At 56.8% G+C, this 54,910-nt stretch carries 58 protein-coding genes and 1 riboswitch (2 of these 59 running past the window's edge); of the genes, 32 read left to right on the forward strand and 26 right to left on the reverse strand.

Annotated elements, in window-relative coordinates; genetic code table 11:
* Both ACYVGU_RS09500 and ACYVGU_RS09505 read left to right on the forward strand, forming a co-directional pair.
* On the forward strand, positions 1–8 hold the 3' portion of the coding sequence (locus ACYVGU_RS09500) for a hypothetical protein (RefSeq protein ID WP_460614591.1). The gene continues 223 nt to the left of window position 1, outside the view; 8 of the gene's 231 nt are visible here — the last part of the coding sequence; its start codon lies beyond the left edge, outside the window; the stop codon is at positions 6–8.
* A 141-nt stretch (positions 9–149) separates the two neighbouring features.
* A complete protein-coding gene (locus tag ACYVGU_RS09505) occupies positions 150–2,081 on the forward strand; it encodes an ABC-F family ATP-binding cassette domain-containing protein (protein WP_460621847.1) in 1,932 nt (643 codons plus the stop codon).
* Between the two features lie 146 nt (positions 2,082–2,227).
* Here ACYVGU_RS09505 and ACYVGU_RS09510 read toward each other — a convergent pair whose 3' ends face one another.
* The 3 genes from ACYVGU_RS09510 to ACYVGU_RS09520 form a co-directional block, all read right to left on the reverse strand.
* Complete coding sequence (locus tag ACYVGU_RS09510) at positions 2,228–2,998, reverse strand: hypothetical protein (RefSeq protein ID WP_460621848.1); 771 nt, start codon at positions 2,996–2,998, stop codon at positions 2,228–2,230.
* 106 nt (positions 2,999–3,104) lie between these two features.
* Positions 3,105–3,455, reverse strand: a complete 351-nt coding sequence (locus tag ACYVGU_RS09515) for a DUF952 domain-containing protein (RefSeq protein ID WP_460621849.1) — start codon at positions 3,453–3,455, stop codon at positions 3,105–3,107.
* Positions 3,456–3,610: 155 nt separating this feature from the next.
* Positions 3,611–3,997 (reverse strand): hypothetical protein, encoded by a 387-nt coding sequence (locus ACYVGU_RS09520; protein ID WP_460614595.1) that lies wholly within the window; start codon positions 3,995–3,997, stop codon positions 3,611–3,613.
* Positions 3,998–4,151: 154 nt separating this feature from the next.
* Here ACYVGU_RS09520 and hppD point away from each other — a divergent pair, with 154 nt between their 5' ends.
* The 6 genes from hppD (at position 4,152) to ACYVGU_RS09550 (ending at position 12,580) form a co-directional block, all read left to right on the forward strand.
* On the forward strand, positions 4,152–5,285 hold the full coding sequence (gene hppD, locus ACYVGU_RS09525) for a 4-hydroxyphenylpyruvate dioxygenase family protein (protein ID WP_460614596.1): 1,134 nt from the start codon (positions 4,152–4,154) through the stop codon (positions 5,283–5,285).
* A 172-nt stretch (positions 5,286–5,457) separates the two neighbouring features.
* Positions 5,458–5,547: riboswitch (SAM riboswitch) on the forward strand.
* A 440-nt stretch (positions 5,548–5,987) separates the two neighbouring features.
* Positions 5,988–7,016 carry an ATP-grasp domain-containing protein gene (locus ACYVGU_RS09530; protein ID WP_460621850.1) on the forward strand — a complete coding sequence of 343 codons (1,029 nt, stop codon included), beginning with the start codon at positions 5,988–5,990 and terminating at the stop codon, positions 7,014–7,016.
* A 6-nt stretch (positions 7,017–7,022) separates the two neighbouring features.
* On the forward strand, positions 7,023–8,048 hold the full coding sequence (locus ACYVGU_RS09535; RefSeq protein WP_460614598.1) for an LLM class flavin-dependent oxidoreductase: 1,026 nt from the start codon (positions 7,023–7,025) through the stop codon (positions 8,046–8,048).
* A 250-nt stretch (positions 8,049–8,298) separates the two neighbouring features.
* Positions 8,299–10,035 (forward strand): phospho-sugar mutase, encoded by a 1,737-nt coding sequence (locus ACYVGU_RS09540; protein WP_460621851.1) that lies wholly within the window; start codon positions 8,299–8,301, stop codon positions 10,033–10,035.
* A 117-nt stretch (positions 10,036–10,152) separates the two neighbouring features.
* Positions 10,153–11,295 (forward strand): porin family protein, encoded by a 1,143-nt coding sequence (locus ACYVGU_RS09545; RefSeq protein ID WP_460621852.1) that lies wholly within the window; start codon positions 10,153–10,155, stop codon positions 11,293–11,295.
* 154 nt (positions 11,296–11,449) lie between these two features.
* Complete coding sequence (locus tag ACYVGU_RS09550) at positions 11,450–12,580, forward strand: porin family protein (RefSeq protein WP_460621853.1); 1,131 nt, start codon at positions 11,450–11,452, stop codon at positions 12,578–12,580.
* A 47-nt stretch (positions 12,581–12,627) separates the two neighbouring features.
* Here ACYVGU_RS09550 and ACYVGU_RS09555 read toward each other — a convergent pair whose 3' ends face one another.
* The 8 genes from ACYVGU_RS09555 to ACYVGU_RS09590 form a co-directional block, all read right to left on the reverse strand.
* Positions 12,628–13,695 carry a hypothetical protein gene (locus ACYVGU_RS09555; RefSeq protein WP_460621854.1) on the reverse strand — a complete coding sequence of 356 codons (1,068 nt, stop codon included), beginning with the start codon at positions 13,693–13,695 and terminating at the stop codon, positions 12,628–12,630.
* Positions 13,696–13,947: 252 nt separating this feature from the next.
* Positions 13,948–15,636 carry an ABC1 kinase family protein gene (locus ACYVGU_RS09560; protein WP_460621855.1) on the reverse strand — a complete coding sequence of 563 codons (1,689 nt, stop codon included), beginning with the start codon at positions 15,634–15,636 and terminating at the stop codon, positions 13,948–13,950.
* 185 nt (positions 15,637–15,821) lie between these two features.
* Positions 15,822–16,346, reverse strand: a complete 525-nt coding sequence (locus tag ACYVGU_RS09565) for a phasin family protein (protein ID WP_460621856.1) — start codon at positions 16,344–16,346, stop codon at positions 15,822–15,824.
* A 193-nt stretch (positions 16,347–16,539) separates the two neighbouring features.
* Positions 16,540–17,475, reverse strand: coding sequence for an alpha/beta hydrolase (locus ACYVGU_RS09570; protein WP_460621857.1), 936 nt, complete (start codon positions 17,473–17,475; stop codon positions 16,540–16,542).
* 95 nt (positions 17,476–17,570) lie between these two features.
* The gene (locus tag ACYVGU_RS09575) at positions 17,571–18,716 is read right to left on the reverse strand and encodes a lysophospholipid acyltransferase family protein (RefSeq protein WP_460621858.1); all 1,146 of its coding nucleotides are present in this window, start codon (positions 18,714–18,716) and stop codon (positions 17,571–17,573) included.
* A gap of 184 nt (positions 18,717–18,900) precedes the next feature.
* Positions 18,901–20,187: an aspartyl protease family protein gene (locus ACYVGU_RS09580; protein WP_460621859.1), complete on the reverse strand. Its 1,287-nt coding sequence runs from the start codon at positions 20,185–20,187 to the stop codon at positions 18,901–18,903.
* Between the two features lie 116 nt (positions 20,188–20,303).
* Complete coding sequence (locus ACYVGU_RS09585) at positions 20,304–21,374, reverse strand: o-succinylbenzoate synthase (RefSeq protein ID WP_460621860.1); 1,071 nt, start codon at positions 21,372–21,374, stop codon at positions 20,304–20,306.
* A 176-nt stretch (positions 21,375–21,550) separates the two neighbouring features.
* Positions 21,551–21,787: a KGG domain-containing protein gene (locus tag ACYVGU_RS09590; RefSeq protein WP_460614608.1), complete on the reverse strand. Its 237-nt coding sequence runs from the start codon at positions 21,785–21,787 to the stop codon at positions 21,551–21,553.
* Between the two features lie 266 nt (positions 21,788–22,053).
* On the opposite strand from ACYVGU_RS09590, the gene egtB reads away from it, so the two are divergent.
* The 6 genes from egtB to ACYVGU_RS09620 all read left to right on the forward strand — a co-directional run bounded on the left by egtB (position 22,054) and on the right by ACYVGU_RS09620 (position 28,327).
* Positions 22,054–23,352, forward strand: a complete 1,299-nt coding sequence (gene egtB / locus ACYVGU_RS09595) for an ergothioneine biosynthesis protein EgtB (RefSeq protein ID WP_460621861.1) — start codon at positions 22,054–22,056, stop codon at positions 23,350–23,352.
* 78 nt (positions 23,353–23,430) lie between these two features.
* Positions 23,431–24,444 carry an L-histidine N(alpha)-methyltransferase gene (egtD, locus tag ACYVGU_RS09600; protein ID WP_460621862.1) on the forward strand — a complete coding sequence of 338 codons (1,014 nt, stop codon included), beginning with the start codon at positions 23,431–23,433 and terminating at the stop codon, positions 24,442–24,444.
* A gap of 128 nt (positions 24,445–24,572) precedes the next feature.
* Positions 24,573–25,691, forward strand: a complete 1,119-nt coding sequence (locus tag ACYVGU_RS09605) for a pyridoxal phosphate-dependent aminotransferase (RefSeq protein ID WP_460621863.1) — start codon at positions 24,573–24,575, stop codon at positions 25,689–25,691.
* Positions 25,692–25,735: 44 nt separating this feature from the next.
* Positions 25,736–27,109: an MATE family efflux transporter gene (locus ACYVGU_RS09610; protein WP_460621864.1), complete on the forward strand. Its 1,374-nt coding sequence runs from the start codon at positions 25,736–25,738 to the stop codon at positions 27,107–27,109.
* Positions 27,110–27,319: 210 nt separating this feature from the next.
* Positions 27,320–27,874, forward strand: coding sequence for a DUF922 domain-containing protein (locus ACYVGU_RS09615; protein ID WP_460614613.1), 555 nt, complete (start codon positions 27,320–27,322; stop codon positions 27,872–27,874).
* 120 nt (positions 27,875–27,994) lie between these two features.
* On the forward strand, positions 27,995–28,327 hold the full coding sequence (locus ACYVGU_RS09620; protein ID WP_460621865.1) for a tRNA-binding protein: 333 nt from the start codon (positions 27,995–27,997) through the stop codon (positions 28,325–28,327).
* On the opposite strand, the gene ACYVGU_RS09625 is transcribed toward ACYVGU_RS09620, so the two are convergent.
* Positions 28,324–28,722: a DUF4296 domain-containing protein gene (locus ACYVGU_RS09625; RefSeq protein ID WP_460614615.1), complete on the reverse strand. Its 399-nt coding sequence runs from the start codon at positions 28,720–28,722 to the stop codon at positions 28,324–28,326. The genes ACYVGU_RS09620 and ACYVGU_RS09625 overlap by 4 nt on opposite strands.
* A gap of 37 nt (positions 28,723–28,759) precedes the next feature.
* On the opposite strand from ACYVGU_RS09625, the gene ACYVGU_RS09630 reads away from it, so the two are divergent.
* From ACYVGU_RS09630 to ACYVGU_RS09655, 6 genes are all read left to right on the forward strand, one after another.
* Complete coding sequence (locus tag ACYVGU_RS09630) at positions 28,760–29,659, forward strand: DUF58 domain-containing protein (RefSeq protein ID WP_460614616.1); 900 nt, start codon at positions 28,760–28,762, stop codon at positions 29,657–29,659.
* 58 nt (positions 29,660–29,717) lie between these two features.
* Positions 29,718–30,611, forward strand: a complete 894-nt coding sequence (locus tag ACYVGU_RS09635) for a hypothetical protein (protein ID WP_460621866.1) — start codon at positions 29,718–29,720, stop codon at positions 30,609–30,611.
* 112 nt (positions 30,612–30,723) lie between these two features.
* Positions 30,724–31,767, forward strand: a complete 1,044-nt coding sequence (locus ACYVGU_RS09640) for a vWA domain-containing protein (RefSeq protein ID WP_460614618.1) — start codon at positions 30,724–30,726, stop codon at positions 31,765–31,767.
* A 22-nt stretch (positions 31,768–31,789) separates the two neighbouring features.
* Positions 31,790–32,155 (forward strand): hypothetical protein, encoded by a 366-nt coding sequence (locus ACYVGU_RS09645; RefSeq protein ID WP_460621867.1) that lies wholly within the window; start codon positions 31,790–31,792, stop codon positions 32,153–32,155.
* Positions 32,155–32,823, forward strand: a complete 669-nt coding sequence (locus tag ACYVGU_RS09650) for a YggS family pyridoxal phosphate enzyme (RefSeq protein ID WP_460621868.1) — start codon at positions 32,155–32,157, stop codon at positions 32,821–32,823. The genes ACYVGU_RS09645 and ACYVGU_RS09650 overlap by 1 nt, the downstream gene beginning before the upstream one ends.
* A gap of 48 nt (positions 32,824–32,871) precedes the next feature.
* Complete coding sequence (locus ACYVGU_RS09655; RefSeq protein WP_460621869.1) at positions 32,872–33,249, forward strand: DUF423 domain-containing protein; 378 nt, start codon at positions 32,872–32,874, stop codon at positions 33,247–33,249.
* A 121-nt stretch (positions 33,250–33,370) separates the two neighbouring features.
* On the opposite strand, the gene ACYVGU_RS09660 is transcribed toward ACYVGU_RS09655, so the two are convergent.
* The 4 genes from ACYVGU_RS09660 to ACYVGU_RS09675 form a co-directional block, all read right to left on the reverse strand.
* Positions 33,371–33,922: a DUF1573 domain-containing protein gene (locus ACYVGU_RS09660; protein ID WP_460621870.1), complete on the reverse strand. Its 552-nt coding sequence runs from the start codon at positions 33,920–33,922 to the stop codon at positions 33,371–33,373.
* 192 nt (positions 33,923–34,114) lie between these two features.
* Positions 34,115–35,539, reverse strand: a complete 1,425-nt coding sequence (locus tag ACYVGU_RS09665) for an ATP-dependent DNA helicase (protein WP_460621871.1) — start codon at positions 35,537–35,539, stop codon at positions 34,115–34,117.
* A gap of 133 nt (positions 35,540–35,672) precedes the next feature.
* Positions 35,673–37,886, reverse strand: a complete 2,214-nt coding sequence (locus tag ACYVGU_RS09670; protein WP_460621872.1) for a tetratricopeptide repeat-containing sensor histidine kinase — start codon at positions 37,884–37,886, stop codon at positions 35,673–35,675.
* Between the two features lie 191 nt (positions 37,887–38,077).
* Positions 38,078–38,503, reverse strand: coding sequence for a PaaI family thioesterase (locus ACYVGU_RS09675; protein WP_460621873.1), 426 nt, complete (start codon positions 38,501–38,503; stop codon positions 38,078–38,080).
* Positions 38,504–38,617: 114 nt separating this feature from the next.
* Here ACYVGU_RS09675 and ACYVGU_RS09680 point away from each other — a divergent pair, with 114 nt between their 5' ends.
* The 4 genes from ACYVGU_RS09680 (at position 38,618) to coaD (ending at position 41,423) form a co-directional block, all read left to right on the forward strand.
* Complete coding sequence (locus tag ACYVGU_RS09680; RefSeq protein WP_460622005.1) at positions 38,618–39,226, forward strand: DUF4126 domain-containing protein; 609 nt, start codon at positions 38,618–38,620, stop codon at positions 39,224–39,226.
* Between the two features lie 111 nt (positions 39,227–39,337).
* Positions 39,338–39,850, forward strand: coding sequence for an NUDIX hydrolase (locus ACYVGU_RS09685; protein WP_460621874.1), 513 nt, complete (start codon positions 39,338–39,340; stop codon positions 39,848–39,850).
* A 161-nt stretch (positions 39,851–40,011) separates the two neighbouring features.
* Positions 40,012–40,887, forward strand: coding sequence for a DUF3822 family protein (locus ACYVGU_RS09690; protein WP_460614628.1), 876 nt, complete (start codon positions 40,012–40,014; stop codon positions 40,885–40,887).
* Between the two features lie 71 nt (positions 40,888–40,958).
* Positions 40,959–41,423: a pantetheine-phosphate adenylyltransferase gene (coaD, locus tag ACYVGU_RS09695; protein ID WP_460621875.1), complete on the forward strand. Its 465-nt coding sequence runs from the start codon at positions 40,959–40,961 to the stop codon at positions 41,421–41,423.
* A gap of 94 nt (positions 41,424–41,517) precedes the next feature.
* Here coaD and ACYVGU_RS09700 read toward each other — a convergent pair whose 3' ends face one another.
* Positions 41,518–41,997, reverse strand: coding sequence for a hypothetical protein (locus ACYVGU_RS09700; RefSeq protein ID WP_460621876.1), 480 nt, complete (start codon positions 41,995–41,997; stop codon positions 41,518–41,520).
* Positions 41,998–42,025: 28 nt separating this feature from the next.
* On the reverse strand, positions 42,026–42,727 hold the full coding sequence (locus ACYVGU_RS09705) for an NUDIX hydrolase (protein ID WP_460614631.1): 702 nt from the start codon (positions 42,725–42,727) through the stop codon (positions 42,026–42,028).
* Positions 42,728–42,982: 255 nt separating this feature from the next.
* Between ACYVGU_RS09705 and ACYVGU_RS09710 the strand changes: the two genes are divergently transcribed.
* Positions 42,983–43,477, forward strand: coding sequence for a metallophosphoesterase family protein (locus tag ACYVGU_RS09710; RefSeq protein ID WP_460621877.1), 495 nt, complete (start codon positions 42,983–42,985; stop codon positions 43,475–43,477).
* 20 nt (positions 43,478–43,497) lie between these two features.
* Here the strand turns inward: ACYVGU_RS09710 and ACYVGU_RS09715 are convergent, their stop codons facing one another.
* Both ACYVGU_RS09715 and ACYVGU_RS09720 read right to left on the reverse strand, forming a co-directional pair.
* Positions 43,498–43,782 (reverse strand): hypothetical protein, encoded by a 285-nt coding sequence (locus tag ACYVGU_RS09715; protein WP_460621878.1) that lies wholly within the window; start codon positions 43,780–43,782, stop codon positions 43,498–43,500.
* 149 nt (positions 43,783–43,931) lie between these two features.
* On the reverse strand, positions 43,932–44,102 hold the full coding sequence (locus ACYVGU_RS09720) for a hypothetical protein (protein WP_460614633.1): 171 nt from the start codon (positions 44,100–44,102) through the stop codon (positions 43,932–43,934).
* A 101-nt stretch (positions 44,103–44,203) separates the two neighbouring features.
* Between ACYVGU_RS09720 and ACYVGU_RS09725 the strand changes: the two genes are divergently transcribed.
* From ACYVGU_RS09725 to ACYVGU_RS09735, 3 genes are all read left to right on the forward strand, one after another.
* A complete protein-coding gene (locus tag ACYVGU_RS09725) occupies positions 44,204–45,232 on the forward strand; it encodes a threonine aldolase family protein (RefSeq protein ID WP_460621879.1) in 1,029 nt (342 codons plus the stop codon).
* 384 nt (positions 45,233–45,616) lie between these two features.
* A complete protein-coding gene (locus tag ACYVGU_RS09730) occupies positions 45,617–46,282 on the forward strand; it encodes a metallophosphoesterase family protein (RefSeq protein ID WP_460621880.1) in 666 nt (221 codons plus the stop codon).
* 24 nt (positions 46,283–46,306) lie between these two features.
* Entirely contained in the window at positions 46,307–46,960 is a 654-nt protein-coding gene (locus ACYVGU_RS09735; protein ID WP_460621881.1) for a DNA-3-methyladenine glycosylase family protein, read from the forward strand.
* Here the strand turns inward: ACYVGU_RS09735 and ACYVGU_RS09740 are convergent.
* The 3 genes from ACYVGU_RS09740 to ACYVGU_RS09750 are packed head-to-tail and all read right to left on the reverse strand — an operon-like array spanning position 46,957 to position 48,377.
* Positions 46,957–47,160: a hypothetical protein gene (locus tag ACYVGU_RS09740; RefSeq protein WP_460621882.1), complete on the reverse strand. Its 204-nt coding sequence runs from the start codon at positions 47,158–47,160 to the stop codon at positions 46,957–46,959. The genes ACYVGU_RS09735 and ACYVGU_RS09740 overlap by 4 nt on opposite strands.
* Positions 47,161–47,181: 21 nt before the next feature.
* Positions 47,182–47,439, reverse strand: a complete 258-nt coding sequence (locus tag ACYVGU_RS09745) for a hypothetical protein (RefSeq protein WP_460621883.1) — start codon at positions 47,437–47,439, stop codon at positions 47,182–47,184.
* A gap of 14 nt (positions 47,440–47,453) precedes the next feature.
* Positions 47,454–48,377 carry a DUF58 domain-containing protein gene (locus ACYVGU_RS09750; protein WP_460621884.1) on the reverse strand — a complete coding sequence of 308 codons (924 nt, stop codon included), beginning with the start codon at positions 48,375–48,377 and terminating at the stop codon, positions 47,454–47,456.
* Positions 48,378–48,780: 403 nt separating this feature from the next.
* Between ACYVGU_RS09750 and ACYVGU_RS09755 the strand changes: the two genes are divergently transcribed.
* From ACYVGU_RS09755 to ACYVGU_RS09770, 4 genes are all read left to right on the forward strand, one after another.
* Positions 48,781–49,128 carry a DUF3276 family protein gene (locus ACYVGU_RS09755; protein ID WP_460614640.1) on the forward strand — a complete coding sequence of 116 codons (348 nt, stop codon included), beginning with the start codon at positions 48,781–48,783 and terminating at the stop codon, positions 49,126–49,128.
* A 198-nt stretch (positions 49,129–49,326) separates the two neighbouring features.
* Positions 49,327–50,424 (forward strand): redox-regulated ATPase YchF, encoded by a 1,098-nt coding sequence (ychF, locus tag ACYVGU_RS09760; protein WP_460621885.1) that lies wholly within the window; start codon positions 49,327–49,329, stop codon positions 50,422–50,424.
* 53 nt (positions 50,425–50,477) lie between these two features.
* Positions 50,478–50,687: an alkylphosphonate utilization protein gene (locus ACYVGU_RS09765; RefSeq protein WP_460614642.1), complete on the forward strand. Its 210-nt coding sequence runs from the start codon at positions 50,478–50,480 to the stop codon at positions 50,685–50,687.
* 83 nt (positions 50,688–50,770) lie between these two features.
* Positions 50,771–51,349: a hypothetical protein gene (locus ACYVGU_RS09770; protein ID WP_460621886.1), complete on the forward strand. Its 579-nt coding sequence runs from the start codon at positions 50,771–50,773 to the stop codon at positions 51,347–51,349.
* A gap of 23 nt (positions 51,350–51,372) precedes the next feature.
* Here the strand turns inward: ACYVGU_RS09770 and ACYVGU_RS09775 are convergent, their stop codons facing one another.
* From ACYVGU_RS09775 to ACYVGU_RS09785, 3 genes are all read right to left on the reverse strand, one after another.
* A complete protein-coding gene (locus ACYVGU_RS09775; protein WP_460621887.1) occupies positions 51,373–52,803 on the reverse strand; it encodes a M48 family metalloprotease in 1,431 nt (476 codons plus the stop codon).
* A 134-nt stretch (positions 52,804–52,937) separates the two neighbouring features.
* A complete protein-coding gene (locus ACYVGU_RS09780; protein ID WP_460621888.1) occupies positions 52,938–54,398 on the reverse strand; it encodes a M48 family metalloprotease in 1,461 nt (486 codons plus the stop codon).
* Between the two features lie 127 nt (positions 54,399–54,525).
* On the reverse strand, positions 54,526–54,910 hold the 3' portion of the coding sequence (locus ACYVGU_RS09785; RefSeq protein WP_460621889.1) for a cation:proton antiporter. The gene runs 902 nt beyond the window's last position; the window shows 385 of its 1,287 coding nt (coding positions 903–1,287); its start codon lies off the right edge, out of view — the gene reads right to left on this strand; its stop codon occupies positions 54,526–54,528.

A 54,910-nucleotide genomic window follows, 5' to 3' on the forward strand; every position in this document is an offset into this window, starting at 1 on the left:
TGATATAAGTGGCAAGTGAAGAGCTGAAAATAAGGACTGGTGAGTTTGCTGTTTGGCTGTACTACTAGGTAGGCCTGAACATTAAACCCACCGTTCACATTTTCACCTCCTTCTCCTTTCACAACCCTCCCTCTCGTACCTTTGCAGGTATGAATCTGCTTTCTGCTGAGAATCTCTCAAAAAATTACGCCGACCGGTGGCTGTTCCGGGACCTGAACTTTGGCTTGCTCCAGGGCCAGCGCGTAGCCTTCGTGGGCATCAACGGCACTGGAAAAACCACGCTCATGCGCATCTTGGCGGGCCTTGAGCAGCCCGATACGGGCTTGGTGAGCACCCGCAAAGGCATCCGGGTTACGTACCTGGGCCAGCAACCGGTGTTTGATGAAAGCCTAACGGTAGAAGAAACCATCTTCGCCAGCCAGAACGATACGCTACGCGCCATTAAGGAATACGAGCACGTCGTCAATGACCCCGACCACAAGTCTGATGACCTGCAGCGCGTGCTGGAGCGTATGGATGCGCTTAATGCCTGGGATTATGAGGCGCAGGTGCAGCAGATCTTAAGCCGACTGGGCATCCTCGGCGAACTGCTGACGCGCAACGTTAGCCAGCTTTCGGGTGGGCAGCGCAAACGAGTGGCACTGGCCCGCGTGCTCATCGAAGAACCCGACGTACTGCTGCTCGACGAACCAACCAACCACCTGGACTTGGCTACCATTGAGTGGCTGGAAAACCGCCTGTCGTCGCCGAGCCTGACGCTGCTGATGGTAACCCACGACCGGTACTTCCTCGACAGCGTGGCCAACGAAATAGTGGAGCTCGACAAGGGACAGATGTACCGCTACCAGGGCAACTACGCCTACTTTGTAGAGAAGAAAGCCGACCGCGAGATGCGGGAAGCCACCGAGGTAGAAAAGGCCCGCCAGCTGTTTAAAAAGGAGCTGGAATGGATGCGCCGCATGCCGCAGGCCCGGGGCACCAAGCAAAAAGCCCGCATCGACGCCTTCTATATTACCAAGGAGAAAGCTAGCACCAACCTCAGCAAACAGCAGGTGGAGCTGAGCGTGAAAACCACGCGCCAGGGCGGTAAAATTATTGAAGCCAGCCACCTCAACAAGAAGTTTGGCGACAACGTGGTGCTGGATGATTTCAGCTACGTGTTCAAGAAGAAGGACCGGATTGGTTTGGTTGGCCCCAATGGCGCGGGCAAATCCACGCTGCTGAACATGCTCACGGGCAAGCTCCAGCCCGATTCGGGTACCATTGAAGTGGGCCAGACCACCGTGTTTGGCTACTACACGCAAACGGAGCTGGAATTTGACCCTTCGCAGCGAGTTATCGACATTGTGAAGGAGGTGGCCGAAATTGTGGAGCTAGCCAACGGCGACGTACTCACGGCCAGCCAGTTTCTGAGCTTGTTTCTATTTCCGCCGGCCCAGCAGTACACCATGGTAAGTAAGCTGAGCGGGGGCGAAAAGCGCCGTTTGCAACTGCTACGGGTACTTATCAAGAACCCCAACTTTCTGATTCTTGACGAGCCAACCAACGACCTGGACCTGGGCACGCTCAACATTCTGGAAGACTTCCTGCTGCACTTTGGCGGCTGCCTGATTATCGTAAGCCACGACCGGTACTTCCTGGATCAGTTGGCCGACCACCTGTTTGTGCTGGAGCCCGGTGGGGCCGTGCTCAACTTCCCCGGCAACTACACCGACTACCGCGGCTACCTGGCCGAGCGCGAAAGTGAAGCCGCCGTGGAGTCCGCTGAGAAAGAAGCCAAGCAGGCGCGCGCCGCTGCCAAAGCAGCCGTTGCGGCCCCAGCGCCAGCGCCGGTTGCAGCTGCTCCTAAACCTAGCGAGACGCCTAAGCGCAAGGCCACCTTTGCCGAAAAAAAGGAGTACGAAACGCTGGAAAAGGAGCTGGAGCAACTCGAAATCCAGAAGCAGGAGCTAATAGGAAAGCTGAACTCCGGCACTGGCTCCCACCAAGAGCTAGCCGATTGGGCCGCTCAACTCAAGCGCACCGACGCTGACCTCGACACGAAAGGAGAGCGTTGGCTAGAGCTTGCCGAGCTCGTATAGCCCAAGCACCTAGTCCATCAAAAAGCCCTTCCTGAACTATATCAGGAAGGGCTTTTTTACGGGCAATTGAATTTGCATTCGGCAGTGATTGGCAAGCTACATCACTCTTACTGAATGATTTTGCCTTTTCAGATACTACCTAAGTACTAGATACCCGGAATCTGGGTGAAATCGAACTGCACGGGGCGCTCATTGAAGAAGGCCACGAGGCGCACGCGTTTCATGTAGTCATTCCGGGGAAAATACACCTGGCCCGTAACTCGTTCCCCCGGCTGCAGCGTGGTTCGGAGCAGCACCGACGACTCCAAATGGGCTAATTTGTTGTGAAGCTCATCGGCTTGCTGGGCATGTTGCTCTCGCTGTTCCTCAAAAAACGCGTTGTCGCTTTGGTGGCGGTCGTCGCGCTCCGCAACTTGCTCGGCTGTTTCTTTCTTTTTGATGCTAGCTACATCTTCGGCCACATGGCTTGCGCTGGTCAGGATTTCAAACCAGCTAACGTTTGTGGCCTTGGCGGCCTGCTTGTCGCGCTTGGCGGCCAACTGCTGCAGTTGCATCTGCGGGTCCAAGGCCGGAACCTTAAGGTGTTGTATTCCCTGAGCCAGCTGGGCTTCGGCCAAGGAATCGTTCGGGAGCATAAGGTAGTAGAAGGTTTCGGGCACAACTACTACAGGCTGATCGGAATAATTAGTGAACTGTGCTTCAAAAACCAGTGCTTTCTGCTCGTAGCGTACAAAACCCAAGCGAACTAGCACGCTGTCGGGGTGGCGCACCACGCTAGTAGGGTGGCCATCTACCCAGGGCCCATCGTAGCGGTTGGGCAGCATCTTGAGGAAAGATGTAGAGCTGCAGGAAGTTAAAAGCACTAGGCACCACAAGGCCGCAAACCCCTGCCCGATGCGTAAGGATGAAATAGTCATTAAAGTAATTTCTGGAAGGATAACTACTGACCAGAGCCGGCGCAAAAAACTAACAACTACGCCGGCGCTATATAGTGTTTCTGCACCGCAACAATAGCTCCAAGTTCTACTGTACTAGCCCTTCAGGCAGCTCAAACCGCCCCGCAGCATCGGCACCAAACACCCACCAGCGCCGCACGACAGCCAGTGGCACCGGCCCGAATACATGCGCGAAATGCTGCTGCCGGCTCTCCACCCACTCTCGCTCCAGACCCACTCCGGCCGCAGCCAGCGCTTCTTCGTCCCATTCTAGTAACACTAGGCCAGTACGATGGGGGTAGTAGCGGTGGGCTGTTTCCAGAATCTGGTGCTGCTCCGAGCAGTGAATGAAGCCCTCGGCTGCTAGGTCGGGGCTGGCAAAGAAGCCGGTTTGCTGGGCCTGCTCCCAATCGGCGGGGTCGGCAATGCGGTAGAGCATGCGCTAATGTTATAGATGAAATGCCTGCTCATGCCAAGGCGCAGCCGACGCAGCTTACGGGTTCTAAGAGGGCTAGTACCCACTTGGCTCCGTGCAAGCTGCGTCGGCTGCGCCTTGGCATACTTTAGGTGATTAGAGCAAATGTACTGCTCAGCTTACGCCTTCCAGAGCTCCTGCTGCACGGCTTTGCCTACCGTTAGCATGATGCGGGTGGGGCTGGGTACGAGCGTAATACGCGCCTCTTTGCCGGGGTACTTCTCGGAGTCAACCCACACGCCTTCTTTGGGCGAGGGTTTGCCGCCGGTGCTGGAGGGCAAGTAGGCCGTAGGCAGCAGCACGTCGGTATCCGAGTTCAGGTCGTTGTGCACTTTCTCTAGGGCCGCCTCCAGGAAAGGGCCGTACTCTTCGTTGAAATCGTCTTCCAGATCGTGCAGTTCCTCCTCTACATCATCGTAGCGGGCGTCGTCGTACGACATCTCGTGCAGCAACTGTTTCTTTTCGATGAGCGCAACGAGGGCGCGGTCGAGGTCCTCCTTATTCATGGCCACGGGCAATAAATGGTGTGTTGCAAAGGTGCGTAGGAATTGGGGAATTTACGAAGTTCCGGAAGCGCATGTTGGCAGAAGCGCCACGAATCCGGCTATTCCTGTATTTTTACCAACGCATTCTATCCACCCGTTACTTCATATCCCGCCCATGGAAACCATGACTTCGCCGGCCGTACAGGCCCATCCCGCCCACGATTTTCTGCCGCTCAATGGCACTGATTTTCTGGAGTTTTACGTCGGTAATGCCAAGCAGTCGGCGTATTTCTATCAGGCGGCTTTCGGCTTTGAGCTGGTAGCCTATGCCGGCCCCGAAACCGGCGTGCGCGACCGGGCCAGCTACGTGCTGCAGCAAAACAAAATTCGGCTGGTGCTCACTACCTCCCTCCTGCCCGACTCCGACATTACCCGCCACGTAGCCCAACACGGCGATGGTGTGAAGGTGATGGCCCTGTGGGTAGATGATGCCCGCAAATCGTTCGAGGAAACCACCAAGCGCGGCGCCAAGCCCGCTTTTGAGCCCTATACCATCGAGGACGAACACGGCTCCGTGACGCTGTCGGGCATTTATACCTACGGCGAAACCATCCATACCTTCGTGGAGCGCACCAACTACTCGGGCCCATTCCTGCCGGGTTTCGTGGCCCGCAAAAGCAACGTTCCGCAAGGCCCGGCCGTGGGCCTGCAGTACGTCGACCACTGCGTAGGCAACGTGGGCTGGGGCGAAATGAACCAATGGGTGAAGTTCTATGAGGACGTGATGGGCTTTAAGCTTCTCATCACCTTCGATGACGACGACATCAGCACCGAGTATTCGGCCCTGATGAGCAAGGTGGTGTCGAATGGTAACGGCTTCGTGAAATTCCCCATCAATGAGCCTGCCGAAGGCAAGAAAAAGTCGCAGATTGAGGAATACCTCGATTTCTACCACTCGCCTGGGGTGCAGCACATGGCCCTTATCACCAACGACATCCGCACGACGGTAACGGAGCTGCGCCGCCGCGGTGTGGAGTTTCTGCAGGTGCCCAACACCTACTACGATGACCTGCTGGACCGCGTGGGCCACATCGATGAGGATCTGGACAGCATCCGCGACCTGAACCTGCTCGTGGACCGCGACGAGGAAGGCTATTTGCTCCAGATTTTCACGAAGCCCGTGGAAGACCGCCCCACCGTATTTTATGAAATCATTCAGCGCAAAGGCGCCAAGAGCTTCGGCAAAGGCAACTTTAAGGCGCTGTTTGAGGCCATTGAGCGTGAGCAGGCCCTGCGCGGCAACCTATAAGTTTACTAGCCCTCTAGCGTAAGAAAAGCCCGGTCAAGCAATTGGCTGGGCTTTTTTGGGCTCTAGTGGTTTAATTCATCAAGGTACCTAGCAACCATATGTGGTTGAATTTGGCAATGTGCTACGGCCTGATTTACCTTTGCAGAGTCAATTCTTTCTGACCAAAGGATTGTTTTTATACAGAGGCGTGGAGAGACAGGCTCGACGAAACGCCGGCAACCCCCAGTTACTGGAACGGTGCCAACTCCTGCACATATAAAAACAAGTTGCCGTGGACACTGCCAACAACGTTTCGGTTCGCTCTGCTTCTCCCGTTGCTCCTTCGCAACGGCTCACCTCTGGCGTGTGCATGCACGTAGCTGGTTGGTACATGGCTGGCGCGTGTTGTTGTTGTTAGTACCCCGCTGTATCCAGCTGAGCTAGCACGTTTGCTGGCATGTTGCCCCTAGTACTTTCAGGTTCTCGCCTCTGCTTGCAGGGCGTGGCAAACACCGCGTATGGTGGTCTTTCGGCACGTGCCCGGCCTGGCATGCCCGCATGTTGTACGGTGCTCAGGGAGCAACTCACGCCCGCCAGCTGTTTAGCCACTGACTACTAGTCATCTAGCTTCTTCTGGGCTGCGCATTGTTGCGTGGCCTTCTCAGGCGATACTGGCTTGCCGTGTCGTCCTCTTCCCCACCTACCTCTTCTTACTTTTTCCTCATGGCGCACGCTGTAAAGCCCATTGGCATCTATTACGAACACCCCGAGTGGTTTAAACCCTTGTTTGCAGAGCTCGACCGTCGAGGCTTACCCTACGAGAAAATCGACGCCGCGCACCACCTCTTCGATCCTTCCGAAACTGAAAGCCGCTACTCGTTGGTCGTGAACCGCATGAGCTCCTCGGCGTACCTGCGCGGCCACGGGCAGGGCATTTTCCACACCGCAGGCTTCGCTACGCACCTTGAGCGCATCGGCACACGCATCATCAACGGCTCGGCGGCTACGGCCATTGAAACCAACAAAGCCCGCCAGCTTTCCCTGTTTGCTTCCCTAGGTCTGAAATACCCCAAATCCTTCGTCGTGAACCATGCTTCGCGCATTCCGGACGCAGCCCAGCAGCTGCAGTTTCCGATTGTGGTGAAGGTGAACATTGGGGGTAGCGGCGCCGGCATCATTCGCTTCGATACCCTGGAAGGCGTACGCGCCGCCGTAGAAGCCGGCCAGATTGACCTCGGCATCGACCAAACCGCCTTGGTGCAGGAATACGTGACGCCCCGCGGCGGCAACATTCACCGCGTGGAGACGCTGAACGGCAAGTTCCTGTACGCTATGAAGGTGTATACTACCGGTGAAAGCTTCAACCTCTGCCCCGCCGAAATCTGCCAGATTCCGGAGGAGCAGTCGGCAGAGTTTTGCCTCACGGAAGCACCCAAGAAAGGCATTCAGGTGGAAGCCTTTACGCCCCCAGCCGAGGTAGTAGAGGCTGTGGAGCGCATTGTGGCCGCCGCCAAAATTGACGTGGGCGGCATTGAGTACCTGATTGATGACCGCACCGGCGACGTGCTGTTTTATGATATCAATGCCCTCTCCAACTTCGTGGCCGACGCCGTGAATGTGGTGGGCTTCGACCCCTACGCCCGCTTCGTGGATTATCTGGAAACGCAATTGGCGCCCGCAACAGCTTCTGGTTCGCTAGGTACTGCCGCGGCTCAAACCTCTCACCAGCCGGTTCCGGCTTCTATTCACTAGGTCATCATGAGATACGGATATTGGATGCCCGTTTTTGGCGGGTGGCTGCGCAACGTCGAGGACGAAAACATGCGCGCCGATTGGGACTACGTGAAAACGCTGGCCCAACGCAGTGAGGACCTTGGCTACGACCTTTCCCTCATTGCCGAGCTAAACCTCAACGACATCAAAGGCGAAGAAGCCCCTTCTCTGGATGCCTGGAGCACGGCCGCCGCCCTGGCTGCCGTTACGAAGAAACTAGAGCTCATGGTGGCCGTGCGGCCAACGTTCCATTCCCCGGCGTTGCTGGCCAAGCAGGCGGCCAACATCGACCACATCAGCGGCGGCCGCTTGAGCCTGAACGTGGTGTCGTCGTGGTGGCAGGATGAGGCCAAAAAGTACGGCGTACACTTTGAGCAGCACGATGACCGCTACGCCCGCACCGCCGAGTGGCTACACGTAGTGGACAACCTTTGGAAGCAGGACCACTTCACCTTCGAGGGCAAGTTTTATAAGGTCACCGACTCCATTCTGCAGCCCAAGCCGGTGTCGCGCCCACGGCCGTTCCTATATGCCGGCGGTGAGTCGGAAGCAGCCAAAAACCTGATTGCGGCCCAGTGCGACGGCTACGTGATGCACGGCGACGAGCCCGCCGCCATCGGGCGCCGCATTCAGGACCTGAGCCAGCGCCGCGAAAAGCTGGGCCTGCCACCCATGAAGTTTGGCGTAGCGGCGTACTCTATCGTGCGCAACACCGAGCAGGAAGTGAAAAAAGAGCTGGAGCGCATTACCAACGTAAACGGCTCGGCGGCTGGCTACAAAAACTACCAGCAGTGGCTGGCCGGCACCCAGCTCGAAAACCAGGTCAGCCTGCAGGATTACTCGGTTTCCAACCGCGGCCTGCGCTCCGGCCTCACCGGCACCCCCGACCAAGTAGCCGAGCGCATTGCCGCCTTCGAAGCCGTGGGCGTTGACCTGTTCTTGCTGCAGTGTAGCCCGCAGCTGGAAGAAATGGAGCGTTTCTCCGAAGCCGTCATTCAGGTGCTGGCCTAGGTTAGCTTGCAGTTTAGAATGCAACTGGCCCTAGTGAAGGCGCACCTCGCGTCTTTTTACTAGAGCCAGTCGCATTCTAAACCCTATGGCGCTGCGCAAGCATCATGGCTTGTTGCTACCGTTGCGCATGGGCTGGGCCCGGGAAGTGCTCAATCTCGGACACTTACCAACTTAAGTAGGCAGAACACAAGAAAACCTCTTTTCTTTACTCCCGTTCTCAGAATCCCAAGTACCCAAACCCTACCTGAGTATGGCCCTAACGCCGAGCATCCAAGAGAAAATTACGACCTGGCTGAGCGACAGCTACGACACGAATACCCACGCCGAAATCCGCGACCTGATAGCCCAGAATCAGGAGGAATTCCTATCAGATGCCTTTTATCGCAACTTGGAGTTTGGCACCGGCGGCTTGCGCGGCATTATGGGTGCGGGCTCTAACCGCATGAACCGCTACACGCTGGGCATGGCTACGCAAGGCTTGTGCAACTACCTGCTGCAGCAGTTTCCGGGGCAAGAAATTAAGGTGGCCGTAGCCCATGATTCGCGCAACAACAGCAAGGAGTTCGCGCGCATTGCCGCCGATATTTTTTCGGCTAACGGCATTACGGTGTTCCTGTTCGATGCCCTGCGTCCCACGCCGGAGCTGTCGTTTGCCATTCGGTATCTGGGCTGCCAGAGCGGCTGTGTGGTTACGGCTTCGCACAACCCCAAAGAGTACAACGGCTTTAAAGTATACTGGAACGATGGCGCGCAGGTAGTAGCCCCCCACGACAAGAACATCATCCGGGAGGTAGAAGCCATTCAGTCGGTGAGTGAAGTGAAATTCCAGGCCGATGAGTCTCGCGTTCGCCTGATTGGCACCGAGCTGGACGAGGCCTACCTGGCCCGCGTAAAGGAGCTCAGCATCAACCCCGCCGCCATCCAGCGCCAGCACGACCTCAAGATTGTGTACACACCGCTGCATGGCACCGGCATTACGCTGGTACCCAAAGCACTGGCCCAGCTAGGCTTCACCAACGTGCACATTGTGGAAGCGCAGGCTACGCCCGATGGCAACTTCCCCACGGTGTTATCACCAAACCCGGAGGAAAAAGTAGCCATGCAAATGGCCCTCGACCAAGCCAAAGCCCTCGATGCCGACCTCGTTATTGCCACCGACCCCGACTCGGACCGCGTAGGCATTGCCGTAAAGGACAACGCCGGTGAGTGGGTGCTAGTAAATGGCAATCAAACCGCCGCGCTGCTCACCCACTACCTCCTTTCGGCCCGCAAACTGGCTGGCAAGATGACGGAGAAGGACTTCATTGTGTACACCATTGTTACCAGCGAAGTACTCGGTGATATTGCCCGCCATCAGGGCGTGAAGGCCTACCAGACACTTACTGGCTTCAAATACATTGCCGGTATCATCCGCGACTTGGAAGGCGAGGAAAACTACATTGGCGGCGGCGAGGAAAGCTACGGCTACATGATCGGCGACTTTGTGCGCGACAAAGACGCTATTTCGGCCTGCGCCGTACTAGCCGAAATGGCCGCCGTTGCCAAAGACCACGGCCGCACCTTATATCAGGAAATGGTGCAGATGTACCTGGACTATGGCTTCTACAAGGAGCACCTGATTTCGCTGACCAAGAAAGGCCAGCGCGGCGCCGAGGAAATTCAGGAAATGATGGCCAGCCTGCGGGCCACCCCGCCTGCTACCATTGCCGGCCAACCCGTAGTGGAACTGCGCGACTACAAGACGGGTAAAATCCGGGACATGCGCACCGGCCTGGAAACTGAAACCGGCCTGGAAAGCTCGAACGTCCTTCAGTTCATTCTGGAAGATGGCAGCAAAATCTCGGCCCGCCCCAGCGGCACCGAGCCTAAAATCAAGTTCTATTTTAGCGTGCGCCAGCCCTTGGCTTCCGCCGTTGACTTCGACCTAGCTGACCGCCTAGCCGGCGAAAAAATCCAGCTCATTATTGATGATATGCAGCTGAAGTAAATTCAGTTTCTTTGTAGCGTAGAGTAAGCCTGGGCTATACCGCTCAGGCTTTTTCTATGCTCAGTTTGTTCTTGTGTTGTTATAGCACCCTGTTTGGAATAAATTTTACTCGTTTTTATGAAATCCCGCTTTCTGACGGTAGCCCTGGGCCTTGCCTCCCTGGCAGCCCATGGCCAACGCATGCTTACCCCCGATTATCTGGTAACTATATCCGGTGATACCCTGCGTGGCCGAGTAGTGATGACCGGCCGCTCCGTTCAGACACTTCACCTTCGTCGTGCTGACAAGCCACTTGCTGATTTTACTGCGGCTGAGGCAATTAGCTATGGTGATGCCAACGGCCAACTAGGCGTAAGCCAACGAGTAGGCAGCCTCCAGGGCGAACTCCGATTCGTTACGCCACTAATTAAGGGGCCGGTAAGCTTGTATTCGGGCGAGAATGCCAAAGGCGAGAAACGCTTCTTTCTACAGCCCAAAGACTCCGCGTATGTAGTAGAGGTAGTCCCTACAAATGCGCGGCTTACCTATCTGCGCGTGCTACCCGGCTGCCCTACTCTCGATTTTGCCTACAGCCAGATAGAAGGCCGCTACCTGTACAACTACAACGGCCTAAGCAGGTTGGTGCGCGACTATAACGCTTGCCGCTACCCTCAGCAAACCAGCCAACTGATTCCAGAGCCGGGCGGATTGCAAACGCATTTCGGGGTGAAAGCAGGCGTGCATGGTACCCGATTTAATTTTCCGGAGGCCCGCTCACGTGACCTGTATACTACCCCCTTAAGCTACCAGACAGGGGTGTTCATGAATGTGAGCAATAAGAGCCGTTTTTCGCTCCAACTCGAAGCTATGTATATGGCCATCCGCGGCGAGTATGGTCCTTTCAATGTGTATAATGGGAATGCCTATTATACCACTACTCGCTCCTTGGTCATCAAGTACTCTCAATTACAGGTACCCTTGCTGGTGCGTTATACGTTAGGCAGCGGCAGCTTCCGTCCCTATCTAAACACGGGTCCCTTGTACACTTACAACTTCAACCGTAAATCGGAAGACGTGTACCAAGACTCAGACAAGCCGGCTGTTACACGCCGTGTTCTGCGAATTCCGAATGCTTACAGTGTAGGCCTGACCGGGGGCGTGGGCATGTTGGTGCAGCGCCCGGGTTTACCGCAGCTTTCTGTGGAGGCCAGAGTCGATCATTACATTGATATAACCCCGACCCATACTGCTTTACGGCTGGATGTTGGGATAGCCTTCTAAGCAGTTTTGGCTCTTGCTCCCCTAACCTAGCCGCCTGAGGGGTACATGAAATATAGCTAACGCACCCATCTCGGGAAGCTAAGAATAGAATAGCAGCAGTCTACTGTACCTCCCGGTGCATGCGCTGCACCCCGTATCAATCCATCACTTTTTCATGAAATTACAATTACTACTTGCTGCCCTGACACTACTATCTGTTGCCGCCAGTGCTCAGGGTATTACTGACGATTACATAGTCACTACCGCCGGCGATACCCTTCGTGGACGTGTAGTTACCAAAAAGGCGGGAAAGCAACTACAACTAAAGCGCAGAAACCAGCCGGCTGCTACGTTCGGGCCCGAACAGGTAGTGGCGTATGGAGATAAGACTGGCGTTATTTTAGTAAGCCACCCAATCGAAGCCCGGGGCACGCGGCAGTTTATGGTGCCGCTGCTCGAAGGGCCGGTGAACTTGTATTCGGGCTCTCATAAGGATGGTGGCACCCGCTTCTATATCCAGCCTCACGACTCTGCGTTCGTAGTTGAGGTAGCCCCGGCTACTCCTCGTCTGGCCTACATTCGAGTTCTTTCTGACTGTCCTAGTCTGGATTTTACTCAAAGCAACATTGAGCTGCGCTACCGCTACTCTCCACTCGGTGTAACTACTCTGGTACAGGAATATAACAAGTGTCGGTATCCGCAGCAAAGCAGCAAACCTATCAGCTACCCCAGAGGCAATTATTTTCAGGTTGGTATTAAAGCAGGGCTGCACACTACCCGCTTTGAGTTCTCAGATATTGGTCCTTCGCAAAAGCAACAGGAGTTCCTATTGAGCTATCATGCCGGGCTTTTCTTTCTCTTTAGCTCTAAACGGCATTTGGCCATGCAGCTCGAAACCGTATACATGGCTACGGCTGGTGGATACGGACCTGTTGATGTTTTCAATGGTTATGCTCCTTACACCACTACCCGTACCTATTCGCTTCGGTACTCGCAGCTGCAAGTACCGCTTCTACTACGCTATACGGGGTATGGCACCGGCATCCGACCCTATGTTAATGTAGGGCCTTTGTTCAGCATGAACTTCAATCACCGGTCGGAAGATATTCTTCAGAATTCCAACCGGACTACACCTTCTAAAACGCCTCTGAAAACTCCTGATGGGGGAAGCTTGGGAGCCGCCGCCGGTGTAGGGGTATTGATCAAACGCTCCTCTTTGCCTGAGTTGTCAGTAGAAGCTCGCATCGATCGTATGATTGAATATCGACAGACGGCGATACGTCTGGATGTCGGAGTTGTGTTCTAACCCGATCTGCAGGCGCTAGCAGGGTGCTCTACTCGTGCAGGGATCCACTAAAACACAAAGTTGAAGGATGCCTGCCCTAGTAGGCCACGCAGGTCGCGGCTGCGGCTGTTGAGGGGCACAAAGTAGCTGGCTTTGGTGTCGAACAGCACGTGGCGGGTTTTGAGCAGCTCTACTCCCAGGCCTAGGTTCAGATTTGGGATAAAGTCATTAGCCTTGTCGTTGTTGCGGTTCAGGATGAAGCCGCCCACTTGGTAGCTAGTATAGAGATTTAGGTAGCGGCGGCGGCCCCGGCCAAAGTTGCGCGGGTAAAAGTCCTGACCGAAATTGATCAGAAACAGCTCATTCACGAACTCAGCATCGGTGGTGTTTTTCTCGGTAGGCTTATACACTCCTAAGTTGAAATAGCTTTTGCCCCGTGTAAACAGATACTTGATGGCATAGCCCTGGTACGCTGAGCTAGTGAGCCCCAGCTTAGGATTATCGAGGCGCAAGTAGCTATACTCTACGCCAGGCATATTCACGAAGCTCACTTTCCGGTTGCCGGTCGGGAACGTAACCTCATCATAAAGCCGGAGGGTCACGTAGGCTTGGCCCTCATGGCTAGCTAGCAACTGCTGGCGTTGGCGCAACTGCCGCAGCCGCGTTTCGTGGCGCTCCGCTTGGCTTTGCAACGTGGAGCGCTCGTCCTGAGGCAGTTTGGTGTTGAGGAGTTGGGTTTCTACCCGCTTAAGTTGGGCTGCTTCGGTTTGCTCGTCTGCTTGCAGTTCAAGCAGGCGCGGAGCCAGCGTACGCACATTGAGGTTATTTTCGAGCACGTAGCCCAGCGTGGCCGTCAATGAATCGAGACTAGAAAGCGCCCGGGTTGGCAAGACAAACTCAGCTGTGAGTTGATCTGGAGTTTCTTCCTGCTTCTGCACCCGGGCAGCTTGGTCGCGGATAAAACACTTAAGCGCACTGCCGGCCTCCGCAAATTTGGTTACTCCTACGGTAAGGCGCTTTTGCGTTTCAAACGACTCTTGCTCCTCCGTTGATTGCGCCATGGCGGGCACTTGCAAGCAGCTTAATAGGGTTGCGGTCAGCCAACGGCCTACTAGGCCAAGGTTCAATGATTTCATACAAGGGTTCGGTTACTTCTAGCCCCCTACTATCCGGAAGGCAGCAGCAAGTTGATAGCTCTTAGCTAGCAAGCAAACCCCAATCGTTCATAAAATCAGACTTTTCAACCAAGCTATAAAAGCATTCAACTCGCTATTATTCATAACTATAAATAACCAATATATAAGACTTTAAAATATATCTTTCAGACCAGATATGCTGAGTGTACTAGGTGTTTGCACCTTGCTTCAGTTACTATATATCGAAAACTGCTACTCTCTTCGCCGGTCTTCCTTTGTGCCTAGGATAAACAGAATCAGAAGCAGAAACGCAGCTACGCTAAGGCTGTACCACGTCACCATGGGCAGGCCTCGGTGATAGGGCATGGAAGCCGGATACTTGCCTAGTAAGCTCAGGCCCGCGAACAAAATCATGGCTACAGCAACGGCAGCCAGAATGCTGCGACTCACGAGCTGATCGGCTTTGCGCATGAGCAGGTGGTAGCCGCTGAGCTCTACGCGCAGCCGCAAATCGCCACGCGAGATTTTGCGCATGATCTGGCGCACATCGGTGGGCAGGGTCTGGACGAGGGCCAGGAGTTGGGTGCCGGTATAGAGGGCTTCGCTTTGGATGTTCTCGGCCGAGTACTGCTCGGCAATGATACGGGCACCGTAGGGCCGTACAAACTCAAAGGTGTTGAAGGACGGGTGCAGCACTTTGCCAATGCCTTCCAGAATCACGAGGGCCCGCAGAATCAGGAAGACGGCGCCGGGCACTTGCAGCTTGTAGCGGTAGATGATGCCCTGTAGCGCATCAGCCAGATCCGACATACTCATTTCCTTGACATCAAGCGAGGCGAAATCCTCAATCAGTTGCGCCAGATCGGCCTCAAAGGCGCGCATGTCGGGAATTTCGGAGGTGAGGGCCAGCCGCCGGAAGTTGAGGGCCATGCTGCGCGGATCTTGGCGCGCCATACCAATGAACACGCCCGCAAACGCGTACTTCTGCTGCTTGGTCAGTCGACCTACCATCCCGAAATCAATCAGCACAATAGTGCCATCGGGGCGCACAAGCACGTTGCCAGGGTGCGGATCAGCGTGGAAGGCACCAAACTCGAATATCTGGGTCAGGTAGATATCCATGCCGGTTTCGGCCACTTTATCGGGCTTGAGGCCCCATGCCAGCAGTTGCGCTTTATCCGTGATTTTGCAGCCACTCACGTACTCAATTACTAAGATGCGGTTGGTGCTCAACTCCCGGTAAGGCTTCGGGATGTAGAAGGTTTCGTAGCTCTCATACAGCTTCCGAAACTGTTCCATGCTCCGCGCCTCGGAGGTGTAGTCGAGCTCCTTCATCATGCTGCGCTCAAAGGCATCCACAATGTCTTGGGGGTTGCTCAGGCCCTGGCGACGCAGGAAAGGAGCAGTAAGGCGCACTAGCTCGTGCAGCAGGCTCAAGTCGGTGCGTACTTTTTCCTGCACATCGGGGCGCTGCACTTTCACTACTACCCTTTCGCCGGTCAGCAACCGAGCCGCGTGCACCTGCCCAATGCTGGCCGAGCCCAGCGGTACTTCCTCGAAATCCGTGAATACTTCTTCCAACGGCCGGCCCAGTTCCCGCTCAATAATCTTGCGGGCCTGCGCTACCGGGAAAGGCGGCACATTGCTTTGCAGCTTCTCGAACTCATCAATAAGCGGCTGGGGCAGCAAGTCGGCACGGTTGCTCAGGGCCTGGGCCAGTTTAATGAACGTAGGCCCCAGCTCCTCGATAATCATGCGAATCCGTTGCCAGCGCGTGGTTTCGAACACCGGCTGCTCGCCCTGCTGCCAGGAGCGCCGCCGACTCTGCGGCACCAGCCGGCGCAGGGCCGTGCTAGTCACTACATCCTCAAAGCCGTAGCGAATCAGCACCTCAGCTACCTGCCGGATGCGCGCAATGTTGGAAATGGTATTCTTAAACATGAAGCACGAATTGAACACTCAGAAGCCGATGGCAACCGCTGAGCCTGACGCCAAATTAGCAGGTTATCGGCTGGGTTGCGCTAGGTGCCGGTTACTAGGGTCCTGCATACAAAAAACCCCAGCCACAGAGCGGACCGGGGTTTTGATGGGGCAGCTTACTAGGTGCCTTTCAAGCGCAATGTGGCCTAGGAAAGCTGGCTGCCGCTGCTAGACGTATTGTCGTTGGGCGAAATGGCTTTTTTAGCGGCCGTCTTGCTGGCTTTACTTTCCGTGCTGCCCGAAGCTTTCGTAGACTTGCTAGCAGTGCTAGCCGCTTTGGTAGCGCTGGCCTTAGCGGCTGCAGGCTTAGCCGAAGAGGAGCCTGCCGCTTTAGAGGAGCTAGCGCTACCCTTGGCGGAAGCCGACGAGCTTGCCGACGACGAGCTCGATTTCGCGTTGCCTTTTACAGTGCGCTTCAGTTCTTCCACATCGGCATTCGGCGCTACCCCTACGCTTTTCATCAACTTAGATGAGAGGCCCTGGAGCTGCTTTTCTAGCTCCTTGCGCTTGGCGTCGGTGTTTTTCTTCAGGTCGTCCATAATCTTGGCACCCTCCTGCTCCGACAGTTTGCTTTCCTTCACCAGCTTGTCGATGGTGCCCTGAACCCGTTCGTTGGTCAGGGACACAAAGCCGACGCCGGCATTGATGAACTTTTTAAACAGATCTTCCATGGGGCTGAGAGGTTAGAAATAAGGGTGAGACTAGATGAGGATACTACGGAAAGCCAGCGCGCACAGCAGCAAATAGTATGCAAGCCGACTACTTTGAACAAACCTACGAAAAGGCAGCTATATAGTTGAACCTGAGAGTATATTTTTTATAGCCTATACCTTTTTCTTCAAAACGCTTACGGCTGATATTAGTTTAGGCAGCCCTTGAAACTACGTAGGCAGTGGGCGTTGCCCACACGTTTTTCGTAAAGTCGGCAACTCGGTCCAGGGCAGTACGAGCTTCGGGCAGAAAACGCCAGAATAAGTGCCACCAATGTACTAGCCCCTCAAATACCTGCAACGTAACGGGAGTGCCAGCGGCGCGGGCTTTTTTGGCAAACAGCAGCACATCGTCGCCGAGCACTTCGGCATCTGAAATCTGGATTAGCAATGGCGCCAGGTTGTGCAGTTCGGCCTGTACCGGTGAGAGCAGTGGATGGGCCAACGGTGTATCAGCAGCATATAGTGGACCCCAACTGCGGATTTCCAGCGCCTCCAGCACCTGGCTTTCCTCGTGGCACACCCGGCGCAGCATGCTGGTCGGCAACACTAGGTCGGTCCAGGGCGAAAGGCCGATGGCTGCGGCTGGCTGAGCCTCTCCCCGCTCGCGCAGGGCCAGCAGCAGCGACAGGGCCAAGCCACCGCCCGCCGAGTCACCGGCCACGATGATGTTGCTGGGCGCGTAGCCGTGCCGCAACAGCCAATGGAACGCCAGGAGCGCATCTTCCAGGGCGGCCGGAAACGGATACTCAGGGGCTTTGCGGTAGTTGATGGCCAGAGCCGTAACGCCGCACCGCTGGGCCAAGCTGCCTACTAGGGCCCGATGCGTGTTCAAGGAGCCCAATACGTAGCCGCCGCCGTGCAGATACAGAATAACGCGCTCCGCAGTAGCCTCAGCGGGCCGAATCCATTCGGCGGGCATGCCATCTACGTCAGCATCTTCCATAAACACGTTCCAGGGCATCAACTGACCTAGGGAAAAAAGCTCAAACGCCAGTCGCATGGCCGGCAGGCGTGGCCGCTTGCGAGCCAGCGGACCAGTGGCAGAAGTAAGGATTTGCTTTAGAAGCAAATGCTGGGTAGAGGGCATGAAAAAAGCGGTGGGAAGTGCAGAACAGGAGCGGAAAGCTAGGCCGTTGCGCTGCCGCACAAGCGCCAGGCAGCTGCCATAGGCAACAGAGAGGTTTATTGCGCCGGAGTCGAGGCAGGCTTTTTACCAAGTCGGTGCCCTTTGTACCCCCGAATAGCAATAGGTATCCAGCCTAATACGGGAATAAAGAAGGTGAGGGTAAACGGATTGCGCCACAACATGCGCCAATACGTACCCGGGCTGCGCAGGTCCAGGTCGAAGTCGCGGCGGCCGTGGCGCACGTACTGGCGCTCAAACTCCTGAAATAGCGCCGGCCAGGCCCAAGGCAGGAAAAACGGAAAATAGCGCCAGTTTTCCTTGATGCGCTGCCACAGCTCGCGCCATTGGTAGGGCTCCTGGCCATACTGTTGCACGGCCTGGTCCATTTCGCCCTGCATTCGCTCGCGCACTTGGTTGGAAAGGGCCTCGTAGTCGGCGCGGGTTAGCTCGTCGGTGGTTTTATCGGTGAGCTCGTAGGGCTTAATGCGGGTGCCCAGCACAAACGTAAGCTTGGCCGGAAATGCCATGTAGAAAAACCAGGGCTGCAGTAGCACCAGCAGCAGCACCGGCCCCATGGGCAGAAACGGAATCCCGATTTTCTTGCTCAGCCGATTAATCCACTCAAAACTGTAGGTGTAGGGGTTGAGATACTCGCCGTTGATGGTATAGAACGGAATTATATCGGTGCGGTGCTGGATGCCCAGCCGGATGATGCTGGTGGCCAGCCGCTGCAATTTGTACTTCCGGTTAAACCCCTTCCCGATGCCCGGCACCCCCTCCGGGTACAGCATCAGGTTGTGGTCGTTGTAGTACATCATCGTCTCGAAGTTGAGCGTGGTGGCATCTACGCACCCTGCTTTCTTCCAGAAGTTCTTGACCAGAAACGGGTTCATCAGCACCGACTGCGAGAGCATGGGCGCGGAAAGCGGCCTAGGCAGATGGCTTAAATCGGGTAGAAAGCGCCACAGGTGCGAGAGGGCTACAATAGCATCCCAGGGAAAGGCCATGCCCGAGTGGTTGGAGGCAAATAGCAGCGGCCGCTCGGGGTTGTTGCGCAGGGGGTAGTTCTCAAAACCCACTAGCTTGGAGCGAAACCACACCCGGTCCAGCAGCTGCAAAATATTCCGGTCGAGGGTCTCGACGAAGTTTTCATCAAAATGCTCGGAGTAGATATGCTGATTTGCCTGAAGGGCGGGTGGCATATGGGGTAAGGCAGCAGATGATGAAGCAGAAACCAGCGGCATACGGGAGTGGGCGGGATAGAGAGAGAGCAGGCTCCTGATCGAAAACCAAAGGGCGGGATTCAAGATACAGGTTTTACGTTGGGTTCGGCGTAAAGTGAACCCTAGCCCCCAAACTTGAGGTAACCTAACTATACTGAGTCCGCTAGATCTGCCGCTTCAGGCGAATGGTAGTAGTGTATAATTCGCCGGACTCGGCGCGGCGCACCACAAAAATCAGCGCCCTGCCATCAGCCGAGTGCAGCAGGCGCGTTAGTTGGTTAAGGGTAACTATCTCGGCGGGCATCAGGTTGACAGACAGAATTTCATCCCCTACCTGGAGCCCGCCCTGGGCCGCCGGGCTGCCGGCTTCTACCCGCAGAATGTGGTAGCGATGATAGTCGGGGCCGCTGGCCAGCACATCAAACCCGCACATGTCGTGCTCAAACGGGTCGTGAAACGTAACGTTGGGGCGCAGCATCAGCCGGTTGTGCGCGTAGTCGATAACGATATCAAAGCGCTTGAGCAGCTCAAAACCCAAGTTGCCATTGCGGGGCGCATCGGCGCGCTGGGCCACATCGGCAGCATCCGGAAACGACGAGAGCAGCGTGGGCACCCAGTAGCGCCCCAACTGCATGCCTTTTACCCGGCCCAAATACCCGTTGATGCTGCCATTCAGACCTCGTCCTAACTGGGTGCGCAGCCGCGCCTTAGGCACTTGCAGCCGAGGATCAGAGGTAGTCTCCAGAGACAGGGCGTGGCCGGCGCCGGTATCCAGCACCAGCCGCAGGGGCAGCTTCAAGGAATCGGTTACCTGCACGGGCACCGTCACGTACGATTTGCGGCCTTCCATATCCAGGGGCAGGGTTACCCAGCGGCGGCCGCGCGGCGCCTTGAAAGTAGTAGGGTTATGAAAGGTCAGCTCTTGCCGCTCGGGGCTAACTTCCACCACAAAGCTGCGAAACACATCAGACCCCAACAGGCCATGAATAGGCATGCCTACGAAACCCGATAGGTTCAGTACGTCGTTGGAAAGCATCAGGAACGACATGTTGGGAGCACTTATGCCTTCCGTCAGTTTAACTGCTACGTTGCTGACCTGGTAGGCTTCCAGCGGGTTTTCCTCGCTGCCGGCTCCGGTCACGAAAAAGCGGGCACCTATGGCTAGCCCTACTTCCTCTCGCAACCGCGGGTCCGTTATCAATGAGTTGCCGATTCCGGTATCGAGCAGAAAATTGTACGGCCCTTTTCCGTTCAGCCGAATTTCAATCACAATCAGATTGCGCTGCATCAGGAACGGCATACTGATGCGCTGCTTTTTTGCGTCCTGAAACTGGAATAAATTGGGCTGAGCCAGCACAGGCGCCGCTAGCGTCAGGAGCAGTATCAAGGCCAGCCACCCCGCACAGGCGCGGCCCAAAAACGGCGAAAAGATCCTGGCGGGCAATAACATGGCTACAACGAAGCGTCCTTCGTAAGTTAACCAAAATTTGCATTCAGTGTTCCGCTCAGTATAGAAATTCTAAGAGCGGGTGGCTGCCGGAATAGAGCACTAGTTGCGAAATATTTCTAGCCTGGCTCTTCCCACTGACCAGATGGGTCGTAGTGCAGCTGGCCCTGCCGAATATGCAGGGGCGCCGCTAGGTTATTGTGGTAGAGCTGGCCGGTGCCTAGCCCCTGCGGGAAACCGGGCTGCGCAAAGGAACCCGCCAGCTGGCTAATGGCATTCAGGCCCACATTGGACTCCAGCGCAGACGTGAGCCACCACGCTATACCCCGCTCTTCGGCCTGCCGAATCCACTCCAGGCTGGCGCCTAGCCCACCTACCAGCGTCGGCTTGAGAATGATGTAGGCTGGTTTTACCTCATCCAGCATGTGTGCCTGCTCACTAGGTTTCGTGATGCCAATAAGCTCCTCATCAAGAGCGACGGGCACTGGCGAAAGCTGGCACACGTTGGCCATGGCCTCCCACTGCCCCGCCTGAATGGGTTGCTCAATAGAGTGCAGCTCAAACTCAGCCAGCTGGGCCAGTTTTCCTAGGGCCTCGACCGGGGCAAAGGCACCGTTGGCATCTACGCGCAACGTGAGGCGCTCAGGGCCCGCCACCGCCCTGATTTCGCGAAGCAGCTGCAACTCCGAGGCAAAGTCGAGGCCCCCAATTTTCAGCTTCAGGCAGGAGTACCCTTCCGCAAGCTTCTTTTCAATCTGCTGGCGCATAAACGCCGCGTCGCCCATCCAGACCAGCCCGTTGATGGGCACGCCGGCCTCGCCGCGGCTGAATGCATTATCATAGAGCTGATGCCGCCCGCCATTTTGGTAGTCGAGGGCAGCTGTTTCGAGGGCAAACCGCAGGGCGGGCCACTCGGGCCCAACCAGGGCAGCGGCCTCTTCGGGCAGCAATTCTCGCAGCTGCCGCCGGTTAAACTCCCGCACAAACCCTTCCAGTGTTTGCTCAAAATCGTCCCGTGAGTCAGGGCTCAGGCCTACTAGGGGTGCGGCCTCTCCCAACCCCTCCAGCTGTGGCTGGGCACTGTCGTGTAGGTGCAGGTAATGCGCTACATGTTCCGTAAGGGCGCCGCGGGAAGTGCGGGCCGGGAAGTTGAAATGCAGAACACGACGGGAAAGGCGAAGCTGAAGCATAGACAGGCGCAGGCAGAGCAGATACGGAGAGTGGACCGGCAATATACGCGGCCGCCGCTTGAAGCACCGGCCCTAAACGCCAGCGCCGCTCTTGCCCCGAGTTCAGGGGCAGGAGCGGCGCGGTACTAACAGCCAAACCACTTACACGTTTTTGGCCAGCAAGCCCTAGGCGTTACTTATTGGGCAGCAGGGCTCTCGTTGGTGCGGGTGCGGCTGGCCTGGCCACCTTTGCGGCCGGCCGCGCGGGCTTCCTCGGACGTGAAGCGGTGGCCACGGCCACTCTCGTGCGAGGCCCGGCCGCCTTCGCTGGCAATGCGGCGCTGTGTGGCGGGGTCCATGGCAGCAAAGCCGCGGGGGCGCTTGGTTACGGTTGGCTCGGTGGCAGAGGTGCGGTTGGCTGATTTCGTGTTCATAGCTCGGCAATAAAGTCTGAGGGGAGTGATGCTTACGTTCAGATGTGTAAGGAATGTACGCCGCCAGATTTCTAAACCCGATTTATAAGCAGGAAAAAACTAGGTTTATATAGTAAAATACCAACTACTACGGAGCAGCTAGTCAGTAGTAATACTCGACAGTTACGACAAACACGTACTGATGAGGTTAGTACGCGCTGCTTATAAACTACTCGCCAGCTTTGCCGTTACTATTGTGTTCCGTTTCCACGCCAGCACCCTTCGTTATGCCTTCGGTTTCAACTCCTAGCCCCGCTGTTCTCCTCAACCCAACGGCCTCCGCCTTGGCCCGCTTTCAGGCCGTGCGGCAGCAGTCGGAGGCCTTGTGCCGGCCATTGCTCCCGGAGGATACTGTGGTGCAGCCCATGATTGATGTGAGCCCGCCCAAGTGGCATTTGGCCCATACCACGTGGTTTTTCGAGACGTTCCTGCTCCGCGAGCATCTGCCGGGCTATACCGTTTTTCATCCGGATTACGCCTTCCTGTTCAACTCCTACTACAACTCCCTGGGCTCGCGGGTAAACCGCGCCGACCGGGGCACGCTTTCGCGCCCGCCGCTTCAGGATGTGTATGCCTACCGCACGTACGTAGATGAGCACATGGCGCGGCTGTTGGCACTGCAGGACACGTTACCACCGAGCTTTCAGCAGCTCTTAGAGCTAGGCTTGCAGCATGAGCAGCAACACCAAGAACTGCTGGCCACTGATATCAAGTACATTCTGAGCACCAGCCCCCTAGCTCCGGCCTACCAGCCAACTCCGGCTCCGGCCGTAAGCCACCAAGCGCCGGCCGCTACGTGGCTGCCTGTTCCGGGCGGCATGTACCGGATTGGCTATGAAGGCACTGGCTTCTGCTTTGATAATGAACAAGCGACGCACGACACCTACGTAGCCGACTTTGAGCTGCAAAACCGGCTAGTAACCAACGCGGAATACCTGGAGTTTATGGAGGCCGGTGGCTACCGCGACTTCCGCTACTGGTTGGGCGAAGGCTGGGACCTAGTGCAGCAGCAGAACTGGGAGGCGCCGCTGTATTGGGTATTACAACAGGGCAGCTGGCACCGCTTCACGCATCATGGCTTGGTGCCCGTAGATATGGCCGCGCCCGTAACGCACGTGAGCTTTTACGAAGCCGATGCCTACGCCCATTGGCGCGGCGGCCGCCTGCCCACTGAGCAGGAATGGGAAATTGCCGCCCGCCATTTCAATGCCACCACCGCTGCCGGCACCTTCCTGGAAAGTGGCCTCTACGATCCGCAGCCGCTACCTGCTGCTGCTGCCCCTGACCGCTGCCACCAACTACTCGGCGACGTTTGGGAATGGACGTACTCTGCTTACCACCCTTACCCCGGCTACGAGCGGGCGCCGGGCGCCTTGGGCGAATACAACGGCAAGTTTATGCTCAACCAGCTGGTGTTGCGCGGCGGCTCCTGCGCCACCCCAGAAAGCCACATCCGCCCCACGTACCGCAATTTCTTCCATGCCGATAAGCGCTGGCAGTTTACTGGCATCCGGCTGGCGCGCTAGTCGGTTATAACCTTGGCCGAGGCTAGCCGGTTGCTACCTATTCCGCCGCCAGTTCTCTTTCCCCGATATTTCTCTTGCATGTCTATTCCTACTGCCCCGCCTGCTCCTGCTACCCCCTCGGTTAGCGCAAACCCCGTTACGTCAGCCTTGGCATTGCATATTCGGGAGGGACTCAGCAAGCCCTTCAAAGCGTTGTCGTCGATGTACTTCTATGATGATGAGGGCAGCCGGCTGTTTCAGCAGATTATGGCCTTGCCGGAGTACTACCCTACCCGCACCGAGTTCCGCCTGCTCACGCAACACCAAGCCGCTATTAGCACCGCATTGCGGCCTCAGAACCCGGAGGAGCCTTTTTTCCTGCTGGAGCTAGGTGCCGGCGACGGGCTGAAAACAAAGATTCTGCTGCGGCATCTGCTGGAAACCGGCGCGCAATTTACCTACGTTCCCGTTGATATTTCCTCCGCTGCCCTCGATGGACTGGCCAGCAGCCTGCAAGCTGAGCTTCCGAGCCTACGGGTAGAGCCGGTGGTGGCCGATTATGCCAACGCCCTGCGCCTGATGGCCAGCCGGCCCGGCCGCAAGGCGGTGCTGTTCCTGGGTTCCAACATCGGCAATTTCCAGCCCGAAGCCCGTCATCAGTTCCTGCAGGACCTGGCCCTGCCCCTCACTTCCGATGACCGCCTGCTCATTGGCTTTGATCTGCAGAAAGACCCGCGCCTTATCCGGAATGCCTACGATGACAGCCAGGGCATTACGGCTGCCTTCAACTTCAACCTGCTCCATCGCCTCAACCGCGAGCTAGGGGCTGATTTCGACCTAACCTGCTGGCAGCACTATACCGACTACGACCCGCTGAGCGGCTCCGTACGCTCCTTTCTGGTGAGCACGCAGGCCCAGCAAGTGCGCTTTGAGGCCCTGAACTGGGCAGTAAATTTTGCCGCCTGGGAAATGATTCACACCGAAAACTCCTACAAGTTTACCCGCCCCAGCATTGAGGCAGTGGCTGATGCCGCTGGGTTGCAGGTTCAGGAGTTTTTCACCGATGAGCAGGACTTCTTCGCCGATGTAATTTTGCAGCCGGCAGCTCACTAGCCGCAGCTACGCACTAGGCCCGCTCCACCCGCAAACCCCTGATAAACCGCCACCAACAAGCGTAGCGCTGAAATTGATAGAGAGCCGTACCTTGCCTGTTGTCCTGCCCTCCCCTCACTTGCTTTTGAATGCGACCTAGTGCTCCTGTTACCGTTAGCCTGGCTTCAGGTTATGGCTCCTTTCCGGTACCTGCGGCCGCAGCCGCCGCGGCTGTGCGCACTATCCAGGCAGGGCCCTTGCCTATATCCGATGCAGCCGGCCTGCCCGTATTGCGTGAGGCGCTGGCAGGGCGCTACGCCGGGGGCAGCCGGTTAATTACATCTGAGCAGGTAATAGTTACGCCAGGCGCCAAAGCGGCTTTGTTTGCCCTACTGAAGGCCGTTTTACGCCCCGGCGACGAGGTAGTGCTGCCCACCCCCAACTGGTTTGGAATGTGGGAACTGGTGCGCCAGGCCGGCGGCATTGTGCGAGAGCTGCCGCTGGATGCGGCCGATAACTACGAGCTGCACCCGGAGCAGCTGCGCGCAGCCCTTTCCCCCCGAACGCGGGTACTGCTGTTTTCGAACCCCAACAACCCGACAGGCCGCGTGTACTACCACGAGGCCCTGCGCCGCCTGCTGGCCGTGACGCAGGAGTTTCCGGACCTATATGTCCTCAGTGATGAAATTTACGACCTGATTACCTTCGGGGAGCGTCCGGTGCCGTCGTTGTTGGAGTTCCCTGATCCGCGAGGCCGGCATTTGGTGGTGAACGGATTCAGCAAGTCGTTGGCGCTTATTGGCTGGGGCGTGGGCTACCTGGTAGCTCCGGTGGAGGTAGCAGCCGCCTGCCGGGCCTGGCAGCACGCTACCAGCGCCGCCGTGCCAGCCCCTACGCAACTGGCAGCCCTGGAAGCCACTCGTGCAGCCACCAGCATTTCAGAGGGCTTAGTAACACAGCTTCAGCCCACCCGAAAGTTACTGCTGGAGTTCTTATCGACCCTTCCCCACGTGCCGCCTCTCCAGCCTGAGGCCACGTACTATGCTTTCCCCGATTTGCGGGCATACCTGACTACTGGCATTTCACCGGTCGCGGCCTCGGCTGAGTTGGTTGCGCGGCTGAAGCATGCCGGCGTGGAGGTAGTGGACGGAGCTACGTGCGGAGCACCAGGGTTTGTGCGCCTTTCCTATGCCCTGCCAGAGGCCATGCTTTCTTTGGCCCGGTCGCGGCTTCAGACCGAATTACAACTGCCCGCAACTGCTTTCTGACAGACGGGCGTCGTACCTTTGCGGTTCTTTGTAGCTGCCGTAGTATGTCCCGCCTTCATTTTAGCGCCCACCTTCGTCCCACTCTCACGCTAGCTTACCCCGTGGTGCTCAGCCAGCTGGGCCACGTGCTGGTAAATGTGTGCGACAGCATGGTGGTAGGCCAGACCGGCAAAGTGCCGCTGGCGGCCGTGTCGTTGAGCGTGAGCGTGAGCACGGTGGTGATGGTGCTCGGTTTAGGCCTCACCATGGGCATCACGCCGCTGGTAGCGGGCGCCGATGGCCGCCGCGACACTCCGGCGCTGGGCCGCTTGCTGGTAAATGGCGTGTGGCTAAGTGTAGTGGCTGGCGTGCTGCTGGCTTTGCTGGGGCTGATAGTACCGGCCCTGCTTCCTTACCTCAACCAACCCACCGATGTGGTGGAGTTAGCGGCGCCCTGGGTTCAGGTGATGTTTCTGTCGTTTTTTCCCCTCATGATTTTTCAGGGGTTTAAGCAGTTTGCCGAAGGATTGGGCCTCACGCGCCAAGCCATGCTGCTTTCGGTGCAGGCCAACGTGCTTAATGCGGTGCTCTGCTACGGAATGGTGTTCGGCAAGCTGGGATTCCCGGAAATGGGCATGATGGGAGCTGCCTGGGCCACCCTTATTTCCCGGGTACTGCTTGCGGCCCTCATGGCGGCTTACGTACTGAAAGCCAAGCGCCTGCAGGCATACCGCACAGCCGCTCGCCTCAACCTACAGCCCGATGCCGACGGCGTTCGGCGGCTTATCGGGCTTGGCTCACCTATTGGGGTACAGATGATGTTTGAAATGGGAGCCTTCAGCTTCTCGGCCATCATGATTGGCTGGCTGGGCGCCACGGAGCTGGCTGCCCACCAGATTGCCATCAACGTGGCCTCGGTAACTTATATGGCGGCTAGTGGTATTGCAGCGGCCGCTACCATTCGGGTGGGCAAGCACCGCGGCGCCCGCGACGCGGCCGGGGCCCGCGAGGCCGGCCTGGCGGCGTATCTGATTACGTTCCTGTTCATGAGCCTGATGGGCGTGCTGCTGGTGCTGGGCCGCCACACCATTCCGCACTACTACAACCACGACCCTGCCGTGGTAGCCAAAGCGGCTTCTTTGCTGCTGATAGCCGCGGCATTTCAGATTTCGGATGGGTTACAGGTGGTAGGCTTGGGCGCACTGCGGGGCCTGGAAGACGTTAAAATCCCCTCGGTAGTGGCGCTGCTGGCCTATTGGGCCATTGCCTTGCCCCTGGGCTATGTGCTGGGGTTCCGGTTGGGCTGGGGCGCTACCGGCGTGTGGGTGGGGTTGCTCACCGGCCTGACCCTGGTAGCCGTGGCCCTGCTGATCCGGTTTAAGCGGCGGCCCGTGGTTGAGGAGCCCTTCGTGAACGAAGCCGCCGTTATTTCGCGTTAGCACCCTTACCAAAAGCACCCACTGGGTTTGCCCTCGACTTCTAAATCCGAGGGCGGTATTGTGGCCGTACTTTTGCTAGCTCCCGTTGCAAGTCACCCCCTGCTCTTCCCGCATGGCACAAGTTGCGGAAAGGAGGTGTAGTGGGTTGAAAGGCCGCAGCAAGCTAGTGCGGTTCGGTTTTGAGGTCTGTTTATGCTATTCTAGGCACTGATGTTTTTCTACTTTCCCTTTTCGCTGCTGCTGAGCTTGCTACCTGCCACGGAGCAAGGAACCAGCACCCCGCCCGCGGAGCCCGCCAAAATTGAGTGGCGCGCCGGCCGGCCGCTTACCTGGGCCGATTTTAAGAGCCGGCCAGCCACCGACCAGCTGGCGGCACTTACCTCCTCCACAATCGATGCCAAAGTAGGCTGCACCGATTTCGTGTTTTCGGCTGATGTGCGGGCCGTATTTGTGCCGCACGAGTCGTGGGTGCGCGACCCGCAGCGGGCCACCCCGGCCCTGCTGCGCCACGAGCAGGCCCACTTCGACCTGACCGAAATACATACGCGCATGTTGCGCCAGAAACTTACCTTAGTAAAGTTCGACTGCCTGAAGCTGCAGCCTGCTTTTAACAACCTCACCAAAGTGGCCTTCCTGGCCTGGCAGCGCGAGGAAGCCCGCTACGATGGCGAAACTAACCACGGCCTCAACAAAGAAAAGCAGCAAGCTTGGGAACAACGTATTCAGGAGCGCCTGCAGCAGCTGGAGGCTTACGCCGTGAAATAGCTACTGCCCTGCACAGGCGCCATCAGATGCTGCCTATTGCGTAGTTTTGACCGTTATGCTGTGGCGCTGCCCGGCATAACGGTCATTTTGCTTTCTCTCGTAACCACACCTTTTCCGCCAATGATAAGCTGGGCTGATTTTGAACGAGTTGATGTGCGCGTTGGGACAATTATAGAGGCTAGGGAATTTCCGGAGGCCCGGCGCCCGGCATATCAGCTCCTCATTGACCTGGGCCCGGAAGTCGGCCACAAGAAGTCCAGCGCCCAGATTACGCACCACTATCAGCCCCACGAGCTTGTAGGCCGACAGGTGCTGTGCGTAGTGAATTTTCCGCCCAAACAAATCGGTAAGTTTCTCTCCGAGGTGCTGGTAACCGGCGCTGCCGATGCAGATGGGCACATTGTGCTGGCCGCGCTAGCCGGCCCCGTACCCAATGGCAGCCGCCTGATTTAGTTGCGGCGAGTAGGCGAGGTTGCAGAAGTGCCCGATTTATCCTGCCGCTTTTCCTGCTGCGTCAGGCTATCAATCACGGTAGCGTAAATTTCATCCAGGTCCTTGTCGTGGATGGCGTAATACTGGTAGCTCTGCTGGAAGGCCGAGTCGGTGGTTTGGTAACGCGTGTACAGGCGTTTCTGCTCTTGCCGGAACAAGGCCCTAGCCGAGTCGCTGGGCAGCGCCGAGGCATCGGTCCGGGCTTCCAGCGTATGCAGCTCCACCAGCAGGCGCACCATCTTGTCGCGGGGCAGCAGCTGCCGGGGCGGGGCAATATCATCGGGCTTCTGGCAGCCCGTAACTCCCAGAGCCAGCAGGCCTACCACCAGCATCACACGAAACGAATGTTTTTTCACAGCTGCAAAGTTACGAGGAAGCCGTAGTTTAGTCGAAATGAAAACCGCCGATACCCCCTTTCAGCAACTTGTCCGCAAGCTTCGGCAGATGGAAATCCGCATTTTGAAGGCGGTGGACGCACAGCTACAGGGCGACTTTCACTCCGTTTTCAAAGGCACCGGCCTTGAATTCGATGATGTACGGCTGTATCAGTACGGGGATGAGGTGCGCGCCATTGACTGGGCCGTATCCAGCAAAGGACACGGCACCTTCGTCAAGACCTACAAGGAGGAACGCGAGCAGCAGGTACTTTTATTGCTGGACGTAAGCGCCTCGCAGCAAGTGGGCGCCGCTCCACACCGCAAAATTGATGTGGGGCGCGAAATCTGTGGGGTGCTGGCCCTAGCCGCCGCACGGCAATCGGCTCAATTGGGCATCTTGGCTTTCTCTGATCAGAAAGAGCTGTATCTGGCTCCCGGCAAAGGGATTCGGCACGCCTATGCCCTCATTAAACGGTTGTTTGAACTGGAGCCAAAAAGCCGACAGACCAACGTGGCCGCGGGCATCAAGCAGGCCCTAGGCACCCTGAAGCGCCGAACCATTGTGCTCCTGATTTCTGACTTTATTGATGCCAATTACGAGCGGGAGTTGACCATGTTGGCCCGCAAGCACGACCTAGTGGTACTGCAGCTGCTGGATAAGCGCGAGCAGGAATTCCCGCCCCTGGGCATTATTCCGCTGCATGACCAGGAATCGGGCCGTACAGTGTGGGTAAATACTTCCTCGGCCGCATTTCGGGCCCGCTACCGCGCTACTTACGAGCAAAACCGGGAGCAAATCGGCCAGATCTGCCGCCGTCACCGTACTGAGTACCTTTCCATTGCCACCGAATCAAACTTCGTTCCCCAGTTGGTGAATCTGTTTCGGCGGCGTAATCAGCGGGGCGGGCGTGGGTAGCAGCAAACACGAGTGGCCATTTGATGCTGTAAGGAGGAGGCTGGTCGGCTGGTTCTTGGTGCTGCTAACGCTCTTAACGCATAGCACGCTAGGCCAGAATACCGAGCCGGACACCATCCCCAAAGGTCGCTTCTTGCGCCCTACGGTGCGGGTAGGCGAAATACTGGAGTACGAATTGACGCACGTACATGCGGCGCAGCAGGAAGTTATCTTCCCCGATTCGGCGGCGGAGTTTGCGCCATTTGAGTACGTAGGGCGGCAGTACTACCCCACCCGCACCCGCCAAGGCCGCAGCCTCGATCGGGCCATCTACCGCCTTCGTACGTTCAGCCTCGATTCCGTGCAGACGCTCACGCTGCCCGTTACCGTACTGCGCGGCCGCGACACGCTGGCCGTACCCGTAGCACCGGCCCAAGTGCGGCTGGTGCGCACGGCTCCGCCCGCTGATCCGGCGGCGCCCCTCGTGCTGCGCCAAAACCTGCAGCCCCTCCCCATTGAGCCTACTTTCAACTATCCGTATTGGCTGGCGGGCGCGGCGTTGCTGCTGCTGTTGGCCGGAGGGCTAGTGCTGGTATTTCGGGGCCGGCTGCAGCTGCGCTACCGACGGTATCGGCTCCGGAAAAACCACGCCTACTTTCTGGCGCAGTACGGTCGCCACGTTGAGCGCTTCACGCTCTCCCGCTCGCTCACCAACATGGAGCGCGCCATCACGCTCTGGAAAAACTACCTCTCGGCGCTGGAAGAAAGCAACATCAACAGCCTGACCACCCGCGAGATTGTGGCGCATTACCAGAACGATGCCGATGTAGGACTGGCCCTGCGCCTTGCTGACCGCGTGATTTACGGCAATCAGGTGTCTGAGTCGGATGAGGATACTGAAACCGACCTGGCCTTTGTGCTGCTGCGTAATTTCGCCGACCGGCAGTACGCACGGGTAGTACAGGACTTATAAGCGGTTGAGCCTTGGGCAGGTTCACGCTTTTATCTTGCCTAGCAAACTTCCTGCCCCGAGCCCCCGCTTACCTTACCACCACTTCAGCTCAAACCATTCCCTATTTTTGCGCATGCCCTGGCCCGATGCTCTGACTTATGTGCTGGATAGTGTGCGCTACGCTACCTTGGTCAGCTATACCTGGGAGCAGCCGCGCCTGTTGCTGTTGCTGCCGCTGGTGCCGCTGCTGTTTGTGCTGCGCTGGGTGCTGGCCCGGCGCCGGCGGGCCCAGCTAGGAGTAGCCTTCGTGGCCGGGCAAGTTCCGCGCGACTGGAGCACGGTGCTGCGCTTTATTCCGGATGTGGTGCTGGCCCTGAGCATCGGGTTTGCCATTGTGGCCCTGGCCCGGCCTCAGCGCACCGACGAGCGCGTAGTGCAAACCGGGGAAGGCATTGATATTCTGCTGGTACTTGATGTTTCGGGGTCCATGGAGCTGCAAGATCTGCGCCCCAACCGGTTGGAAGCGGCCAAACGTGTGGCGCTGGAGTTTGTAAACGGCCGTCAGGGTGACCGAATTGGGCTGGTAGTGTTTGCCGGCGACGCATATTCCCTGGCCCCGCTGACCACCGACTACGATCTGCTGCGCGATAACCTCCAGGGCCTGCGCCTCGGCATGATTCCGAACGACGGCACCGCCATCGGGACGGCCTTGGGGGTAGCCACCAACCGCCTCCGCGACTCCCGCTCGCGCACCAAAGTGTGCATCCTGATTTCTGATGGTGAAAATACCGCCGGCAGCCTCGACCCGCTCACGGCCGCCCAGCTTGCCCACGCCTATGGCCTCAAGCTCTACACCATCGGGCTGGGGCAGGATGGTATTGTGCCCTACGGTACCGATGAGGCCGGCCGCCCCCGCTACGTGAACACCCGCCTCGATGAAACCACCATGCGCCAGATTGCACAGGCCGGTGAAGGCCGCTTCTTCCGGGCCACCGATAACGAAGCCCTGCGCCAGACATTCACCCAAATCAACCGCTACGCCAAGTCCGAAATCAAGCAGACGCGATACCGCAACACCCTAGATTACTACCGCATCTATCTGTACTGGAGCCTGGGGTTGTGGCTAATTTGGCTGGGCCTGAAAAACACCTTCCTCACCAATGCCTTGGAAGACTAAGTTAAAGTTCAGCTAGCCTTATATGATTCAAAAACTACTATTCGCCCTACTTTTCGGCTATTACAAGGTTTTAATAGAAACTAGAGGGCCAGAGTCAGCAATGCTGGCAGCTAAAGGGCTTACCTATATGTCGGTGTCTCTGCTGTTTTTGAACCTACTCTTTTGGGTTTTGCCCAATAGCTTAATGGATTCTATCATTCCCTGGGTAGCACCATTTGTCATAGGTGCTATAGCTATATTCTTCGCTACGGATGATGAAGAGGAAATGCGGATTGCTTTGGCCAACTTAAACAAGGCATCCTTCTCCATAAAAATTTTAATCAGCATCGGGTCCTTTTTGACTTTACCAGGGTTCTATGCTTTGATAATGCACCAAATCTTTCGCTAATGGGCTCTATAGCCGACAACCTGCACCGCATTCAACAACAGCTTACTGGCACGGCCGCGCGGCTCGTTGCCGTCACGAAAACACATCCCGTGGAGCGCCTGCAAGAGGCGTATGATGCCGGTGCCCGCCTCTTCGGCGAAAACCGGGTGCAGGAAATGGCCGCCAAGCAGCCCGCACTTCCAGCCGATGTAGAGTGGCACCTGATTGGGCATCTGCAAACCAACAAGGTGAAGTACATTGCCCCGTTTGTGCACACCATCCAGAGCATTGATAGCCTGAAGCTACTGGAGGAAATAGAGCGCCAGGCTGCCAAGCACAACCGCGTGATTGAAGGGCTGCTCCAGTTTCATATTGGGGCCGAAGAAACCAAAACCGGCCTTACCCTCCCGGAGGCCAAGGAAATCCTCAAGTCCGAAGCCTTCCGCCGTTTGCAGCACGTGCGCCTCACCGGCGTGATGGGTATTGCCACCTTCACCTCCGATGAAGACCAGCTCCGACGGGAGTTTCGGGAGCTGCGCGGGTATTTCGATAAGCTAAAGGCCCTGTATTTCCCCGACGACAGCGCGTTCCGCGAAGTATCCATGGGTATGAGCTCTGATTACCTGCTGGCCTTGCAGGAAGGCAGCACGCTCATCCGGGTGGGCAGTGCTATTTTTGGGGCGCGGTAAGCACAACCTTTCGCGCCGTCTTCATTTACTTCAGAATACGAATCACACATGACAGCTCGTCTTATACTTCAGCTGGCGGCCTTACTAGGGGCGCTTGGCGTCGGAATCGGGGCCTTTGGGGCGCACGGCCTGCGCAAGATGCTGGAAGCTTCCGGCCGCTTCGAGACCTTTGAAACCGCCGTACGCTACCAGTTTTATCATGCCCTGGCCTTGCTGGCGGTAGGCATTCTACTGCACATCAAGCCAGAGCTGCGCAGCCTCAGCACCGTAGCGTGGCTCTGGCTGGGCGGCATTCTGGTGTTCAGCGGCTCTCTGTATGTGCTCTGCCTTACGGGCATCACTAAGTTGGGCGCCATCACACCCCTAGGCGGCGTGCTACTTATTGCCGGCTGGATTGTGCTGTTGCTCGCGGCCCGGCAGCTCTAGTTAGCTTACTAGGTCCTGAAACCAAAAAAGCGGCTCGCCACACAGGCGAGCCGCTTTTTTGTTGGCCGGAGCCGGGGCTAGAAGGTTTGCCGGTGACAGGCACCTAGCAAAGCCCGCAGGCTTAGGAGGCTTTCTTCTTAGCCTTGATTTTATTGTCGCCGATTTTAGTTTTCTGCTTGGCTTCCTTGGTGTTAGCAGGGGCGCTTACATCGGAAGCAGCCGGAGAAGGGGCAGGAGCCGCCGCGCTGGCAGTGCCGGCCTCTTTCACATCGCCTACCAACGCTACCATGGCGTTGCCACCAGCCGAGTTCGACTCAATGGTGAGCACTTTGTTTTGCATCCCGAACTTACCCGCCGAGTTGAACTTGGCCGTTACCGTACCCGATTTGCCGGGCATTACGGGCTCTTTGGTCCAGTCGGGGGTAGTGCAGCCGCAGCTCACGCCAATGTTTGAAATCACGAGGGGCTGGGTACCTACGTTCTTAAACTTGAAGGTATGCTCTACTACATCGCCGGTGTTGATGGAGCCGAAGTCATACTTCATTTCCTCAAACTGGATTTGCGGCCCGGCCACTTTGGTCTGGGCGTTAGCGGGCTTTACGGCGGCCGTCTGAGCCTGGCCCGCGAAGCCCATCATCGACAGCGACAATGCCAGAATGAGTGCTTTTTTCATGTCGTTTATGCGTGAAAGCGTTGGATGTAAACAAAAATACGAGTTTCGGCCACTGAGCCAAGTTGCGTGCCAGTTTTCAACCAGCCGCATGAAGCTTGTGTGAAGTGCAACACCAAAGCCGCTTTTTTACGTTCGGCCACACTCCTTTTTTGGCGCCGGCTATAAGACACTAGGCTGCACACATGGCTGCACTTACTCCTCTGTGGCGTCGCCGATCAGCTTTTTATTGAAGTTAAGCAAAAACAGCTTTTCCGAGGAACGGGTCACGGCCGTGTACAGCCAGCGAGCAAACTCGCTGTTCACCATCTCCTCCTTCAGATAGCCATGATCTACAAAAACGGCCTGCCACTGGCCACCCTGCGCTTTGTGGCAGGTAAGCGCATAGGCAAATTTCACTTGCAGCGCGTTCAGATACGGGTCTTTGCGCATGGCCGCCGTCCGCTCTTTCTTGGTTTCAAGGTGGGCGTAGTCGGCACTGACGGCGTCGTAGAGGGCCTTGTTACGGTCGGCAGGCAGGGCGGGGCTTTCGGTGTGCAGCGTGTCTAACAGCAGCTTGATTTCCATATCCGGCTCATCGGGATAGTCCACGAGGCGCACGCGGGCATCGGCAAAGCGGAACCCGAACATCTCGGTGAGGCGCACAATTTTCACCACCTGCACAAAGTCGCCGTTAGCCAGAAACCCAATTTCCGAGTCCTTGGGCAGCCAGTAGTAGTTGTTGCGCACCACCATCAGGTAGTCGCCCGACTCAATTTCGTCTTCGGCCTCGAATAGAATGCGCCGGATATACTGGTTGTACTGGTTGGCGTTTTTGTTGGAGCGGCAAATGATGGTGCTGTTTTCGTGGCCGAAGTTTTTGTAGGCCCAGCGCAAACCATCCTCCAGCTTGTCCCCGCCCATCGTGAAGATGTCGGGGTAGCCTTTAGTGAAGAACGAGATGTTCGGGTGCTCCTCGCGCAATTCTTCGCGCAGCACTGTCGCGTTCATCAGAATGCCCGATTCTTCGGCCTGGCGCATTACCTGGCGCAGCTCCACTGAGTCAACCTGAGCGCGGAAGCGGTGCCGCAGCAGCTCGGGGTCGAGGGCGGGACTGAGCAGCTGACCCACAGGCGGCAACTGAGCCGTATCCCCGATGAGCAGCAGCCGGTTCGAGGGCTTCTCGAACACATAGTTCATCAGGTCGTCGAGCAGGCCGTTTTCGCCGAAGGCCTTCTCATCGGAAATCATGGAAGCCTCGTCCACAATATACAGGGTGTCCTGGGTGCGGTTGGGTTGGCGCTGAAACGAGAGGCCTTGTGAAGGCGTGCCGCTGGTCTGGCGGTAGATTTTCTTATGAATAGTGCTGGCCGCGACGCCCGAATACGTACTCATGACTTTGGCTGCGCGGCCGGTGGGCGCCATCAGCACGTATTTGCGGCCCATGCGGTGCAGCCATTGCACCAGGGCGCTTACCACGGTGGTTTTGCCGGTGCCGGCGTAGCCACGCAGCACAAACGCCTTACGGCCGGGCAGGCCATCACTTAAAAAGCCATCCATCTGCCGAAACAGCGTGGCCTGGTCTTGGGTAGGTTCGTAGGGAAAATAGTCGCGGACGGAAGGAGTTCTGACGGAGAGCATAGCAGTGTGTTCGTGTAACAAAGCTACGCCGGTTTAAGCTCCCGACGGGGGTAGTGATTGAGAGGTTCGTATTACTACGCTTCTGCCATGTTACTAGCCCTACCTCAAGGCCCAACCGACGCCTGGCTTTCAGTTAAGCCGGCAGCCGGATGACAAACTCGGTGCCCCTGCCCTCTTCCGAGTCAACGGTGATGGTGCCGCCGTGGCCTTTCACGATATCATGGCTCAGAGAAAGGCCGAGGCCCGTACCCTCGCCCATTGGCTTAGTGGTAAAGAAGGCCTGAAACACTTTCTCGCGTACTTCCGGCGGCATACCAGTGCCATTGTCCTGCACGCGTATTTCTACTTGCCCGTGATGAAGTTGGGTTGCTACTCGTACCTGGGGCGCATACCCACTGCCTTCCAGCCGCTGGCGCTTGGCCACAGCATAAAAGGCGTTGGTGAACAAGTTGAGCATCACCCGACCGATGTCGGAAGGCACCACGGCTACTAGGGGCAGATCAGGGGCCAAGTCGGTGGTAACGGCAATAGTGCGGGCCTGGCCCTGCAGCAGCTGACTTTGCCGGGCCAGCTGCTGGTACTCCAGAATCAGGGCGTTGAGGTCAGTGGCTTCCCGCTGGCCAGTGCCGGCGCGCGAGTGCTCCAGCATATCTTTAATAATGGCCGACGCTCGGATGCCGTGCTGGCTGATTTCCTGCAGATTTTGCTTGAGGCCGAGTAGAATCTCCTGCTCTAGGCCCGCCTTGCGCGCCGGGTCCTCGATATTATTGACCATGGTGGTACTGACTTCCGCAAACTTCTTCATGAAGTTGAGCGGGTTCTGCAGCTCGTGGGCAATGCCCGCCGATACCTCACCCACAAAGGCCCACTTCTCTGACTGCACCAGTTGGTTTTGGGTGGTGCGAAGCTGCGCCAGGGTGCGCTTGTTGGTTTGCAGCTGACGATAACTCATCACCCCCAGGCTCGATATGAGCACAATGGCAACTGCAGCTACCCCAAGGAGCTGGTTTCGCTGCCGCAAACGCATGGATTGCAGCATTTTCTCCTGGCGCAAGCGCTCAATCTGCTCATTCTGAGCTTGCTCAATTCGCTCTCCTTCATACTGGGCCAGCAGGTTGTTGCCTTGGGCCTTGTTGAGCGTGTCCATCAGGTTGAGGTAGGCGCGCGCGTAGTCGCGGGCCGGACCGGCGGCGCCGCGCTCATCCTGAAACCGAATAATCTGCTGCAGATACTTGGGGCGCAGCATCTGAAAATTGGCGGCGGTGGCCTTCTGATACGCTTGGCGCCAGTAGGCGTCGGCCTTTTTGTAGTCGCGGAGTAGGGTGTAGTAGCGCGCCCACGTGGCATCGAGGGCAAACTCGCCGGGGCGGGCCGTGATGGGCATGCGCAATGAGTCGGCGAGCTGCTGCGCGCGGGTAAGCAGGGGCAGCGCCGCCGCGGGCTTGTTCAAGGCCAGCAATACCTGGCTTTTCAGTACCAGGCCATACGCTGTAAACTGGGCTTGGTCAACACGTTCGCTGCGAGCGGTAGCCAAGGTTGTTTCGGCGTACTGCAAGGCTTTGGATGTGTTGCCCTGCTGCAGATATAACTTGGCAATAGCCTGCTGCGCAAAAAAGCGCTGCAGCTGCCCCATCTTGTACTGCTCATTTAACCGGACGGCCTGCTCCAGATACTCCAGTCCTTTGCGGGCGTTGCCCCAATCGGCGTAGGTAGTGCCCGCTACCATCAGCTCATTGCTGTAGTAGCGCCGGTTAAACGTGCGGTACAGGTCGGCGGCGTGGAGGTAGTGGCTGATGGCTTGGTTATAGTCGCCTTGGTGGCGGTAGGTACCGCCCAGCACCAGGTAGCAGGCCGCCTGATTCTCAACGGCTCCCTGCACGCGGTAAAACGTGAGCTTCCGCTCAAAATAGGCGCGGCGAGTATATGACTCCCGCAACTGATTGTACAACGGAGCCAAATCAACCAGCAGCTGCGGAATGGGGCGCGCCACGGCATCAAACAACTCCACGGCCTGATGCAGCGCCGCCAGTGCCTGCCGGTAGTTGGTTCCCTTCACCCACAGGGCTAGTCCGGCCCGCAGCTCCCGGTAAGGAGCATCATCAAACTGCTGAGTGCGCTCATTGATCCGGAATAGCTCATCGAGCAGCGGCAGAGCCTGTACACGGCGGCGCGGTTCGGTTAGCTCCGTGATGTCGAGGATATGCCGGATGGTGCGCAGCCGGGCGGTATCGGTGCGCTGCTGCGTTAAAACCTGATTTAGCGAATCATTGCTGGCCGTCCAGTAGCGGTGCTGTGCCAGCAATGGTCCGCCCAGGAAAACCAACAGCGCCGTAACAATCCATTTCATAGATAAAGACACCGTCATCCGGACGTAGAAACCGGACTCCAACGCCAAGTTGGCAATAAAATGGCAGACTCCACTCCCCCCCTATTCCAGACCTAAGGCCCGTGGTAAGCTAAACCGTAACATTACTTTTTATGTAACTGTCATTCAAGTAGTAAGCGCAGCAAAATTCTTCTAGCGCTAACTCGGCCCCTCTACTGTGGCGGCGCGGCCAGGGTTATCACGGCCATGGTGGCAGAGGCCTTGGCAATTAGCTTGTCATCACACCACACCTCTGACTCGCAGAAGTGAAGGCGGCTGCCGGCCTTCAGGACCCAGCCCACGGCCCGCAGCTTCTGGCCGATTCCGGGGTGCAGGTAGCTGGTTTTCAGCTCTACCGTTACTACGCCGGTGCCATCGGGAACCAGCGTTACGGCTGCGAAGCCAGCTACTAGGTCGGCCATGGTGGCTACTAGCCCGCCGTGCGCAAAACCGGTATGTTGCTGGTGCTGCTGCGCCAGATGCAGCTCCGCTTCCACCCGGCCCGACTCAATCAGGGTCAGGTCGGCGCCGATGTGGTGCATGAAATGCTGGCGGGTGAGTTTGCGGCGGATGCGGGTTTCGAGAGGTTCAGGAGTCATAGAGCCGCAAAGGTTGTGTATATTTTGGCTGATAGCTAGCGCGGCGCGTCAGAAGCCGGGGTGCGCCCTAGCCTTCGCAGCGCTGCAAACCCGTAACCTCCTACTTTCCTTGTGATGGAACCTGTACAGTATTTTCTGGCCGGAGCACTGGGGCTGGCCCTGGCGGCCTGCAGCGGATTCAGGGTATTTGTGCCATTGCTGGCGGCCTCGGTGGCATACCGCATGGGGCTGCTGGCGCCCTCGCCAGGATTTGCGTGGCTGGGCACCTGGCCGGCTATAGCGGCCTTGGGCACGGCTACCGTGGCCGAGATACTAGGATACTATGTGCCCGTAATCGATAATGTGCTGGACGCCATTACCGGGCCGGCTTCCTTTATTGCGGGCACCGTCCTGATGACCTCGGCCCTGCCGGATATGCCCCCGATGGTGCGCTGGGGCCTGGGCATTGTAGTGGGGGGCGGTACGGCGGGCATCATCCAGACGGGTACGGCGCTGCTGCGGGCGGGCTCCACGGCCACCACTGCCGGGCTAGGCAACCCCGTGCTGGCAACCCTAGAAAACATGCTGGCCATTGTGGGCTCCGTGCTGGGCCTGCTGATGCCCGTCGTGATGGCCGGGCTGGCAGTAGTGCTGCTGGTGTGGGTACTTACGCGGCTACGCCGGTGGCGCCAGCGCCGTGCCAGCCGCCAGTTTGCATCTGCATCAACCCTAGAAAAAATATAACGGCAAGCCTTTCGTTTGCTTTCGGGCCGGCTCCCGTAACAAGTAGCCAATGGCGCTGTTTTTTCGTAGCCTTGCGCTTCCGGTCGTGTGGCTGATCCCTTTTGCCTTTCTATGATGAATCAATTTTCTGGCGCTCCCTCTCCTGATCCGCTGCTGCACGCCTATGCTGGGGTAGCACGGGTGCGGGTGTGTGGCCTACTAGTCCGCGCCGGCGCCATGTTGCTTACGGCCCACCGGGGGCTACTCCCAGATGCGCTACCATTCTGGTCGCCGCCTGGCGGGGGCTGGCAGTTTGGCGAAACCCTGCACCAGTGCCTGGAACGTGAGTTTACGGAGGAAACCGGCCTAGTCATTAACGTGGGACGCTTCCTGCACCTGCATGAGTTCAAGAGCCCGGAATTGCAGGCCCTGGAGTTGTTTTTTGAAGTGCATGCCCACGATGAAAACGCCAGCCCCCGCCTCGGCCTCGACCCCGAACACACCACCGACGCTCAACTCCTGACCCACCTGGAGTTTATCACGCCCCGGCAACTAGGGCAATTGCTGCCCACCCAGGTGCACCCCGTACTGCGTGACATTATCAGCACCGATGACGTGTTTATTCCGCAAATTAGGTTTCAGTAAGCAGCGTCTGAAAACCAGGGAAGTTACCCATTAAACGGCCGTTGTTTTTCTCTTCTCCCGTTTGAAAGCCCCGCAGAGTTGTTGCGTGCGGTAGCGGCTGCGTACCTTTAGCGGAGCTTTGCCCTTGTCTGATTTCTGCACCCGCTTTTTCTGCTCCACTTATGTCCGCTACCGTCATTATGCCCCCGGCTGCCCTGCACCGCCTGCACGACGAAACGCTGGACCTGGAAAACCTCTCGGGCTACAACCTGTACCTGACGGCAGGCACTGCTGGCCTGCGGGTAGGCGTGGCCGATGTGCGGCGCAATAAGTTTGTGGCGCTGGAAGATTATGCGGCCCCCGATACGCCCGTATCCTTGGCGGCACAATTCCAGGCCTTGGCCACGGAGCAAGAGCTAGTAGGCCGGACCGGCTGGAACCAGGTGCGGCTGGCCGTCCAAAACCGGCAGTTTACGCTGCTGCCCGCGTCGCTTTTCCGTCCCGGCGATGAGCCCGCGTATCTGAAGCTGCACCACGCTCCGGATCCGCAGCACGAAACGCTGCACCACTACACGCACGCCAGCCAGGGCATTACCAGCATTTTTGCCGCCGAAAAAGCCCTTACCAGCTGGTTCAGAAACACCTATCCGGAAGGCCAGCTGCTGCATCAAACCAGCGCATTGCTGGAAGGAGTGGCACACCAGAGCGAGCAGGGCGGGCCGCGCCGCATATACCTCAGCATTGGCTATCAGGAAGTTACTATCCTGAGCATGCGCGATAAGCAGCCTGAGTTCTTAAACGTATTCCCGTTCAGCACCCCCGAAGACCTGATTTACTATACCATTCTGGTAATGCAGGAGCTTCAGTTGAACCCCGACCAGGACCTAGTAATGGTGTGGGGCGACCTGATGCACGATTCCGAGCTGTTCACGATTCTGCGCAAGTATATCCGCAACATCCGTTTCGGCAACCGGCCCTTTGACCTGGGCTACAGTTACCGGCTCAATGATTTGTTTGAGTACCGCTACTTCGAGCTGTACGCATTGCACCTGTGCTAAGCAGCCGCCACTATTAGGCTAAGTACTAGGCCCCGTTGCAGTAGAAACCCTTTTACCTCGCACTTTCCTGTATGCGCATCGCCCTGTTTCCCGGCTCGTTCGACCCATTCACCAATGGCCACCTCGACGTAGTTCGGCGCGGAACGGCGCTTTTTGATGAGGTGATTATCGCCATTGGCAACAACAGCAGCAAGCAGCGCTACCTGCCTGTTGAGCAAATGACGCGGATGATTGAGGAAGTATTTCAGGAGGAACCGCGCGTATCGGTGCGGGCCTATAAAGGCCTCACCGCCGATTTTGCCCGGGAAGTAGGTGCCCGCTACCTGCTGCGCGGCCTACGCAACACCACTGATTTTGAGTACGAAAACACTATTGCGCAAGCCAACCGCCACATCAATCCGGAGCTAGAATCAGTGTTCCTGATTACGGCGCCGGCGCTGGCAGCCATCAGCAGCACCATCATCCGCGAGATTCACCGGTTCGGTGGCAACGTCGATGATTTTGTGCCGTTTCGTTTGCCGCCGTTTGCTGGTTAAGCTGTCCACTGGCTATAGGCTCAGGCTAGCTTTCAGCGGCGCGCATACAATGCCCGGCTACTAGGCCTTATGATGCGCTGAACTGCCTAAGGCTTTACTTCTTAGCTACAACCCGCATGCCCATAATCTGGCGGCTATTCTGTGGGTCTGCTACTGGCAGCAGAATGTAGGTAGTAGCCGTGAGGCTCAAATTGGCCTTTTGCAGCAGCTCCTCCTCATTGTTTCCCATCACTACCAGGTCGCGGACTTTGCGGGTGCGGGCGTTGAAGGTAGCAATGAGGGTAGTGCCGTTTCGCTCAAAAGTATTGATCCAGCCTTCGCCTTTGGTGCCTTTCATCTGCTCTGGGGTGGGCTCCAGGCCTACTTTCTGGTTGCGAGTTTCCAGGGGTGCGCCCAGCGTACGGCGTAGCTGGTCAATATTGCGCCCCACCAGGGCCGGTACATCCACCTCAACGGGCCGCGGTTTGGGGGCGGCCGCATCAATACCCGTTGTTTCAGAAGCTGATTGGGTACCCGAGCACGCGGCAGTACCCGCCAGCAATAGCACAAAAGCAACGTAGCGGATCGGGCGCATAGGCATCCAGAAATTAAGGGAAAGCAGGTTATTTTACCGATTCCTGGTCGGCGGGAGTCTGTCCGGCGGTTTCACTGAGGTAGTGGCGCACCACCAGCGCAATGCTGGCATACGACTCGTCGAGCACGGCCAACGCCTCTTGGGGTGTCATCCAGCGCACTTCCTCAATGTATTCCTCGGCCTGGGGCTTCATCAGCGTGTCATCGAGGCAGCGCATGATGTACCAGTTCGTTTTCTTCAGAATTTTGTTGCCGTTGTAGGCATAGGAGTGCCAGGTGCTAGGCAGCTTATCTCCTATTTCAATCTTGATGTTGCACTCTTCCTCTACTTCGCGCAGGGCGCCCAGCACAGGGTCCTCATCTTTTTTGAGCTTGCCCTTCGGCAAGTCCCATTTGCCAAGGCGGTAAATCATGAGCACCAGCCCATCTTTCACCACCAGGCCGCCGGCGGCTTTCACAATCTTGAACTGATCCTTCAGATGCAGAATCAGCCGTTTTTTCTTGCGCGCCAACAGCGTAAGCGAAGTCAGCTTTTTCAGCTTTTTCACTTCCATCAGGCGTAGCAAGCGGTCCACAAACACGTCCGTCACGTCGCGCACCAGCACGTCGCCTACCAAATCTTTGGAGATGAACTCATCTTCCGGATTCAGAATCAGGTCGTATTTGTGCTTATAAATCTTCTCGCTGTTCTTCTTAATAATCAGCGGAATATCGTTGATGAAGACGTTCATCGCGAGGTAATCTGGAGGGCAAAAAAGGAGTTCAAACCGGATTGCTGTAAAGCACAGCATATTTCCCCAAAAACGAAAATTGTCCGGCGGTCGGGCAAGATACGGGATGTCTGCGGTTGTGTTGTATATGTTCGGTGAAGTCCTCGGGGCACGAGCACCGGATTACAAGGGTAATATGCAAATTATCTTTCCCAACACGTTATCTGTCACTTGTTACCCGCATTCTGCTTGCGTTCCGGAGGCTACCTTCGTGCCATGAAAAAAATTGGTTTGCTTTCTGACACGCACAGCTACCTGGATGCCCGCATTCTGCATCACCTGCAGGACTGCGACGAAATCTGGCATGCCGGCGACTTCGGCACGGCGGCCGTAATCGAGGAGTTGGAAGCCGTGGCTCCGCTACGCGGCGTGTACGGCAACATTGATGGCCGCGATGTACGCAACACCCAGCCGCTGGTGCAAGCCTTTGAGCTAGAGGGCCTGCACGTGCTCATGACCCACATTGGCGGCTACCCCGGCCACTACAGCCCCGCCGCCCGGCCACTGGTGGAGCAGCAGCGCCCAGGGCTTTTTATCAGCGGACACTCGCATATTCTCAAAGTAATGCCCGACCCGCGCTTGGGCCTGCTGCATCTGAACCCCGGGGCGGCTGGCCGGCACGGCTTTCATAAGGTGCGCACACTACTGCGCTTTGAGGTGGCCGACGGCAAAGTGCAGCAGCTGCAGGCCGTAGAGTTAGGCCCCAAGTGACTTATGCTGCAACAACTGCATCAGTCACCATAGAAAACCACGTAAAGGTGGACCTCCTGCTTGCACCTGTCAGCCAAGGCTATAATATCGTCTAATAGCGCGTCCTGTGTCAGATTCTTTTGCCTTAAAATATCTTTGATGAGATCCTCCATTTGAAGGCAGTTGAATACAGTATCGCCGTACGGATTGAGGTAGCGCAACACTAGAAAATCATTCTGTTGCAAATCTATTTCCACTGTCAGTTCTCTGCCGAGTAGCGCTTGTTCACAATGGTTCTCATCTAGCAATCCAACTGTCCAGGCCATACTAACTCGGTTAATCCCTAGGATGAAAATAGTATCAAACCGGAGTTCTAGAAACAAAAAAGCGCCTTCCCTGGGCAGGAAAGACGCTTAAAGATTCTGGCAGGTACCCACCGACACCGGGGTAGGTGCACCAGACGCAAAGGCCAGAGTTACGCGGCAGCTTCGGTCTTGGCTTCGCCCTTGTTGAAGCGGGCTTTCAGCTCGTCCAGGTCCACGTTCTTCAGAACGGGCGTCAGGAGTAGTTGCTTAATGATGCGCTGCTTGTTGTTAGCGCGGGCAATGTTCTTGCGGTGCTTCCGCTTCAGACGGGTAATGCTCATTTTTTCCGGGTCGGTTTAGGTCTTCTAATAAACGAGGGGCAAAAGTAACGACTAAATTTGAAACCGGGAAACCTTTCCCCTCTTTTCCCTATCATACCTCCATGACAGATTCAGTGATTGACTTACGTTCCGATACCGTAACGCGCCCTACTCCGGCCATGCTGGAGGCCATGTTTCAGGCCCGCGTGGGCGATGATGTGTACGAAGAAGACCCCACCGTGCGGGCCCTAGAGCAGGAAGCTGCCGCACGCTTTGGCCTGGAAGCCGGCCTTTTCTGCCCTTCCGGTACCATGACCAACCAAATAGCCATCAAAGCACACACCGAGTCCTTTTCGGAAGTTATCTGTGAGCAGACCTCGCACATTTACTTGTGGGAAGTAGGCGGCATTGCGTTTCACTCCGGCGCTTCGGTGGCGTTGCTGGCCGGAAACCAAGGCCGCCTGACCGCGGCGCAGGTAGAAGCCGCCATCCGGCCCAATAATATTCACTACCCCACCACCAGCCTTATTTCGCTGGAAAACACCCACAACCGCGGCGGGGGCAGCTGCTATGCCTTTTCGGAGTTGGAAGCCATGGCAGATGTAGCGCAGCGGCACCAGATTCCGCTGCACCTTGATGGAGCACGCGTGTTTAATGCACTTGTTGCCACTGGCCAGTCGGGGCAGGAATATGGCCGCATCTTCGATTCTATATCGGTGTGCCTGAGCAAAGGCCTGGGGGCACCAGTAGGCTCCGTGTTGCTAGGCAGCCAGAAGTTTATCCAGAAAACCAAGCGCATTCGCAAAGCTATGGGTGGCGGCATGCGCCAAGCCGGCTATATTGCAGCAGCGGGCCTCTATGCGCTGGAGCATAACGTGGAGCGCCTAGCCGATGACCACCGCCGGGCTCAGCAACTGAGCGCTACCCTGGCCGCGCAGCCCTACGTGGCCGAGGTACTTCCCGTAGAAACCAACTTGGTTATTTTCCGGCTGCAGGATACAATGCCCGCGGAGCAGTTCCTGGCCCGACTAGAGCAGCAGGGCATCCGAGCGTCATCGTTTGGCCCCCAGATGATCCGCTTCGTGACGCACCTTGATATCGACGACAGCATGATGGCGCGCCTGGAAGCGGCTCTGACAGCAGCAGTTTAGCCCTCTTACCAGGCTAGTATAGGCTACTACCTTCGTCAAACACCGGGCCTAAGGTGCTGGTATATGACATTCCAGTTACTGACCGTGGTTTGACGAAGGGCTTTCTCCTGACCCGCATTTGCCCAATTCTCTGTTGCCATAAGAAATTCGGCACGCGGGGTTGTTGGTTAATAATGGGCTAGTACAACAAGTGACGGGTTACCTCTGCACATACCAGGAGCACCTGCTTAGGCCTACTGTGCTACCTCAGAGCCAGTGCTGCGTAAGTGCTTGCTAGCATAGTAGTAGTATCCTTGGCCACCCAGTGCGGAAGCTGCCGGTATTGCGCCCTAGCCTTCATTTTATTCTCAACTGCTGCCTAAACCTTTCCACTGCCTTCCTGCTATGAGTTCAAACCTCTTCGTGATTGGCGATGTGCACGGCTGCTACCATACCTTCCGGGAGCTGCTGAGCCATTGGCGCCCTCAAGAGGAGCTGTTGGTGCAAACCGGCGACCTAGTAGATCGGGGACGATTTGCGCCCGAGTGCGTGCAACTGGCTATTGAGCTGGAAGCAGCCTACCCGCAGCGCACGGTGTTTCTGCTAGGCAACCACGAGTATGAAATGCGCAAGCACTTCGCGGCCAGCGGCCCTAATCCGGCGTGGCTGCGCTGGGGCGGCCGCACCACGGTGCAGCAGTACCAAGGCCGCCGCGAGCTGCTCCAGCAGCACCTGCAGTGGCTCGAACGGCGCCCTCTGCTCTGGGAAAACGACCACTTGCTCATCAGCCATGCCGGCTTCGCCGATACCGCTACCCCCCTCGACCCCGAAAACCCCGATGGCGTGCTCTGGCGACGCGGGCCGCTGCGCAACGTGGGCCGCCGCCAGGTAGTAGGCCACACCCCTACCCCGGATGGCGACCCCACTTATGACCCAACAGCCAACGTGCTCAATATTGATACCGGCGCCTGCTTCGGCCGTAACCTGGCAGGCCTGCGGCTGTCGGCGGCAGGCGAGTTACTAGCCGAACTGCTTATTCCAACCTCGCTTCTGGATATTGTGCTGTCCTGAGGCACCTGCTTTGTTACCCTGCTTATGACCCCAAACCCACCCGCGCCAAGCGCAACTGAAGCAGCCCTCCAGCACTTATCCGAGGCAGATGAGGTGATGGCGCGTATCATTCAGCAAGGCCGGCCCATTCACCCTTCTGCCCACGAAGACTTATACTTGGCCTTACTACGTGCCATTGTGGGGCAGCAAATTTCCACGAAAGCAGCGGCAGCTATCTGGCGCAAAGTGCAGGCCCTGTTCCCGCCCGATGGCTATCCGGAGCCAGCGGCACTGCTTCTGCTCTCCGATGAAGATCTACGCGCCGCGGGTATCTCGCGCCAAAAAGCCGGCTACCTGCGTGCCATTGCTGATTTTGCTCAGCGCGACCAGCTAGACCATGCCCACCTGAGCCAGCTTTCCGATGATGACTTCACGAGCCACCTCACCCAGATTAAAGGGGTAGGCCGCTGGACGGCCCAAATGCTGCAAATGTTTGCCCTCGATCAGCCCGACGTGTTCCCAGAAGGCGACCTAGGGATTCAGAACGCCATGCGCCGCCACTATGGGCTTCAGGAAACCGGCCGGGCCTTGCTGAAGCGCATGATAGAACTGGCTGAGCCGTGGCGGCCGTACCGCACGCTGGCCAGCAAATACCTCTGGCAGTCTTTGGACAACCTGCCAGCCGAGAAATCAACCTAGTCTTTGCCTGCTCGCTCGTTGCGGCGGGCATCCCAGATGCCCAACCCAATGGCAACGAAGGTGGATAAAATTGGCACGAAGAAGCCGAACAGCAGCCAGGGCCAAAACCGCCGGCCGTACATGTGCGCAATGTAAACGGTCATCACCGCCGACAACAAGCAGACAGGTAGGGCAAAAAACAGCAGGTTGAAGTAATCCATAACGCAAAAGTACGCAGAAGCCTAACGGTACAAAGCTGGAACCTGGGCTAGCTGCTCCAATAGAACCCAGTTGGTGGGCCTCATGTTAGGATAAAACCAGGTGGCTCCGGCGGCTAGCCACGTAGCGCGGTATGCCCTGGCGGAGGCGGGCAGGCAATCATCGTAGCCAAATACTACTCCGCAACACGCGCAGATGCTGAAATCCGGCGTTTGGCCATCTGGGCCCCACGGCGACTCATCGTAATCAAGGCCACACACGCGGCAATACCACACCATCATAAGTACAACAGTTTTTACCCGCGCACTTTGCCGCGCTTTACGAGGTAGGCGTACAGCACTTTGTCGAACGGCTCGCGGATATCTACTGGCACGAAGTCAATCTTGTACTGCCCGCAGCGCAGCGCCAGCTCGTGCTCATACTTGCGCATGGCGGCCTGGTATTGCTCGCGCACCTGTGAGGGCTGCAGCTTTACCGTTTGGCCGGTTTCAAGGTCCTCGAAGAGGTAGGGTCGGTCCTGGAATTCAAAATTTGCTTCGGTGGCGCGGTCCATCACATGAAACAGCAGCACCTCGTGGTGCTGGTGGCGCAGGTGCTGCAGGGCGGCCAGGGTTTCGGTTTGCTCCTCGGGGGCGCGGCCCAGCATATCCGAAAACAGCACCACCAACGAGCGTTTGGGTATTTGCTGGGCAATGGTATGAATTACACCAGCTACATTGGTGCGGGCACGGCCGGGGGTGGCTGGGCGCTCCAGCAATTGTTGCAACGTGAGCAGCAAGGTGTGGCGGTGAGTACTGGTGGAGCGTACGGGCGTTTGCAGCTCCACCTGCTCGGCAAACGTCACGAGGCCCACCGCATCGCGTTGCTTTTGCAGCAGCGTGGCAATGGCCGCCGCGCACAGCACTGAAAAGCGCAGCTTATCATGCGAGGGTGCGGGGTAATACATGCTCGGGCTTACATCCAGCAGCAGATGGCAGCGCAGGTTGGTTTCCTCCTCGTAGCGCTTCACGAACAGCTTATCGGTGCGGGCAAACACCTTCCAATCGAGGTGGCGGGTGCTTTCGCCAGGATTGTAGAGCCGGTGCTCCGAAAACTCCACCGAAAACCCATGGTACGGCGACTGGTGCAGGCCGGTGATAAAGCCTTCCACCAATTGGCGAGCCAGAAACTCCAGGTTTTCAAAGGGCCGAACAGCGGCCAGATCGAGTGGTTGGGGCATGGCAAATACAATGTGTGACGCTAGCAAGATACAAGGAAACCACACGGGCTGCCCTAGGTGCCAGGTGAACAGCAACCCCATTTGCCTGGTTCAGCTCCTTTAGGAGTACTGCTAGTAAAGCAAGCAAGCTGTGCAAAGCTTAAGGTATATTGCGCAAAGCAAGCCAACTATAGCAATTACTTAATATAAAAACATGAGATATATTTCTTGATTTTATACCAGCTTCTCTCCTACTCCTGCCTTACAAGCAAAGTGGACTGATTTTACTATTTAGCTAGGTTATAGACGTATTCAGCTAGGAAAATGAAAAAGCGAGACTTCAAATTTTTATATCTAAATCAAAGCCCGTATTTTGCACGGAACTTCAATATTCTTGGAATAACAAAACTTTACTAGAAGGACTGTGGAAGACCGTCACGACCAGGAGGAGATTTACTCCCAACGCATTAAAGCCGGTAAGCGCACTTATTTTTTTGACGTGAAGGCTACGCGCGGACAGGATTATTATCTGACCATTACGGAGAGCAAGCGCCGCCTACGCGACGACGACACCTTCTCCTACGAGAAACACAAGATTTTCCTGTACAAGGAAGACTTCCTCAAGTTTGTGGATGCCCTGCAGGATGCTGTGGACTACGTGCGCGACGAGTTGCTGACGCCAGAAGAGGTAGCAGAACTGGACCGCCCCCGCCCTGCGTACGATGCCGAAAACCGCGAAGCCGGTTTCAGCGCCTCCCCCGACACGTACTAACCTTTTTCCGGAAGCCTAGCGAAACACGTTTTACTACTCTGATTTAATACGCTTCCCACCGCACGGCGCGCCCGGCTTCGGCCCTGGCGCGCCGTCGTGCGTTCAAAGAGTGCTTTCCCCGAAAAAGCCCCGTACCTTTGCGCCATGAAATGCGCCTCTGGCCTGTTTCACTACTTCTCAACTTCACAACTTCACCATATGGGTCTCCGCTGCGGTATCGTCGGCCTGCCGAACGTGGGCAAATCCACGCTGTTCAACGCGCTTTCTAACGCCAAGGCCGAGTCGGCCAACTACCCCTTCTGCACCATTGAACCCAACGTGGGCGTCATTACGGTGCCGGATGAGCGCCTCCAAATTCTGGAAGCCCTAGTAAACCCCAAGCGCGTACTGCCTACCATCATTGAGTTTGTGGACATTGCGGGCCTAGTAAAAGGCGCCAGTAAAGGCGAAGGCCTCGGCAACAAGTTCCTGGCCAACATCCGCGAGGTAGATGCCATCATTCATGTAGTGCGCTGCTTCGATGACCCGAACATTGTGCACGTGGCCGGCGGCGTTGACCCCGTGTTCGATAAGGACGTAATCGACACCGAGCTGCAGATCAAAGATCTGGAGAGCGTAGACAAGAAACTGGTAAAGTCGGAGCGCGCGGCCAAAGGCGGCGATGCCCAGGCAAAGAAAGAAGTAGCCGCGCTCCAGAAGTTTAAGGCAGCGCTGGAAGATGGCCAGAACGCCCGCGCTGTGCAGGCCACGCCCGAGGAGCTGGAAGCCGTAGCTGATTTGCAGTTGCTTACTATCAAGCCTGTCATCTACGTAGCCAACGTAGATGAGGCCAGCATCACGGCAGGTAATGCCCACACCAAAGCCCTGCAGGAGCATGTGGCGAAGGAAGGCGCCGAAGTAGTGCTAGTATCGGCCGCCATTGAGTCGCAGATTGCCGAGATGGAAGACCCCGAGGAAAAGGAAATGTTCCTGGGCGAATACGGCCTCACGGAGTCAGGCCTGAACCGCCTGATCCGGGCTTCTTATTCGCTGCTGAACCTGATTACCTACTTCACAGCCGGTGTGCAGGAAGTACGCGCCTGGACCATCCACCGCGGTGACAAAGCCCCCGCCGCCGCTGGCGTCATCCACTCCGACTTCGAGAAAGGCTTTATCCGCGCAGAGGTTATCAAGCTGGCCGACTACCAAGAATATAAGACCGAAGTAAAAATCAAAGAAGCCGGAAAAATGGCCGTGGAAGGCAAAGAATACGTGGTGCAGGATGGCGACATCATGCACTTCCGCTTCAACGTCTAATTACGGATTAAGTCGAATTTCTTGAATTACACGGTTTAGCAACGCCTTTTCACATGGACGTAAAAGATAGCAACGGCAACCTGCTCGCGGAAGGCGATTCAGTGACGATCATCAAAGATCTGAAGGTGAAGGGCTCCTCGCTTACGCTCAAGCGCGGCACCGTGGTAAAGAACATTCGCCTCACCAACAGCCCTAGCGAAATTGAAGGTCGTGCCGGTGGCAGCACCATGGTGCTCAAAACCGAGTTTTTGAAGAAGGCATAGTTTCGCTTCTCAGGCAGCCTAGTAACTTAAGCGCCCCGGCCGATATTCGGTCGGGGCGCTTTTTATTAAAATATTATTTCACTATGAGCATTGATCTTTTAAAACAATATATTACAAACCCTCTAAATCAAGTATTAAGCAGCAAATTATCAGACTACTTTTATCATGATGTTTGCGACGTGGAATATTTAACTACCAATAAACAAGGAGTTGATATTATAGCTCATCAGCTTGAACTTGTATTCGATAATAAGCAGACTATATTCATTTCATGGAACACTGTGAAAGGGTGGGAACAGTACGCTTTAAGTATAGCCAAAAAGTCATTTACTACTTCTTCGGAGAAATTCAGAGCTAGTAATGATTTTTGGCAACATTATATAGGGAGTGAACTTTCTCGCTATGAAATTTGGGGCTATTATATCAACACAACCACATCACGTGATACAAATTACAATATAATAAATATAGAAACTTACTACAATGAGCCACATTTGGCATTACTTTATTTCGAAACCATAGTAGTAGGCGTAGCTAATTTCTATTTGAACAAAGATTTTATTCCTACTATTCCAATTGGAGATGATATATGGATATTATTTGACCCAATGCATATACAACTCTGCATAAAAAAGCTAGGCCTCGAAAAACTCGAAGCCTAGCTTTCTATAATATAAGAAAGGAATTACTTCCCAACCACCTTATACAACTGACCAGCAGCTAGTTTATCAGTGGTTTTCATGCCGTTGAGGATGGCTAGCTCCTCGTAGCGCTTGGAAGGAATACCGTTGGCGGCCAACGCTGAAGCAAGTGTCTGGCCTCCTTTAGCGGTTTTGATGCGGATTTTTTCGGGCTGACGGTTGAGCTTATTAGCATCTGAAAGACGTGCAAACCCCTGCGCTACCCGCTGGAAAGTTGGGCCGTAGGTGTTCAGCGTTTGCGGCCCGCATAGGCCGATGAGGGCATACAGCGTTTGCCCGTCCTGGATTACGTAAGACAAGGTGCTAGCCGTGATGCCCTGCTGGCCTTGCTGATTCTGGCCTACCTGGTCGCCCTGAATGGCAATGGCTGGAAAACCATTGATGGTAGTGCGGCTGGCCTGCGGCGACTGTAGCTTCAGTTGCTCAGCTAGGCTCTGAGCGGCAGCATCAAGGGTACCGTTGCCAGCAGTAGTCAGGATAAGAACTGCTTTGCCGTTGGGCTCCGCCATCTGAAACTGCGAAGGCGAGTTCTGGGACTTCCAACCTTGCGGCACCGGGAACCGAAACTTCAGATCGGGGTGATAAAACACGCCGCCTTCCACAAAACCCTGGCGCGGATCCTCGCCGTACGGCAGGCCTTCCAGCATCCGCAGATACGGGTTGCGGTTCACGGTGAGTTGGCGGCCACCGGCTTGCTGCTTTGCCGCAGCTGCTAGCTGCTTTACGGTAGTATACCGGTCGGCAGAATTGGGGTGGCTGCTCAGGAAGTCAGGCACGGCACCTGCGCCGCTCAACTGCTGCTCGCGCTGCAAGGTCTGGAAGAAATCGGCCATGTACGAAGCGTCGTAGCCTATTTTGGTACTGTACGCCACGCCCAGTTTATCCGATTCCCGCTCATCGTCGCGGCCGTATTTCAGGAACAGCAGCCCTACCCCCTGCGACAGTGGCTGGGCCAGCTGCGCTACCCTACTCGAAAAGATAGACCCTAGCAGCAACGCCCCTGAGGCCAGCGTGGAGCGGGTTTGCTGCTTCTGGCCGTGCTTGGCCGTGATATGGCCAATTTCGTGGCCTAGTACGCCGGCAAACTGCGCCTCGTTATTGAAGTGAGCCATAATGCCGCGCGTGAAATACACGTTGCCATCAGGCGCCGCAAAGGCGTTGATAATAGGAGAATCAACAATAGTGAAATTGTAGCCGAAGTCCGCACGGTTTGAAACGGCGGCCATTTGCTGACCCTTCTGCTGAATAAACCGCTGTAGGGGCGCATTATCAAGTAAGCCAAATTGCGCAATTACCTGCGGGTCGGCCTTTTTGGTTTGCTGAGGCGCTTTAAATGCCGTGGAGCCAGCTAGCGGAAGCAATAGCCCGAGTGCGCCTAGGCGCAGCCTGCGGGAAATGGTGGGATGAAGTTTCATGCAACAGGGAGAGAAAGGAACACACAAACAGAACCTATGAGCCTGCCTACGGAAAAAATCGGGCCACGTTGATGAGGCCCTAACTTTCCTTCCTGTAGGGCAGCCCTAGGTGCTTTTTGCGGCTAAAGTGGCGCTTACTTACTCACTATCTTAAACTGCATGCCAGCCCCGAGGCGGTCCGTGAGCTGCATTCCGTTGAGAATGGCTAGCTCTTCCATTCGGGCGTCGGGCATGCCATTAGCCTTGAGGGCCTGGGCCAGCGTTTGGCCGGTTTTCACCGAGCGGATGCGCACGTGCTCGGGCTGACGATTAAGCTTCTCAGGATCGGTGAGGCGCTGAAACCCTTCCATGGTGCTGGTGAACGTGGGCGCGTAGCTGGCAAAATCAGTGGGAGCGGCCACGCCCAACAGCGCATAAATGGTTTGCCCGTCCTGAATGAGGTAGCACAATACCTGCACGCCGGCTACCTGCTGGCCCGTTTGGGGGTCTTGCTGCACCTGGTTGGCCACAAACGCCAGCGCCGGAAAGTTATTCACAGTAGTTTTCTTGGACTCGGCGGGCTGCAGCTTAAACTGCTGCACCAAGGCCTGAGCAGCTTCTTCGAGGGTTTTGCCAGGGGCAAGGGCTAGCATCATGAGGGCCTTGCCAGCGGGATCAGCCATTTGAAATTGCTGGGGTGTATTCTGGGTTTTCCAGCCCTGGGGCACGGGGAACCTGAATTTTAGCTGTGGGTGATAGAAGGCGTTGTTTTCTACGAAGCCCTGATGTGGATCCTCGCCGTACACAATGCCATCAATGAGTTTCAGGTACTGGTCGCGGTTGATGGCGAGCTTGGGGTTTCCGTTTTGCTGCTTCCACTGCGCGGCCAGCTGGTGCACCCGCTCGTAGCGGTCGGCGGGGTTGGGGTGCGTGCTCAGGAAGTCCGGAATGGCCTCGGTCTGGCTTTTCTCCTGTTCGCGCTGCAGCGTCCGGAAGAAGTCGGCCATCTGGGAGGCGTCGTAGCCAATCTTGCTGGAATATTCTACCCCTAGCTCATCTGATTGGCTTTCGTCGTCGCGTCCAAACTTCAAGAACAGCAGTTGCATGCCCTGCATGGCCTGCTCGCCAAACTGCGCAACGCGGGGCGAGGCAATCATGGCGCCCATCAGGCCCACCTGCCCAATAATGGCGTTGGTTTGCTGCTTGGCCGAGTGGCGGGCCGTTACGTGGCCAATTTCGTGGCCTAGCACGCCGGCAAACTGCGCCTCATTGTTAAAGTGGGCCATAATGCCGCGCGTGAAATACACGTAGCCGCCGGGCACCGCAAAGGCATTAATAACAGGCGAGTCGACGACGCGGAACTGGTACGTGAGCGTGGGGCGGTGCGATACGGCGCCCATCTTCTTACCTTTTTCGTTGATGAACTGCTGCATCTTCTCATCGGGGTACACCCCAAACTGGGCCTGCACCGCCGGGTCGGACTGTTGCCCCATGGCCAGCTCCTGCCCTTCTGACACGAGCATTACTTCTCGTTTGCCCGTCACGGGGTTAGTAGCACAGCCCTGAGCCAGCACCAGCGCGGTGCCGCCCAAAGCGAGTAAAAGCGTATTTTTCATGAGAGGAAGGAATGAATGGGAGATATGCGTTCAAACGCAAGTTGGGCGCTTGCCGTTGGCTTCAGCCACCCGAAACGCTGCTACCTCCCTACCCTTACTCCTATTCTGCCAGTATACCCCACGCTTGCTACCCAGCCACTTCCGCTTCTTGTTGCTGCTGCTCGTCCAGCTCCACGCCGGTAGGCCGGCCCTGCTTCCGGTCGAGCCAGTCCATTACCGGCGTGGCCAGCACCCCGTGTAGTACAATGGAAGTAAGAACCGTGAAGCCAGCAATGGCCCACAGCTCGCGGCTATCTGGAAAATTTACCTTGTTGATAGCATATGCCAGGTAGAAAAACGAGCCAATACCTCGAATGCCGAAAAACGAAATAACAACACGCTCTGGCCAGGCAATACGGGTGCGGATGAGCGTTAGCATGCCACCTAAGGGGCGCAATATCAGCAGTAAAAACAGGCCCAGCCCTACGCCACCCCAAGTAAGCGGCGCGAGCATTCCTCGCACTAAAGCGCCT

The organism is Hymenobacter tenuis (assembly GCF_054780495.1).

What these genes read in the sequence shown, in the direction of transcription:
- ACYVGU_RS09505 (WP_460621847.1), top strand. Translation starts at nt 150, where the DNA reads ATGAATCTGCTTTCTGCTGAGAATCTCTCAAAAAATTACGCCGACCGG.
- ACYVGU_RS09510 (WP_460621848.1), bottom strand. Translation starts at nt 2,998, where the DNA reads ATGACTATTTCATCCTTACGCATCGGGCAGGGGTTTGCGGCCTTGTGG.
- ACYVGU_RS09515 (WP_460621849.1), bottom strand. Translation starts at nt 3,455, where the DNA reads ATGCTCTACCGCATTGCCGACCCCGCCGATTGGGAGCAGGCCCAGCAA.
- ACYVGU_RS09520 (WP_460614595.1), bottom strand. Translation starts at nt 3,997, where the DNA reads ATGAATAAGGAGGACCTCGACCGCGCCCTCGTTGCGCTCATCGAAAAG.
- hppD (WP_460614596.1), top strand. Translation starts at nt 4,152, where the DNA reads ATGGAAACCATGACTTCGCCGGCCGTACAGGCCCATCCCGCCCACGAT.
- ACYVGU_RS09530 (WP_460621850.1), top strand. Translation starts at nt 5,988, where the DNA reads ATGGCGCACGCTGTAAAGCCCATTGGCATCTATTACGAACACCCCGAG.
- ACYVGU_RS09535 (WP_460614598.1), top strand. Translation starts at nt 7,023, where the DNA reads ATGAGATACGGATATTGGATGCCCGTTTTTGGCGGGTGGCTGCGCAAC.
- ACYVGU_RS09540 (WP_460621851.1), top strand. Translation starts at nt 8,299, where the DNA reads ATGGCCCTAACGCCGAGCATCCAAGAGAAAATTACGACCTGGCTGAGC.
- ACYVGU_RS09545 (WP_460621852.1), top strand. Translation starts at nt 10,153, where the DNA reads ATGAAATCCCGCTTTCTGACGGTAGCCCTGGGCCTTGCCTCCCTGGCA.
- ACYVGU_RS09550 (WP_460621853.1), top strand. Translation starts at nt 11,450, where the DNA reads ATGAAATTACAATTACTACTTGCTGCCCTGACACTACTATCTGTTGCC.
- ACYVGU_RS09555 (WP_460621854.1), bottom strand. Translation starts at nt 13,695, where the DNA reads ATGAAATCATTGAACCTTGGCCTAGTAGGCCGTTGGCTGACCGCAACC.
- ACYVGU_RS09560 (WP_460621855.1), bottom strand. Translation starts at nt 15,636, where the DNA reads ATGTTTAAGAATACCATTTCCAACATTGCGCGCATCCGGCAGGTAGCT.
- ACYVGU_RS09565 (WP_460621856.1), bottom strand. Translation starts at nt 16,346, where the DNA reads ATGGAAGATCTGTTTAAAAAGTTCATCAATGCCGGCGTCGGCTTTGTG.
- ACYVGU_RS09570 (WP_460621857.1), bottom strand. Translation starts at nt 17,475, where the DNA reads ATGCCCTCTACCCAGCATTTGCTTCTAAAGCAAATCCTTACTTCTGCC.
- ACYVGU_RS09575 (WP_460621858.1), bottom strand. Translation starts at nt 18,716, where the DNA reads ATGCCACCCGCCCTTCAGGCAAATCAGCATATCTACTCCGAGCATTTT.
- ACYVGU_RS09580 (WP_460621859.1), bottom strand. Translation starts at nt 20,187, where the DNA reads ATGTTATTGCCCGCCAGGATCTTTTCGCCGTTTTTGGGCCGCGCCTGT.
- ACYVGU_RS09585 (WP_460621860.1), bottom strand. Translation starts at nt 21,374, where the DNA reads ATGCTTCAGCTTCGCCTTTCCCGTCGTGTTCTGCATTTCAACTTCCCG.
- ACYVGU_RS09590 (WP_460614608.1), bottom strand. Translation starts at nt 21,787, where the DNA reads ATGAACACGAAATCAGCCAACCGCACCTCTGCCACCGAGCCAACCGTA.
- egtB (WP_460621861.1), top strand. Translation starts at nt 22,054, where the DNA reads ATGCCTTCGGTTTCAACTCCTAGCCCCGCTGTTCTCCTCAACCCAACG.
- egtD (WP_460621862.1), top strand. Translation starts at nt 23,431, where the DNA reads ATGTCTATTCCTACTGCCCCGCCTGCTCCTGCTACCCCCTCGGTTAGC.
- ACYVGU_RS09605 (WP_460621863.1), top strand. Translation starts at nt 24,573, where the DNA reads ATGCGACCTAGTGCTCCTGTTACCGTTAGCCTGGCTTCAGGTTATGGC.
- ACYVGU_RS09610 (WP_460621864.1), top strand. Translation starts at nt 25,736, where the DNA reads ATGTCCCGCCTTCATTTTAGCGCCCACCTTCGTCCCACTCTCACGCTA.
- ACYVGU_RS09615 (WP_460614613.1), top strand. Translation starts at nt 27,320, where the DNA reads ATGTTTTTCTACTTTCCCTTTTCGCTGCTGCTGAGCTTGCTACCTGCC.
- ACYVGU_RS09620 (WP_460621865.1), top strand. Translation starts at nt 27,995, where the DNA reads ATGATAAGCTGGGCTGATTTTGAACGAGTTGATGTGCGCGTTGGGACA.
- ACYVGU_RS09630 (WP_460614616.1), top strand. Translation starts at nt 28,760, where the DNA reads ATGAAAACCGCCGATACCCCCTTTCAGCAACTTGTCCGCAAGCTTCGG.
- ACYVGU_RS09640 (WP_460614618.1), top strand. Translation starts at nt 30,724, where the DNA reads ATGCCCTGGCCCGATGCTCTGACTTATGTGCTGGATAGTGTGCGCTAC.
- ACYVGU_RS09645 (WP_460621867.1), top strand. Translation starts at nt 31,790, where the DNA reads ATGATTCAAAAACTACTATTCGCCCTACTTTTCGGCTATTACAAGGTT.
- ACYVGU_RS09650 (WP_460621868.1), top strand. Translation starts at nt 32,155, where the DNA reads ATGGGCTCTATAGCCGACAACCTGCACCGCATTCAACAACAGCTTACT.
- ACYVGU_RS09655 (WP_460621869.1), top strand. Translation starts at nt 32,872, where the DNA reads ATGACAGCTCGTCTTATACTTCAGCTGGCGGCCTTACTAGGGGCGCTT.
- ACYVGU_RS09660 (WP_460621870.1), bottom strand. Translation starts at nt 33,922, where the DNA reads ATGAAAAAAGCACTCATTCTGGCATTGTCGCTGTCGATGATGGGCTTC.
- ACYVGU_RS09665 (WP_460621871.1), bottom strand. Translation starts at nt 35,539, where the DNA reads ATGCTCTCCGTCAGAACTCCTTCCGTCCGCGACTATTTTCCCTACGAA.
- ACYVGU_RS09670 (WP_460621872.1), bottom strand. Translation starts at nt 37,886, where the DNA reads ATGAAATGGATTGTTACGGCGCTGTTGGTTTTCCTGGGCGGACCATTG.
- ACYVGU_RS09675 (WP_460621873.1), bottom strand. Translation starts at nt 38,503, where the DNA reads ATGACTCCTGAACCTCTCGAAACCCGCATCCGCCGCAAACTCACCCGC.
- ACYVGU_RS09680 (WP_460622005.1), top strand. Translation starts at nt 38,618, where the DNA reads ATGGAACCTGTACAGTATTTTCTGGCCGGAGCACTGGGGCTGGCCCTG.
- ACYVGU_RS09685 (WP_460621874.1), top strand. Translation starts at nt 39,338, where the DNA reads ATGATGAATCAATTTTCTGGCGCTCCCTCTCCTGATCCGCTGCTGCAC.
- ACYVGU_RS09690 (WP_460614628.1), top strand. Translation starts at nt 40,012, where the DNA reads ATGTCCGCTACCGTCATTATGCCCCCGGCTGCCCTGCACCGCCTGCAC.
- coaD (WP_460621875.1), top strand. Translation starts at nt 40,959, where the DNA reads ATGCGCATCGCCCTGTTTCCCGGCTCGTTCGACCCATTCACCAATGGC.
- ACYVGU_RS09700 (WP_460621876.1), bottom strand. Translation starts at nt 41,997, where the DNA reads ATGCGCCCGATCCGCTACGTTGCTTTTGTGCTATTGCTGGCGGGTACT.
- ACYVGU_RS09705 (WP_460614631.1), bottom strand. Translation starts at nt 42,727, where the DNA reads ATGAACGTCTTCATCAACGATATTCCGCTGATTATTAAGAAGAACAGC.
- ACYVGU_RS09710 (WP_460621877.1), top strand. Translation starts at nt 42,983, where the DNA reads ATGAAAAAAATTGGTTTGCTTTCTGACACGCACAGCTACCTGGATGCC.
- ACYVGU_RS09715 (WP_460621878.1), bottom strand. Translation starts at nt 43,782, where the DNA reads ATGGCCTGGACAGTTGGATTGCTAGATGAGAACCATTGTGAACAAGCG.
- ACYVGU_RS09720 (WP_460614633.1), bottom strand. Translation starts at nt 44,102, where the DNA reads ATGAGCATTACCCGTCTGAAGCGGAAGCACCGCAAGAACATTGCCCGC.
- ACYVGU_RS09725 (WP_460621879.1), top strand. Translation starts at nt 44,204, where the DNA reads ATGACAGATTCAGTGATTGACTTACGTTCCGATACCGTAACGCGCCCT.
- ACYVGU_RS09730 (WP_460621880.1), top strand. Translation starts at nt 45,617, where the DNA reads ATGAGTTCAAACCTCTTCGTGATTGGCGATGTGCACGGCTGCTACCAT.
- ACYVGU_RS09735 (WP_460621881.1), top strand. Translation starts at nt 46,307, where the DNA reads ATGACCCCAAACCCACCCGCGCCAAGCGCAACTGAAGCAGCCCTCCAG.
- ACYVGU_RS09740 (WP_460621882.1), bottom strand. Translation starts at nt 47,160, where the DNA reads ATGGATTACTTCAACCTGCTGTTTTTTGCCCTACCTGTCTGCTTGTTG.
- ACYVGU_RS09745 (WP_460621883.1), bottom strand. Translation starts at nt 47,439, where the DNA reads ATGATGGTGTGGTATTGCCGCGTGTGTGGCCTTGATTACGATGAGTCG.
- ACYVGU_RS09750 (WP_460621884.1), bottom strand. Translation starts at nt 48,377, where the DNA reads ATGCCCCAACCACTCGATCTGGCCGCTGTTCGGCCCTTTGAAAACCTG.
- ychF (WP_460621885.1), top strand. Translation starts at nt 49,327, where the DNA reads ATGGGTCTCCGCTGCGGTATCGTCGGCCTGCCGAACGTGGGCAAATCC.
- ACYVGU_RS09765 (WP_460614642.1), top strand. Translation starts at nt 50,478, where the DNA reads ATGGACGTAAAAGATAGCAACGGCAACCTGCTCGCGGAAGGCGATTCA.
- ACYVGU_RS09770 (WP_460621886.1), top strand. Translation starts at nt 50,771, where the DNA reads ATGAGCATTGATCTTTTAAAACAATATATTACAAACCCTCTAAATCAA.
- ACYVGU_RS09775 (WP_460621887.1), bottom strand. Translation starts at nt 52,803, where the DNA reads ATGAAACTTCATCCCACCATTTCCCGCAGGCTGCGCCTAGGCGCACTC.
- ACYVGU_RS09780 (WP_460621888.1), bottom strand. Translation starts at nt 54,398, where the DNA reads ATGAAAAATACGCTTTTACTCGCTTTGGGCGGCACCGCGCTGGTGCTG.